The organism is Nocardiopsis sp. iso_238 (assembly GCF_056173325.1).
The window spans coordinates 5,883,169-5,940,839 of the sequence record NZ_CM149668.1 but is presented as its reverse complement, the minus strand read 5'-3'; the positions used below and the strand labels follow the sequence as shown (position 1 = coordinate 5,940,839).

Here is a 57,671-nt window from a genome sequence, read left to right as displayed (position 1 = left end):
CGGGGTGCGCGCAGCGCCGCGAACCAGCGCCCCCGCACCTGCCAGGAGTCCGACCACCGCCATCCCGCGCCCTCCGCGTAGGCGCGCAGGGCGGGGAGACCGAGCCGCGCCCACGTGAAGGGGGCGCCCGGCTTCCCCCAACCATCGGTGACCTGCACGGTCACGCACTCGTGGACGTCCCGCTCGGCGGTCTCGACGATGAGCAGCCCCCGGGGCGACACGAGTTCGCGCATCCGCGCGAGCAGCGCCGCCGGGGTCCCGCCGATCCCGATGTTGCCGTCGATCAACAGCGCGGTGTGCCAGCGACCCTCCGCCGGCAGGGGGTCGAACACCGAGGCGCGCACCGCCCACCCGCCGGCCTCGACCACGCGTGACACGGCCACCGGGTTCGTGTCCACGCCCAGCGCACGGTGGCCCCGAGCGGTGAGCGTGAGGACCATGCGGCCGGGCCCGCAGCCCGCGTCGAGGGTGTCGCCCACGGAACGCTCCAGCACGCTCTCGTCGGCGGTGTCGGTCGCCCCGCACCAGCGCTCGACCTCCAACGGGAGCATCCACCCGTCGGACCTGCGCAGGTACAGGGGGCCGTGTCCGTTGGCGAGCGCCCGGGAGTACGGGTCGCACAACCACGGGGCCGCCCTGGTGCCGACCCCCATCTCGGGCGCGCTCATGACCGGACCCCCGTTCCGACGGCACCGGCGAAGCGGCTCCCCGGCACCAGCCGCGCCACGGCGGCGGCGTCCCGCGGGGTGTCCACGTCGCTGAGCACGTCCAGGTCGCCCACGCGCAACCCCGCGTCGACCAGCCGAGCGCGCTGGAGGCGCCCGGTGTGCGGGGTGGACATCGGCACGCCGCGCACCAGGCCGGGGTCCGGGTCGGCCATCCCGAGCGCCCAGAACCCGCCGTCCTCGCTCGCGCCGAACCACGCGTCGGTGTCCTCCCAGGAGGTCAGGGCGGGCGCCAGGTGCCCGGCGGTGACCTGGGGGGTGTCCATGCCGATCAGCAGGGAGGGCCCCGAACACAGGGAGAACGCGTGCGCGATCCGTTCGTCCAGACCGCCGCCCGACTGCGGGACCACCTCGAACCCCGAGTCCGGCATCCAGGGGCCCGGCCGCCCCTCCAGCACCAGGAGGCGTCGACGCGCCGGAAGCGAGCGCACCGTGTCGAGCGTGTCCGCCAGCGCGGCCTCGGCGATCGCGGCGGCCTCCTCGGGCGAGTACTCCGGGGTCAGCCTCGTCTTGACCCGGCCGGGAACGGGTTCCTTGGCGATCACCAGCAGGGTCGTGGCCGCCCGGCTCATCGCTGCCCTTCCCCCGCGCGCGCCCCGGTCGGCGGTTCACGCAGCACCGAGGTCATGTCGCGTACGGCGGTCCAGGTCCCGCGCCACGTTCCGGTCACCTTGGACGCCCCGGACCTCGGCAGGTAGGGGACGTCCACCTCCGCGATGCGCCAGCCCGCGTCGGCGGCCCGCACGACCGTCTCCAGGGGATAGCCCGAGCGGCGGTCGGTCATCCCCAGTCCCACCAGCCCGGACCGGCGGGCGGCCCGCATCGGGCCGATGTCGCGGACGCGCACCCCCGTCCGGGAGCGCAGCATCCGGGCGACGGCCGCGTTGCCGACCCGTGCGTGCGGCGGCCAGACACCCCTCCGGGTGGGGCGGCGCCGCCCCAGGACGAGGTCCGCCTCGCCCCGTCGGACCCGGTCCACCAGTCCAGGGAGCAGGCCCGGGTCCAGGGAGGCGTCGCAGTCGCAGAAGCAGACGTACTCGGCGGTGGCGGCCGACAGTCCCGCGTGGCACGCCGCCCCGAATCCCCTGCGGGACTCGGGGACGACGACGGCCCCCAGCTTCTCCGCGACGGCCGCCGAACCGTCCGTCGAGCCGTTGTCCACGACGATCGCCCGCCAGCCCGGCGGGATACGTTCCATGACCCAGGGGAGCGCGGCGGCCTCGTCCAGACAGGGGAGCACCACGTCGACCGGGGCCGGTTCGTTACCGTGAGGTTCGTTGATCACCCTGGTTACGTTACGAAGCGATAAAGGCGCAGTCAGTGAAGGTGCTCACGACACGCGGGCGTATCGGTCATCACCCCGGGACACCCGTACCGACGGATCCCCGCAGCTCGGAACGGGCGAACTCCGCCATCCCCTCGGCGAATCCGACCCTCGGGCGCCAGGACAGCTCCTTGACCAGCCGGTCCGAGGACGCCGTGATGTGCCGGACGTCCCCGAGCCGGTACTCGCCGGTGACCACGGGGGCGGGGCCGCCGTGCGCGTCCGCCAGCGCCCGGGCCATCTCCCCGATGGTGTGCGGGGTCCCGCTTCCGGTGTTCAACGCGGACAGCACGCCCTCGGCCCGGTCCGGCAGCGCCTCCAGCGCCGCCACGTTGGCGCGGGCCACGTCCCGCACGTGCACGAAGTCGCGCCGCTGGCGGCCGTCCTCGAACACACGCGGCGCCTCGCCGCGGGCCAGCGCCGATCGGAAGAAGGAGGCCACCCCCGCGTAGGGGGTGTCGCGCGGCATGCCCGGCCCGTAGACGTTGTGGTAGCGCAGGGACAGCGCCCGCCCGCCCACCGCGCGGGCCCACGACGCGCACAGGTGCTCCTGCGCCAGCTTGGTCGTCGCGTACACGTTGCGGGGGTCGCTCGGCGCGTCCTCCCGCACCAGGCCGGGGACGAGCGCCGTCCCGCACCGGGGACACGGCGGGTCGAACACCCCGGCCGCGAGATCGGCCTCCGCCCTCGGTCCGGGGCGGACGTCGCCGTGCTCGGGGCAGGTGTACCGGCCCTCCCCGTAGACGACCATGGAACCGGCCATCACGATGCGGCGGACCCCCGCCCGTGCCATGGCGGCCAGCAGGATCGCCGTGCCCAGGTCGTTGCAGCCCACGTAGTCGGGCGCGTCCAGGAAGTCCGCCGACCCCAGGCCCACCATCGCCGCCTGGTGGCAGACCGCGTCCACACCCCGCAGCGCCCGCTCCACGGCCGCGCCGTCCCGGACGTCGGCCACGACGTCCACGGACTCCTCCCCGGGGGCGCGCCCCGCGTGCGCCAGCGGAAGGTAGGCGTCGAGGGTCACCGCCTCGTGCCCGGCCAGGCGGAGTTCCTCCGCCACCCGCGATCCGATGAACCCGGCCCCACCCGTGACAAGTACGCGCATGGAGTCAACCTACGCCGCGTGGCGGGTCCGTCACCTTCTGCGTTCCGGTGAGTCGCGGGGGTCCGTCACTGCGAGAGCACGCCGGAGACGAGCACGGCGTTGGTGACGACGGCCGCGTTCGCGCGGATCACCGCGGCCGCGGTCGCCCCCGCGCCCCAGTCGCCGTTCTCCAACTCCTTCGCCCGCCTGACCACGGCGGAGTTCCAGGGGATCCGCCTGTCGAGGTGGGGCAGTGTCCCACTGGCCGCCACCAGGGCGGTCACCGCCGCGATGTGCTCGGTGGGCTCGGCTCGGTCGACGAGCACGGAACGCATCCGCTCGAAGACCTCCTCGTGCCGACCGGAGGGGCCGACGCTGAGGACGGTCCGCGGGATGAACCCCAGCGCCCTCCGGTCGTCGCGTTCGATGTGCCCGCGCTCCACGAGCCGGTCCAGTAGGGAGGCCCGCAGCCTCGGGCCGATCGCCGCGAGGACGGCGTGCACGCCGTGCGGCTTCCGGTCGACGTGGTCCCACGCCGACCTCAGCACCTCGTCGGTCGGCGTCTCGGAACCCGCGTGCACCACGGACCCGCGCACCGTGACGTGGCCGCGGAGGGCCAGTTCGGTGAGGACCGCGCCGCCCAGCACGTGGTACAGGACGTTCTCACCCGCGATCGTCCCCGACGCGGGCTGGAAGAGCATGAGGAGGACGTCCTCCGCGATCAGTGTGTGTACCCCGGTCGTCTCCGACACGAGCTGTGCCCTCCCTGCCGCCGTCCGGTCCGGTGGCGAGCCGCGCGGGCCGTCGCCCGTCCCGCCCTTCGATCCAAGCAGCCGGAGCCCGCCCCGGGACAGTGGCACCGCGTCAACACCCCCGCATGACGTGGTGTCACCCCACCGGGTCCAGGAAACGACGAAGGGGCCCCTACCACGTGGGCAGGGACCCCTTCTGACCGGCGGAGGATATGGGATTTGAACCCATGAGGGGGTTGCCCCCCAACCGCATTAGCAGTGCGGCGCCCTAGGCCTCTAGGCGAATCCTCCTGGCTGCGACCAGCCTACAGAGCGGCGGGGTCCTGCGCAAAACGAATCCCCCGCGAGGAGGGGCCCGGGGCGGCGGGGCCCCTCCCGACTCAGGTCAGGCGGTGCGGGGTTTCGGCACGGAGGGGGTCCGGTAGGCGCTGGCCTGGAGCTCCCACAGCTCCCGGTACAGGCCGCCCTCGGCCATCAGCCGGGTGTGTGTGCCCTGGGCGACCACGCGGCCGCGTTCGAGCACCACGATGTGGTCCGCCATCCGCACCGAGGCCAGCCGGTGCGTGATGAGGACCACCGCCGCGCCGGTGCGGCGGGCGTGGGCGTGTACGGACTCGAAGAAGCCGTGCTCGGCGCGGGCGTCCATGGCGGCGGTGGGCTCGTCCGCGATGAGCAGGGGCACGGCGTTCCCGTCGTCACCCCGGTAGAACGAGCGGGCCGCGGCCAGGCGCTGCCACTGGCCGCCGGAGGGCTCCACACCGTGGGCGAAGCGCTTGTCCAGCAGGGTGTCCCAACCGTTCCGGAAGCCCGCGACCACGCTGTCGGCCTGGGACGCCGCCGCGGCCCGGGTGAAGCGGTCGGCGCACCGGGCGCTGCTCATCACGGTGTTGCCGCGCGCGGTCAGCGGCCAGTGGGTGTGGTCCTGGGCGATCACCGCGATCCGCTCGCGCAGGCTCACGCCGTCCACGCCGGAGAGGTCGGTGCCGTCCCAGCACACGCTGCCCTCCTGGGGCGTGTACAGCCCCGAGAGCAGCTTGGCCAGCGTGCTCTTGCCCGAACCGTTCTCCCCGACCAGCGCCACGGTCCGCCCCCGGTGGAGGGTGAGGTTCACGTCCTCCAGGGCCGGGCCCTCGCCGGAGGGGTAGCCGAAGGTGAGGTTCCGCAGTTCGACGCGCTCGAACCCCGAGGGGGCGGGCACCAGCCCGGGGCGCGGGAGCCGGGTGCGGGCCTCGTGCTGGAAGGCCGTGTAGTCGGAGAAGTACAGCCCCGACTCGTACACGCCGGTCACCGCGTACAGGGCGTTGCTCAGCGCGCCCTGGGCCACGCGGACCGCGACGACGGCCGCCCCGGCGACCGCGATCGGCACCACCCCCTGGACCAGCAGCACGGCCAGCACCGCGAACACCCCCGCCGTCACGAGTCCGCTGGCGGTGTCCCCGACGAGGCGGACCACTGACTGGCGGGTGGCCAGCTTCAGGTGGATGTCCAGCTCACGGCGGGCGATGCGGTCGAATCCGGCGAGGAGCCGCCGCTCCATGGTGAACGAACGCACCTCGGCGGCGCTCTCCCGCGCGGTCATGAGCTGTTCCAGCATGTGCTTGCGGCGTCGCCCCTCGGTGAAGGCGAGCACCATGCGGTAGCGCATGCGCGCTGACGCGGCCGCCCCCCACCACTGGGGGACCATCGCCAGCAGCAGGAGCGGGACCAAGGCCGGGTGCAGCGTGGTCAGCACCCCGGCCGCCGCGACGATCCCCACCAGGCCGGTGAGCAGGTCCGTGGTCTGGCGGACCAGTGCCCCCGCCTCGTCGCACCCCCGGGTGTGGGAGCGGAACAGGTGGTCGTGGAAGTCGCTGTCGTCGAAGGCCCGCAGCTCCACGGAGGTGGCGTCCAGCAGCAGGCTCCGTTCGGCGGCCAGCACCACCTTCGGGGTGAGGCGGGCCCGGGCCCGGCCGGCCAGGGCCCCGCAGCCGCCCCGGGCCACCAGGGCCAGGGCGAGCAGGACGAGGGAGGGGAGCGCGGCGGCCACCCGGGCCGGGGTGGGTACCTCCGCGAAGAGTTCGGCGAGCACGGAGGTGGTGGTGACCAGAGCCCAGGCGGTGGTCACCCCGCTGCCGAGGGTGAAGAGGACGGTCGCCAGGAGGTCGCGCGGGCCGCTCCGCCAGGCCAGCGCGGTGGCCTGGCCGACCAGCACGGGCATGCGGCGGGCGATCCGGAACCAGGAGGCCCCGGCCATCTCGCCGTGGTGCCTGATCCACCGGGGCGGGGCGAGTTCGGGCAGGTCGAGACCGTCCTCGGGGCCGGGGTCCTGAGGGGCGCGGGTGGTGTTCACGGCGGTTCCTCCTGGAGGTCGGGCGGGTTCGGCGGTGCCGATCATCGCCCGGGAACGCGACGCTCCGGGATGCGTCCGACGGTTGCGGACGGACCGGATCACGGTCCGGCGGGAGGCCTCGCGCGGTGGGGTGGGAGACGGGGGCGCGGGCGGCGGATCGGTAACCCCGGGAAAGTCGCGATCCGAATACCTGTACGAATCGGCCGCGCGCAAAGCCCCGGGAGGGGGCGCCGCTGGCCGGAGGGCCGGTGTCCGCAAAACGGGGCGCGTGACGAGGGCGGCACGGAACCTGGTGGCCGGGTCAGGAGGTGGTGCGCTCGATGACGAGGTCGGCGTCGCCGCGCAGCTTCTCCACGGCCCGCGACAGGGTGCTCTTGACGGTGCCGATGGTGACACCCATGCGCTCGGCTATCTGGGCCTCGGTGAGGTCCTCGTAGTAGCGCAGCACCACCGTGGCGCGCTGCCGGGCGGGCAGGCGCTCGATGGCGCGACCCACCACGTCGGCCAGGTCGCTGCGCCAGGTGGGGTCGTCCAGCCGCTGTTCGGGGATCTCGTCCGTCGGGTAGACGTCCAGGCGCCTGCGGCGCCACTCGGAGATCTGGGTGTTGACCATGGCCCGCCGCACGTAGCCGTCGCGGGCGCGGGGGTTGGCGATGCGCCCCCAGGAGAGGAAGGTCTTGACCAGCGCGGCCTGGAGGAGGTCCTCGGCGTCCGCGTGGCTGTTGGTGAGGGAGCGCGCCATGCGGAGCAGGGCCGGTCCGCGCTCGGCCACGTAGTCGCTGAACTCCTCGGACCTGGGAGTCCGTGTCGTTCCGTTCACGCCCGTCACCGTCCCGCGTGCCGTCGCCGTGTGCACCGCCCGTGCGGCCGCCCTTGACACTCACTTTCACACAGCGAACGCAAACCCCCAGGAACCTGGACACCACGCGCCGACAAATCGCACGAAGGGCGAACAAACCACCGTGCGGTTGCGTGGAAGTGGAGCCGAGGAACGGGGTCGGGCGTGTCGGGGCGGAGGAGTTCGCGGGGGGTGTTCGGAGCGCGCCGACTACCTGGTGGACACAAAGTGTGTACAAATGCTTGCGTGCGGTGACGGAGCATGGTGGGTGAGTCGAGGGGAGTTCTTCCTTGCCCGCAGGCGATGGAGCCGCTCCGCCCCGGTGTGGCGCCCCCGGGGCCGACGGTCGACACGAACCGACTCGTGTCGGCGTGTGAGCGGGCGTTTCGGGAGGCGCGGGAGACAATGGGCACAGACGGACGAGTCGGTCTACAAGGGGGCGCGAAGGACATGTCAGTGATCACGGACAGCGGTCGGGACCGTCGGCGGTTCACCGCCGCCGTGCTCGGTGCCAAGGCCGTACCCGAGCCCACGCCGGTCCACCACCGCGTCGCCCGCGGCGTGGTGGTCGACGCCACCTCGTACATGCTCTGCGTGGCCACACCCGAGGGGGAGGAGCGGTTCCTCTACGAACGCGTCACCTCCTTCTGGCGCGGCGACGAGGTCCCGCCCACCGAGCTGCGCCCCGGCGACGACGTCGTGGTGCAGTGCTCGCACGACGGCCGCCTGGTCGCCGAGCGCGTCTGGGCCCAGGCCGCCCGCGCCACCGGCCTCATCACCGACAAGGAGGGCGACACCCTCAGCATCGACCCCGGCCACGGGCGCCCCCGCCTGACCGTGGTCCTGCCCTACCGGTCCTCCGGACGCATCGGGGTGCGCCACCCCAGACTCGAAGCGGGCTACCTGTTCGACGCCGTCGGCGTCTGGCGCGGCGGCGAGATCGTGGCGACGCGGCCGGTCACCACCCAGCCGCCCTACCCCCTGAGCTCCACCCCGCGCCGCCCGCACGCCCGCGAGCACTCCACGACCGTCACCGGGACCGCCACCTGGTACGACCCCGCGTGGGGACGCGCCAGCCACCTGGACCCGAGGGCCGTGGTCGCGGGGGCCGCCTACCCGGCGCTCGACCGTGTGGGGCACGAGGGGGCCTGCGACCGCCGGACCTCCTGCGTCCCGTTGCCGCTGCTGTCCACCGGGGCGACACTCAGTCTCCGCAACGACTGCACCGGGGACACCGCCGTGGTGCCCGTCGTGGACTGCGCCGCCGCCGACAGCTGGCTGTGCGACCTGTGCCCGGCCTGCGGGAGCCAGAGCGCGGGTCGCCTCGCCTCCCTCACCATGACCTCCTTCGTCGCCCTGGGCGGGCGGCTGGAGGCGGGCTGCTTCAACGCGACCATGACCGTCGCCAACCAGGAGGGATGACCCATGTTCCCTGAGGTTCTCGAAGCGGTCCGCGAGGTCCAGCTACCGCTCCTCGCGGCCCTGCTCCTGCTCGGCGCGGCCGCCAAGGCCAGTCCGCGCGCGGCCGGGACGGGCGTGTCCGTCCTGCTGCCCGAGCGTCTGCGCCGCCCCGCCACGCTCGGCACCTGCCTGCTGGAGGCGGCTCTCGCGGTGGCGCTGCTGACCGCGACCGGCCTCCTCGGTGAGGTGGCCCGGGTGCTCACCGCGCTGGTGTTCGCGGTGTCCGTGGTCCTGCTGCTGGTGGCCCGCCGCCGCGACCCCGAGGCGGGGTGCGGCTGCTTCGGCGGTCTGAGCCAGACGCCGATCGGCTGGCGCACGCTCACCCGCGCGGGCCTGCTGGCGGCGGGCGCGGCCGCGACGGTCGGGCTGGTTCCCACCGGCTGGGAGGTGGCCTCGGCCCCCACCGCGACCCACGGCGTGGTCCTGGGCGCGCAGCTGCTCCTGCTGGCCCTGCTCAGCCCGGAACTCCGCGAGGCGGCGCACCGGTTCACCACCCGGGAGCCCTGCGCGCTGCGCGAGGTTCCGGAACGCCGGACCCGCCGCCGCCTGCGCGGCAGCGAGGTCTGGCGGACCAACGCCAGGGTGATGATCAAGAGCGATCCCGAGGAGACCTGGCGGCACGGCTGCTGGCGGTTCCTCCGCTACGACGGCCTCCGGCACGGCCGCCGCGTGGACGTCGTCTACGCGGTGCGGATCGACGGTCCGAGCCGGACGGGCGTGCGCGCGGTCCTGGTGGACCGGGAGAGCGGCGCGGTGGTCGCCTCCTTCGGCGCGGTGACCACGCTCGACCTCCAGGGGCCGCCCCGCAGGCTGCCCCGGCCGCGCGAGGCGGCCCGGCGGGACGAGGCCGCGGGCCGGGGCGGGGCCAGGCCCGGAACCCTGGCCAAGGAGTTCCCCGGCGAGTCTGGTCGCGGTCTCCCCGACGAGGTCAGAGCATCTGACCCTGCCGTTTGATGGCGGCCTCGGTGAAGTCCTGGAGCAGCTGCTCGTACTCCTCGGCCTCACCGGGGCCCATCACCGAGGTGGTGCCCAGCAGGCCGCCGTTGCGGTACATGACGGTGTACATGTTGTTCTCGCCCCCGGCGTCCCTGACCTGGATGGCGAAGGAGCGGGACTCGTCGCCCACCGGGGGGACCTCCAGGTCGGTCACGCCGTACTCGGAGCTGCTGCCGTCCTCGTAGGTGGCGGTGTACTCGGCGCAGGACTCCGGGGGCTTGACGGCCAGGGCCTCGGCGGCGGCGCCCTCGTCGAGCTGGACGAGGATGTGCGAGACGTTGCCCTTCTCCCACTCGTAGGCGGCCACCGAGGTGGGGGCCTCGCGCACGGCCTCCAGGTCCGCCCAGCGGTTGGCGGCGTCCATGCACTCGGGCTTGTCCAGCTCGGTGGAGGCCCGGACCTCCTCCGAGTACTGCACTGTGACAAGCTCGGAGTAGGTTCCGGCCTCGCTGCTCTCGGGGAGAAGGGTCACGTCCCCGACGTTGATCGGCTGGGCGTCGTGCAGCTTGGCGGCGGCATCGGCGTTGGGGTCGTCGCTCTGCCCCTCGTCCGTTCCACCGCACGCGCTCAGGACGATCGCGGAGGTCAGCGCGATCGCGGCGGGCAGGGATACGCCCGCTGCGGAACGGGCAGAACGATGACGCAAACGCATGGTGGTATCTCCTCGTTTGTGCGATATTTCCGCTTGGAGCGGTGACCGACCCGGGCCTCCCATCGCTGAGAGTGTCGCGGGGTTAGCACAAAGTATTGAGGAAGGACAATGGTGTCGGAGTCGAAATCGCCATATCTGCGGGCGGTACTGGAGTCCATCCCCGCGTACAAGCCCGGCCGCAAGGTCGTCGGGTCTGACGGGCGGTCCGTCAAGCTGTCCTCCAACGAGAGCCCGCTCGGGCCGCTCCCGTCCGTGCGCGAGGCCGTCGCCAGGGCCTCCGCCGAACTCAACCGCTACCCCGACCCGGGCGCCGCCGAGCTCGTCACCCGGCTCGCCGCGCACCTGGGCGTCCCCGAGGAGCACGTCGCGCTCGGCGCGGGCTCCGTCGGCCTGCTCCAGCAGCTCCTGGAGGCCGTCGGGGAACCGGGCGCCGAGGTCGTCTACGCCTGGCGCTCCTTCGAGGCCTACCCCCTGCTCGCGGAGCTGTCCGGGGTCACCTCGGTCCGGGTGCCCCTCAGGGACGAGACCCACGACCTCGAGGCGCTCCTCGCCGCGATCACCGACGACACCCGCATGGTGCTGGTGTGCAACCCCAACAACCCGACCGGTACCGCCGTCCGGGAGCGGGAGCTGGTCGACTTCCTCGACCGCGTCCCCGACCACGTGCTGGTCGTCCTCGACGAGGCCTACCGCGAGTACGTGCGCGACCCCGAGGTCCCCGACGGCGTGACCCTGTACCGGGACCGCCCCAACGTCGCGGTCCTGCGCACCTTCTCGAAGGCCTACGGGCTGGCCGCCGTGCGCCTCGGCTTCCTCGTCGGCCACCCCCCGGTGACCTCCGCCGTGCGCAAGACCCTCGTCCCCTTCGCGGTGAACCATCTCGCCCAGGCGGCCGGGATTGCCTCGCTGGACGCCGAGGACGAGCTCCTGGAGCGCGTGGAGACCACCGTGAAGGAGCGTGAGCGCGTCCGTGGCGCCCTCGTGGCCTCCGGGTGGACCGTGCCCCCCACCGAGGCCAACTTCGTGTGGCTGCGGCTGGATGAGGACACTCTGGACTTCGCGGCCGCCTGCGCCGAGGAGGGCGTCTCGGTGCGTCCGTTCGACGGCGAGGGCGCCCGCGTCAGCCTCGGCACCCCCGAGGAGAACGACGTGTTCCTCTCCGTCGCGACCGCCTACGCCCGCCGCCGCTGACACGGGCACCGGAGACGCCGACGGGGGCGGCACCCACACGTGGGAGCCGCCCCCGTCGGGTGCCTAGCTCTCGGGGCAGCCAGCAAGACGGTCCAGCCCTTCCTCGACTCCTTGCACGAATGCTCTCCAAGAGCGGAGTTGCGTGACGGGTCCCTTCGAGTCCAAGCGCTGGAGGAGCTGTCTCCGGTTCTCAGGGAACCTTCTGTTGAAGCGCTCCAGCTTTCGACCGGTGAGCTCGGACGCTCTTGACAGGACCTGTTTGAGTTCTGCCTTGGGGTCGGGGAGGCTCTCGATGCGGCTGATTTTCGGCAAACCCAGGGCGCAGCGCCCGTTCGGATTCCCCGCCACCCTACGTATCGCTGTGTCATCCACCAGAAGCCATGCCTCCGTCATGCGTACCGGGATGATGGGTACATGGATGACTTGGGGCATGTGCTCTCGCACAGCTTCCTCGATCTCGGTCAGTCGCGCGTTCCTGCCCATGGCGTCGGCGTCGCGATGGATGGCGACCAGCTCGTACTCGCCCCCCAGGTGCCGGATGGCGGAGAGCTTGTCCGGAAGCGCGTGGCCAACGTGATCAAGTCGCCCAAGCTCAGGGTTGGTGATGGTGACTTCCACACCTCGGTCAGCGGCGATGGCTCCAATGTGGTCCGCGATGCCGTCGTCGCTGGTGCCCTCTCCCAGGAAGAGAACGCGGATCGTCACATCCCCTCCAGGGTCAGCTGCGCTCCCGGCGGAGCCGTCAGGTAAGGGAGGATGTCCGGCCGGGTGACGGACACGGCACCCGGTGTGCTATCCCGCCAAGTTCCAGTGATGGGACGCAATCGGAGGGCGTGGGTGATCTGTCCGTCGGCACGCCTGTGTCGGATGCTGTCGGCGAATAGCAGGTCGCCGGGGTCAACGACCTGGACGACGCCGGGTGAGTGGGTATTCACGAGGACCTGTCTGAACGGGTTGTCCTCACCTGGTTGCTGAAACGGGTCCACGGCCAAGTCGCGGACGAGTTCCACCATGGCGGGCAGGTTGCCGGGGTGGATGCCGTTCTCGGGCTCCTCCATGCACAGCAGGCCCTGGACCGACGGGTCCTCCAGCAGCACGCACAATGCCAGGAACCTGAGGGTTCCTTCTGAGAGACTCCGAGCGGGGATACGCAACCCGTTTGCCTCTTGGAGTTCGACTGCAAGCAGCTGGCGTACGTCGTCTTCGACCACACGCAGTTCGTCAACAGAAACACCGGCGAGGTCAGCCAGCCGACCAGACACTCGTGCGAATACCCGGTCAGGGTCCGAGTGTGGCTCCCCTTGGGCGATTCGGAAGAGCGTGCCGGGAAGATGAAGCCCGTTGGCGTCCATCACCTGTGGATCTGTGTAGCGGTCCGCCGTCCGTAGCGCCGTGGGCTCTAGCGCCAGTCGTTGCCAGGACTGCATCTCTCTGCGAGCTGCGAGGATGGTGGGGTCGTCACTGCTCGTCACAGTGCTCACCACGGTGGCTGGAGCCCTCGAGGCGGCAGCGGGCTTTGGTTGCCCTCGGCTACCACCGTCCTGATGGATGCTGATGATGGTCTGGTCACCCTGGTAAGTGGTGGAGATGAAGGCGGCTCCGCTGCGGTTGTTCTGCAACACAGCATCCCTGAACGGCTTCTTGCGATGGGGAAAGCGGAGCCGGCGAGGGGCATCACCGAGGTTGATGTGGTTCAGGCGCTCCCCGAGAAGGATCAATCGTCCCACCTTGTCCGCGCCCGAGGGAGACAGGAACCCGAGCTCCAGTTCATAACGCAGGTAGGTGCTCGTGGCCTCGGCCTCGCGGCCGAAGTCGTCTTCGACCGACTTCGGAACAATCATCTCCGCCGCGAAGCGCATGCGCCGCTCGTGAGACCCGAATCCGTTCCAGAACAGCTCCCGGGGATCGCCTGAGCGCTCGCGATCAGTTCCCCTCACCTCGGACGCAGCCTCGATGAGTGAGCGGCTCGACAGCAGACTGAGGAACTGGATCGCGTCGAAGACGTTCGATTTGCCCGTACCGTTCTCTCCTGCGATGCAGGTGAAGGGGCCAAAGTCCACCTCTAGGCCGAGCAGGTTCTTGAACCCGTCGACCTCCAAACGTGTCAGCACTCCATCCCCCGTCTGTCCGAGACCCACGATCTATGGGGTCCGCGCTCCAGACTAGAGCTGGAGCGAGCCCTGCCGAAAGTCGACACCGTGCAGAGTGCGCTCGCCCCGCTGGTTTCGCAGAGACCGTGAGAAGCGCTCTCCCAGCCTACGGGAGGAGGCGACGACCCCAGGGGCTCGATCCCCCGCCGCCGCTGACACACGGGCACCGGAGACGCCGACGGGGGCGGCCCCCACGTGTGGGAGCCGCCCCCGTCGGGCGTACGAACGGGCCTACTTGCCCGCGGCGTCCTTGTCCAGCTTCTCCACGATCAGCCGGTAGAGCTGGCGCGGGCGGCCGGGCTGGAGGGTGCGGTTGGGCGGCAGGGGCCAGGCCAGGCCCTCCTCCACCAGGGTGCGCAGCAGCCGCCGCGCGGTCCGGGAGGTGACCCCGAGCATGCGCCCGGCGTTCTCCGCGTCGACCACCAGCGGACCGTCCTCCTCGGCGATCTTCTCCGAGAGGCGGACCAGGGTCTCGCGGCCCTTGGTGCGCAGCGGCTCCGACGACTGCCGGGCCGGGGCGCGCTGGGCCGGGACCAGCGAACGGCCCTCGCGGTCCACCGCGAAGCTCTGCCGGGAGGCCTGCGCCCGGTTGAGCGCCGCGCGGGCGTGCGACTCCGCGTCCTGGGTGGTCCGGCCCATGCCGATGCCCACCTCGATCGCGATGCCCAGCTCCGCCTTGATCCGCTCCACGAACGGGGGCTGCCGGAAGCCCTCGGTCGCGGTCACCAGCGAACCGCGCGTGGCGGTCACCATGAACGAGTGGTCGTCCAGCCGGTGCGCCGTCGCGTTGATCCGGTGGGCCTCCTGGAGCAGCAGCCGGTGCAGTGACAGCCGCAGCTCCTCACGCCAGTAGCGCGGGGTGGAGCGCCGGGAGGAGTCGCGCAGCGTGGGCACGTCCACGACGACCACGCCGAGCTGGGCCTCCTCCAGGCGGTGGTGCGCTCCCAGCAGACCGGCGGTCTGGAGGGCGCTGCGCACACCCGCGTTGGTGGGCCGCAGCCGGATCACCGGAACCCCGATGGCCTCCAGGCGCTCGGCGACGCCGCGCACGCAGGTGATCGCCATCTTGGTGGCCTTGCGCCGCCACAGCCCCTCGTGGAAGGACGTGAGCTGCGCGGTGTTGGTCAGCTCCTCGTGCACGTGGATGCCGTCCACGGGCAGGTCGACCTCGGAGTAGGCCTCCACCACGTCGGCGCGGCTGAGCACGTCCAGGCTGGCTCTGGTCGGGTCGTAACGATCGTCCAGCGTCGCTCGGAGCAGCGCCTCGTGCAGGCTCGCCCCGCCGAGCGGCACGAAGGTCGCGGGCATGGTCAACACGCCGGCCTTCCGTGCGAACTCGTAGGGCACAGGACTGGCGAACAGGTAGGCGTCGATGGCCGACCCCAGCCTGACGACCTTGTCCGTCGCCTCCTGCTCGTCTCGGTAGGCGGCGGCGATGAGTCTGGCGTTCAGGGGACCAGTGGACCCCGGACCCATGAGCATGACCCGTTCGACCACCTCATGAGGTCCTATGACGCCGATCGTCAAATCGCCAGTACGCTGCGCACTCACCTCGGGTTGCTCCCCGCTACCATTCCACGCTCTTCACTATGTGCGCCCACTGGTTTCCCGACCCGATCTCTGTCACGGCATGATTGCCGAGATCGTACCCATTGTGCGGGGCCAAAGAAGATCGTTTTCCATATCAACGCCGAAAGCCCGGGTGGGAGGAAGCCCCCCACCCCGGCTTGAACTGCGCCTACGGCTCCTACGAGACGGTGACGCGCTCCACGTCGCCGCCCAGCGCGGCGAGCCGCGACGCGAACTGAGCGTGACCGCGGTCAACCAGATAACCAGGCGCCACGATTGTCTCACCTTCGGCGACCAGTCCGGCGAGAACCAGGGCCGCGCCGGTGCGCAGGTCGTGGGCGATCACCTCGGCGCCGCGCAGGTTCGTGGAACCGTGCACGATGGCGCGGGTGCCCTCGACCTCGATCTTGGCGCCCATCTTGTTGAGCTCGTCGGCCAGCGCGAAGCGACCGTCGTAGATCGCCTCGTGGATGTAGCTCTCACCCTCGGCCAGGGTGGCCAGCGCCATCAGCGGGGACTGGAGGTCCGTCGCGAAGCCCGGGAACGGCGAGGTCACCGCGTTGATCGGGCGCAGCGGCACGGACGGGTCCCGCTGGACGTGCAGGACGGCGCCCTCCTGCGAGAAGCCCACGCCCATCTGCTCGAGTTTCCAACGGGCCACACCCAGGTGGTCCAGGTTGGCGCCCACCAGGCTGACCTCGCCACCGGTGGCGGCGACGGTCATCGCGAACACACCGGCGTCGATGCGGTCGGACATGATGGTGTGCTCGACGGCGGTGAGTTCCTTGACGCCCTCGACGGTGATCAGGCCGGTGCCGCCACCGCTGATCTTCGCGCCCATGGCGGAGAGGAAGTTGATGACGTCGATGACCTCGGGCTCAAGGGCCGCGTGCTCGATCACGGTGGTGCCGGGAGCCAGCACGGCCGCCATGAGGAGGTTCTCGGTACCCGTGTGGGACGGGGTGTCCAGGTACAGACGCCCGCCCCGGAGCTTGCTCGCCTCCACGTTGATGTGGTTGAGCTCCAGGTCCTCGGTGACCTCCGCGCCCAGACGGGCGAAGCCCCGGTAGTGGAAGTCGAGGTTGCGGCTGCCCAGGTTGCAACCGCCGACGCCCTCGATGCGGGCGCGGCCGGTGCGGTGCATCAGAGCCGGCACGAAGAGCACGGAGCCGCGGAAGCGGGCAGCGATGTCCGCGGGCAGGACGGCACGCTCGGGGTCGTTGAGGCCGCACGCGTCGATGACGACGGTGCGCTCGGACTCATGGAACTCGACCTTGGCACCCACGTGCTCGGCGAGTTCGATCGCACGGTAGACGTCCTCGATGACGGGGACGTTCCGCAGCACGGTACGTCCCTTGGACGCCAGCAGGGCGGCCCCGATCATCGGCAGGACGGCGTTCTTCGCGCCTTGGATGAACGCCGTTCCGCTGAGGGGGCGTCCGCCGCGGACGCGGTAACGAACCTCCTGGCCCATGCTCATGTGCTCCTTCGTGAGGCAGATGTGAAAAAAGGGTCACCCTCGCCGGGTATCGCCTGTATGCGTTGAGACGCGGGTTCGCCCTGAAACGTTGCGACCATCTTGTGTGTGACCTGCGCGGCCGGTGAGCCGGTCGGTTCGCGATGACTCTATAGCAAGCGGATCGCGTCAAACGGCCCAGAACGTGGTATACCCGCAGATCGCGGTTGAAGTCCCGCCAAACGGCCAAATAGGCATTACGCCGTGGGAGAGACCATGGGTCGTACGCATGGCTGGCCGTTACTTCGGTGTTGCATACGACTTCACCACCATACGCGCTCCCACAGCCGAAACGACGTCCCCGTGCGCGGAATCACGCGGTCCGCGTCGGTCAGAGAGTCGGCTTGGCGCCGGTCAGACGCTCATGGATCTCCGCGTAACGGGACAGAGTGCGCTCCACCACGTTCTCCGGAAGCTCCGGCGGAGGCGTGTCGGAGGCGCGGTCCCAGCCCGAGGCGGGCGAGGTCAGCCAGTCGCGCAGGATCTGCTTGTCGAACGACGGCTGGGGGCGTCCGGGGCTCCACTCGTCGGCGGGCCAGTACCGGGACGAGTCCGGGGTGAACACCTCGTCGGCGAGGACGAGCTCACCCGAGGCGGACCGGCCGAACTCGAACTTGGTGTCGGCGAGGATCACACCGCGCTCCCGGGCCACGTCTCGGCCGCGCCCGTACACGCGCAGGGTGAGGTCGCGCAGCTCCCCGGCGAGTCTCTCCCCGTGCCGCTCCGCCACGACCCCGAACGACACGTTCTCGTCGTGGTCGCCCACCTCCGCCTTGGTGGCCGGGGTGAACACCGGCTCGGGCAGCTCGGAGCCGTCCACGAGGCCCTCGGGGAGCGGGACGCCGCACACCGTGCGGTCCACCCGGTACTCGGCCAGCCCGGACCCGGCCAGGTAGCCGCGCGCCACGCACTCGACCGGCACCATGTCCAGCCGCTCACACACCAGCGTGCGCCCGGCCCAGTCGGCGGGTGCGCCCTCGGGCGGGGTGTCGGAGACGACGTGGTTGGCCACGAGGTCCCCGAGGCGCTCGAACCACCACAGGGACAGCTGGGTCAGCAGACGACCCTTGCCGGGGATCTCCGTGGGCAGCACCCAGTCGAAGGCCGACACCCGGTCGCTGGCCACCATCACCAGCGCGCCGGAGTCCGTCGAGTACAGGTCGCGCACCTTGCCGGTGTGCAGGTGGGTGAGCCCCGGAACCTCGACGGGCTCGGGGACGGTGACGAAGCCACTCATGACGCTTCTCTCTGGGTCGTGCCCGGGGGCGCCGGGACGCGCGGGGGCCTCCGGCGTGCGGCCGGAGGCCCCCACGGGAACTCTGTCGTGCGTCGCCCTGCTAGGCCTCGGCGGCGGCGCGTTCGGCGATGTCGGTGCGGTAGAACGAGCCGCGCAGCTCGATCCGGCCGGCCGCCTCGTAGGCGCGCTCACGGGCCTGGCGCAGGTTCGCGCCGGTGCCGACCACGTTCAGCACGCGGCCGCCGTTGGCCTTGACGTCGCGCACCCCGTCCCAGGCGGTGCCCGCGTGCAGCACGTAGGCCCCCTCCAGGGCGTTCGCGGCGTCGAGACCGCCGATCAGGTCGCCCTTGGCCGGGTCGCCCGGGTAGTTCTCCGCCGCGACCACCACGGTCACCGCGGCACCGGACTTCCACTGGAGCGAACCGATCGAACCGAGGCCGCCGGTGTCGGTGGCCTGGAGGACCGCCCCGATCGGGGTGGCCAGGCGGTCCAGCACGACCTGCGTCTCCGGGTCGCCGAAGCGCGCGTTGAACTCCACCACGCGCGGGCCCTTGGCGGTCAGCGCCAGACCCACGTAGAGCAGGCCCTGGTAGCGGTGGCCACGGCGGTTCATCTCGGACACGGTCGGCCGCACGACCGACTCCATGACCTCGTCCACCAGACCGGCGGGGGCCCACGGCACCGGGGCGTAGGCGCCCATGCCGCCCGTGTTCGGCCCCTGGTCGCCGTCGTAGGCACGCTTGAAGTCCTGGGCGGGCAGCAGCGGCAGCGCGTGGGCGCCGTCCGTGAGCACGAACAGGGAGACCTCGGGGCCGTCGAGGTACTCCTCGATGACCACGCGGCCGCACTCCCGGGCGTGCCGCTCCGCGAGGGCGCGGTCCTCGGTCACCACCACGCCCTTGCCCGCGGCCAGCCCGTCGTTCTTCACCACGTACGGCGCGCCGAACTCGTCGAGGGCCTCGGAGACCTGGCTGGCGCTCCGGCACACCCGCGCCTTGGCGGTGGGTACCCCGGCCGCCTCCATGACCTCCTTGGCGAAGGCCTTGGACCCCTCCAGCCGGGCGGCCTCCCTGTCGGGACCGAACACCGGGATGCCCCGGTCGCGCAGGGCGTCGGCCACCCCGGCCACCAGCGGCGCCTCGGGGCCGATCACGACCAGCTCGGCGCGGATGCGCGCGGCCAGCTCGGTCACGGCCAGCCCGTCCGTCACGTTGATGACGTGGTTCTCGGAGAGGTCGGAGATGCCCGGGTTCCCGGGGGCGCTGTGGATGCTGGTGACGCCCGGATCAAGGGACAGAGCTCGGACGAGTGCGTGCTCGCGGCCTCCGCCGCCGAGAACGAGGGCTTTCACTACAGGGGGCCTCTTCTTCTACTGGAGGAGTCGTGTGTCGCCGGGTCAGACCAGGGAACGCAGCTGGAGGGTCTCCTCGCGGCCCGGACCGACGCCGATGGCCGAGATCGGTGCACCGGCCATCTCCTCAAGGGTACGCACGTATGCCTGCGCGTTCTTGGGGAGTTCCTCGAACTTCCGGGCGCCCGTGATGTCCTCGGACCAGCCCTCGAAGTACTCGTAGATCGGCGTCGCGTGGTGGAAGTCGGTCTGCGTCATCGGGATCTCGTCGTGCCGCACGCCGTCGACGTCGTAGGCCACGCACACGGGGATGCGCTCCAGGCCGGTGAGGACGTCCAGCTTGGTGAGGAAGAAGTCGGTGATGCCGTTGATCCGGGTGGCGTAACGGGCGATCGGGGCGTCGAACCAGCCGCAGCGGCGGTCGCGGCCGGTGGTCACGCCGTACTCGCCGCCCTGGGTGCGCAGCCAGTCGCCCTGCTCGTCGACCAGTTCGGTTGGGAAGGGTCCGGAGCCCACGCGGGTCGTGTACGCCTTGAGGATGCCGACGACCTTGGTGATGCGGTTCGGGCCGATGCCCGCGCCCGCGGCGGCGCCGCCGGAGGTGGGCGAGGACGACGTCACGAACGGGTAGGTGCCGTGGTCGATGTCCAGGAGGGTGCCCTGCGAGCCCTCCAGGTAGACCGTCTTGCCCTCGTCCAGCGCCTTGTTGAGGATCAGGGAGGTGTCCGCCACGTGCGGACGCAGCTTCTCGGCGTAGCCCAGGTACTCCTCGATGATCGGCTCGGCCTCCAGGGCCCGCCGGTTGTACACCTTGGTGAGGAGCTGGTTCTTGTCGTGGAGGGCGAGCTCGATCTTCTTGCGCAGGATCTTGGGGTCGAACATGTCCTGCACGCGCACGCCCTGGCGGGTGACCTTGTCGGCGTAGGTCGGGCCGATGCCGCGACCGGTGGTGCCGATCTTGCCCTTGCCGAGGAAGCGCTCGCTGACCTTGTCGAGGGCCCGGTGGTAGGGCATGATCAGGTGCGCGTTGGCCGAGATGACCAGGCGGGAGGTGTCCACGCCCCGCTCCTGGAGGCCGCGCAGCTCCTCGAACAGCACACCCGGGTCGATGACGACGCCGTTGGCGATGACCGGGACGACGTTCGGGGAGAGGATGCCGGACGGCAGCAGGTGGAGGGCGTATTTCTGGTCACCGATGACCACCGTGTGCCCGGCGTTGTTGCCGCCCTGGTAACGGACCACGTAGTCCACGCGGTCACCGACCAGGTCGGTCGCCTTGCCCTTGCCCTCGTCGCCCCACTGGGCACCCACGAGCGTGATCGCCGGCATTGGTCTCTACCTCTTCGCTCGACACCTGACCGAGGCCTTTCCGACCCCGAACATGGATGAACCCCTGGCGCAAGGCAGCGACAGGGGCCGTTGCGTATTGAGCGTACACGACCTGCGCATCCGGGTTAAGTGGGGCTTTGTGCCCCCCGGCACACCGAGGCGCGGCGCCCTCCTCCAGAACCGTCAGCGGGGAGGTGGGGCCACGGCCACCGGATCGTTCCCGTCCGTCGCGTGCGAGTTCCCACATCGTGCCGGGCGGCGTCCGCGGCGGGCGCGCGTCCGCGGAGGGACGGGAACGGTGCCGCGCGTCGAACCCGGCGTGGCGGAGGCCCCTGAGGACGCCGACGGCCCGGCCGCCCCCTGGGGGTCCGACCGGGCCGCGTGGTGCGAGGGGCTCAGGCGTTCAGGGCCTGAGCGGCCTCCTCGCTCGACTCACGGAGGAACGTGGCGCAGCGCTCGGCCTCCTCGGTGTCACCGATCTGCTCCGAGGCCTGGCTCAGGGCGTGCAGGGCGCGCAGGAAGCCCTGGTTGGGCTCGTGCTCCCACGGGATCGGGCCGTGGCCCTTCCAGCCCGAGCGGCGCAGCTGGTCCAGCCCGCGGTGGTACCCGGTCCGGGCGTAGGCGTAGGCGGTCACCGGCTGGCCGTCGGCCAGGGCCAGCTCGGCCAGGCGGGCCCACGCGGCGGAGTAGCTCGGGAACCGACCGGCCACCGGGGTGGGGTCGTCGGAGAAGGCCAGCGCCTCGCGCGCCTCGGGGTCGTCGGCCAGGCGGGTCTCGGGCGGCTCGTTCAGCAGGTTCTGGTGCAGGTTCATGCCCCCATCCTGCCACCGGGCCGCCACGGCTCCGGGGGGACCGGGGGTGTCCGTCGCCACGGAGGGACGACCGTGCCCGGCGGCCGAGGCCGCCGGGCACCGTACGGGGGCGGGGGAGCCCTACTTCATCTTGTTCCCGGCGGACTTCAGGTGCTGGGCACCCTCGACCACGCGGGCGGCCATACCGGCCTCGGCGACCTTGCCGTAGGCGCGCGGGTCGTAGGCCTTCTTGTCGCCGATCTCGCCGTCGACCTTCAGCACGCCGTCGTAGTTCCTCATGATGTGGTCGACGACCGGACGCGTGTAGGCGTACTGGGTGTCGGTGTCGATGTTCATCTTCACGACGCCGTACTCGATCGCCTCGTGGATCTCCTCCATGGTGGAGCCGGAGCCGCCGTGGAACACGAAGTCGAAGGCCTTGGCCTTGCCGTACTTGGCGGCGACGGCCTCCTGGGCGGTCTTGAGGACCTCGGGGCGCAGCTTCACGAAGCCGGGCTTGTACGAGCCGTGCACGTTGCCGAAGGTCAGGGCGGTCATGTAGTAGCCCTTCTCGCCCAGGCCCAGCACCTCGGCGGTACGCAGGGCGTCCGCCGGGGTCGTGTACAGCTTCTCGTTGATCTCACCGACGATGCCGTCCTCCTCGCCGCCGACGACACCCACCTCGATCTCCAGGATGGTCCGGGCGGCCTTCGAGGAGGCGAGCAGCTCGTCCGCGATCTGGAGGTTCTCCTCCAGCTCGACCGCGGAGCCGTCCCACATGTGGGACTGGAACAGCGGCTCCTGGCCCTTGGCCACGCGCTCCTTGGAGATCTCCAGCAGCGGGCGGACGAAGCCGTCGAGCTTGTTCTTCGGGCAGTGGTCGGTGTGCAGGGCGATGTTCACCGGGTACTTGGCGGCGACCACGCGGGCGAACTCCGCGAAGGCGACCGAGCCGGTGACCATGTCCTTGACCGACGCACCGGAGAGGAACTCCGCGCCACCGGTGGAAATCTGGACGATGCCGTCGCTTTCGGCCTCTGCGAAACCGCGCAGGGCGGCGTGCAGCGTCTGGCTGGAGGTCACGTTGATCGCCGGGTAGGCGAAGCCCTCGGACTTCGCGCGGCTCAGCATCTCGGTGTAGACCTCGGGGCTGGCGATGGGCATGGCTTGACTCTCCCTGGTTCGGCCTGGAGCGAGCGGCCGCCGACGCGAGATCCCTCGCGTACCGACGGCACCCCACGTGCGTTTTCCCGGCGGAGGAATCCGGAGCGTCGGAGGACGGCCCGCGGGCCGTGTGTCCGGAAGCGTTCGCCGGGTGTCGTCCAAGTATCCCGAATAGCCGGAGCCGTTGGAAAGGTCTAGACCAAAATGCTCCGGATCGGCGACGTACCCGCAGCTTACGGGGGCGCGGAGGAAGGCCCGGTGAGGGGTCCCGGAAGCGGTCGTGGATTCCGCGCCGATTTGTCACGGACGCCGCCCGGGCCAGGCGTTCCCGGTGGCCGCTGTCGCTTTTTGTCGTGATACGCGCTACATTCGTCGCCGTGGGAAGGCATAGGAATGATCCGCGGGGCGTTGGCCAGGTGATGGCCATCGTCGGGGCCGTCGTGCTCTTGGTCGCCCTGGTGGCCCTCGGCGGGTACTTCCTGTACCAGTCCCTCCCGGACGGCGAGGGCGTCAGCGTCAACGCGTCCGAGGCGGCGGCCGAGAGCGTGGACCCCGCCGACATGGGCGTCCTGCACATCCGCGTGGTGGGCGAGTCCAGCGACGTGTTCGTCCGCGTCCCCGGCGGGGACGTGCTCCTGGACCAGGAACTCACCCAGGGCAGCTCCGTGACCTACCCGGACAACGACGAGGGCCTGGAGGTCACCATCGGTGACCCGACCGCCGTCGAGGTCCACGTGAACGGCGCCCCGCGCGACGTCTCCGACCGCTCGCCGGGGCACACCTTCACGCTCAAGCCCTAGACGTCCAGGTCGGAGACCTCGAAGACGGGCCGGTACTCCAGGCCCTCCTCCTCCAGCCTCCCGCGCGCGCCGCGGTCCACGATCAGCGCGACCGCCACGACCTCGGCACCCGCCTCACGCAGCGCCTCCACGGCGGTCATCACCGAACCGCCGGTGGTGGAGGTGTCCTCCAACGCCAGGACACGGCGCCCCTTCACGTCCGGGCCCTCGATCCGCCGCTGGAGACCGTGCGCCTTGCCCGCCTTGCGCACCACGAAGGCGTCCAACCTGCGGCCGCGCGCGTGCGCGGCGTGCAGCATGGCGGTGGCCACCGGGTCGGCGCCCAGGGTCAGACCGCCCACCGCGTCGAACTCCAGGTCCTCGACGGTGTCCAACAGGACCGAGCCGACCAGCGGCGCGGCCTCCCCGTCCAGGGTGATCCGGCGCAGGTCGACGTAGTAGTCGGCCTCCTTGCCGGAGGACAGGGTCACCTTCCCGCGCACGACCGCCTTATCGTTGATCTGACGCAGGAGTTCATCACGTTCGCTCATGACCAGTGAGCCTAGGACACCGGGTGGGGCCGCGCGGACCAGGGCCGCTCCGCCCTAGTTGGGACGACCATGCAGGAGCACACCGGAACCGTCCGGGTGGAGACCACCGTGGACAGCCGCGAGGGCGCCGAGGAGGTGGCCCGTTCCGTGGTCGCGCACCGGCTCGTGGCCTGCGCGCAGGTGAACGGGCCGATCTCCAGCTTCTACCGCTGGGAGGGGGAGGTCCGGGCCGACCAGGAGTGGATGGTCGTGATCAAGACCGCCGCGGACCGCCTCGACGACCTGGTCGCGCACCTGGTCGAGACGCACCCCTACGACGTCCCCGAGGTCATGGCGGCGCCCGTGACCGGCGGAAACCCGTCCTACCTGGCCTGGGTGCGGGACGAGACCCGCGCGTGATCACCGTCCTCCTTCCCCCCACCCTCGGCGCCCCCTCTTCGCTCCCGGGTGTCTCGGACGCCCTCCCCTCGCCGGTGTTCCCCGAGGTCGGGGATGACGACACCGCCCCCCACGCCGCCCGCTACGTGGCGCGGGCCAGCCTGGAGATCGGCCGACTGGTCGGTGACCGCACCCCGGTCGTGCTGGTCGCGGAGGGGGACAGCGGCCCCCTGCTCGGCGCGGTCGGCGCGGCCCAGCGCTCCGCGCACCGCCCGGTCCTCGGCTACGTGCTGGTGGACGCGCCCCTGCCCCAGCCGGGCAGTCCGACCCGGGCGGACCTGGCGCGGAACCAGCTGGTCGAGGTGCCCGCCCGAGCGAACGAACCCGCCGCCTACCGCACGGAACGCCTGCCCACCGTCCCGGACTGGCCGGACGCGCCGTGCGGCTACCTGCTCACCGACCCGGCCTACGCGCACCCGGCGCACCTGGCCGGGATGCGCGGCTGGACGGTTCGCGAGGCGGGGGAGGACCCCTCTCGGGAGCTGGCCGCGCTCGTCGCGGAGCTGGTCCGCTGAAACCGGGTGACAACCCCGGCGGGGGTCCGCAGAATCAGGGCATGATCGCGAACCACTTCCCCCCGGCGGGGCTCCGGCTGAACACGCCCCGGCTCCAACTGCGAATGCCCTCCGACGAGGACCTCTCCCAACTGGCCGACGCCGCCGTCGCGGGCGTCCACGACCCGGAGCGGATGCCCTTCTCGGTCCCGTGGACGGACCAGCCGCCGGACCGCCTGGCACGGACGGTCGTCCAGCACAACTGGGCCACCATGGCGGCGTGGACGCCGGAGAAGTGGACCTTCAACGCGGTCGTGGTGTACGAGGGCACCGTGATCGGGGTCCAGGACCTGGGGGCGAGCGACTTCGGCGTGGCCCGCCAGGTGAACACGGGTTCGTGGCTCACCCGGCGGTACCAGGGGAGGGGGATCGGCACGGAGATGCGGGCCGCCGTCCTGCACCTGGCCTTCGCGGAGCTGGGCGCGGAGGCCGCGGTCTCGGAGGTCCTGGCGGCCACGGCCGCCTCGCACGGGGTGGCCCGGAAACTCGGGTACCGCCCCGACGGGACCGACCTGGTCGCGATCCGGGGCGAGCGGGTCCGCGAGACCAGGTACCGGCTGACCCGGGAGGACTGGGAGCGGCACCGCACGGTCCCCGTCCGGGTCGAGGGCCTGGAACCGTGCCTGCCGTACTTCGGCCTCTAGGGGCGCTTCGCTAACGGGGGCTTCGCGCCACCAGGACCGCGCCGCCGAGGCTGCCGAGCAGCATGCCCACACCGGTGACGACGCCGCTGAGCAGCGGCACCCACTCGGGGTGGCCGGTCAGCGCCATGACCAGGCCGACCGCGCCCAGGGCCGAGGCGTAACCGGCCACGACGAGGAGTTCCCGCTGCTTCCAGTGCCAGGCCAGGGGGAAGAAGTGCAGGCCGACGACGAGGGCCACCCAGGCCACCCCGGCCTCGTCCGGGATCCCCTCGGTCCGGCCGATGGTCATCGTGCCGCCGATGATCAGTGCGACCTCGATCATCGTGACCACACCGAAGAACGCCCCGAAACGCGGCCGCGGCGCGTCATCGCCCTCGCTGGGGGAGTCTTTCCGCATGGCGAGCACGGCCATGACGACGATCGCGACAGCCACGGCGACAGCCAGCGAACGCACCGTGAAAGCGACCGCCGAAGAAAGTGGTGGACCGCTGTTGACCAGCACGAACACCAGACCGAAGAAAGCGCCGACAAAGAACCCGGAAAACCGTGAGAACATTCCTGGAAGTTACCAGGGGTTTATGATTTCTTTGGAATCCTTTCTCCTCGAATGACTGATGGTGACCGCCGCATCGCTTCGCGTCTGCGTGCCGCGACTTTCAGTGAGCGCACCGACCGCCGGAGTCATTTCCGAATTTCCTCGGGCAGGAACGACGCGGTGCCTTCCACCGGTCAGGGGTGACATGACGGGAGGCGCGCCCACCTCCCCTGTGTGAGCGCGCCCCCGGGCGCCGCGATGCGGCGCCGTCGTCCGTCCGAGGGCCTCGTGGGCCGCCCTCTCATGGGGGCCAGAGAGCCCGGGCCCGTCGGACGGGGCCGACCGCTCCGCGCACACCCCCTCAGACGTGCGCGGCGGTCGGCCTCACCGCTCCGGACCGGGCCCTCTCCCCTCTGGAAGGGCCGTCCGCAGCGGCGTCTGTGGTCATTCGTCGCGGGTCGGCCTCCCCAGCCCGTCGAGCAGGGCGGACGCCTCGCGATGGGTCGCGGGCAGCGGCACCGACCAGACGGCGGCGCCGTGCTCCCAGCCGACCCCCGAGCGCAGCTCGTCGATCTCGGTCCTGAGCGCGGGCACGTCCCGGGCCACGACCGCGATCCGCGCCCGGCTGGCCAGGCACACCGACTCCCCGCGGGTGAAGAAGCGGTTCAGCTCGTGTCCGAGCACGATCAGCCGCGCCGCGCGCCGCCACGGGTCGAGGGTGGGGTCCAGCGCGACCACCACCAGGCGGTGGTCGAACGCGGCCGGGACGGTCTCCTCCGAGCTCCGGTACAGCTCACGGACGCGGGTGCGCAGGTACGCCTCGTTGGCCAGACCGGTGAGCGGGTCCTGGCAGGTGTCCCGGCCCCGGCCCCCCTCGACCCAGCCCTCGGCCAGCGCGCGGACCAGGGTGAGCGGGAGGTGCTCCCAGCCCGCGACCTCCCCGAAGGCGTCGAGGTCGGCCAGCGCCCGGCCGATCTCCACCCCCGAACGGGCCCGGGCCTCCCCGAGCCGGGAGCAGGGTTCGGTCAGGTCCGTCCCCGTGGTGTACGCCTCGCAGACGGCGTCCACGGAGGGCGTCCACCAGTCCTCGGCCGGGGTCCACCCCCGCTCACAGCTCCGGCGCCCCCACGGCGCCCGCAGTTCCCGGGCACGGCGCGCCACACTGCCCCGTGCCCCGGCTCCCACTTCGGTCTCGCCCATAGTCGCTCCCGGTCGTTGTTCGGCCAGGTGAACGAAGGTGGACCCGCGCCCCCGCGGCGGGTCCCCTCCGTTCGCCCTCACCCCAATCACGGAGATCGGTAGCGGCTATGACGCGGATACGAGATATTTTTTCGAGCACGTGATCCTCCGACGCCGAACCCCTGCCTCCCGACACCCCGGTTCTGGCTCGCCGGCCGGGGGATACGGGACCACGAGGGAAAGGGCGCTGGGTGGCCGACGCCGACGGAGAGAACACAGAGACACTCATCGGTGACTCGGAGATCATCGAGCGGGTGAAGGCCGGTGACAACGCCGCCTACGGCACCCTCTACGAGCGCCATGCCGGGGCCGCCCGGGGTCTGGCCCGCCAGCTGTTGCGGGGCGAGGCCGAGGTCGAGGACGCGGTGGCCGAGGCGTTCACCAAGGTGCTCAGCGTCATCCAGCGCGGCGGCGGCCCCAGCGACGCCTTCCGCCCCTACCTGCTCACCGCGGTCCGCAACGCCGCCTACGACCGGGGACGGGGGGACAAGCGCCAGGTCGTCACGGACGACATGGAGAGCTACGACTCCGGCGAACCCTTCGTCGACCCGGCGCTGGAGGGGCTCGAACGCTCCCTGATCGCCCGCGCCTTCCTCTCCTTGCCCGAACGCTGGCAGTCCGTGCTGTGGCACACGGAGATCGAGGGGGTCAAGCCCGCCGAGGCGGCCACCATCCTCGGGATGAACGCCAACGGTGTGGCCGCACTGGCCTACCGCGCCCGTGAGGGCCTGCGCCAGGCCTACCTCCAGATGCACCTGGCGGGCGGGGGAGCGGCGGAGGCCTGCCGCCCCACGTTGGGGCTGCTCGGCGCCTACGTGCGCGGCGGGCTGTCCAAGCGCGACACCACCAAGGTCGACCGGCACATGGACGACTGCGGGGACTGCCGCGAGGTGTACGCGGAGCTCATGGACGTCAACGTCGGCCTGCGCGGGATCGTGCTACCGCTGGTCGTCGGCTTCGGCGCCACGGGCTACCTCACCGCGACCCCGGGCGGTGTCGCGACCGGAGCCTGGTGGAACCGGATGTCCCGGCGCCAGCAGCAGGTCTCCGCCGGGGCCACCGCTGCCGCCGGTGTGGCCGTCGCGGTCGCGTTCGCCCTGGTGGGAGGCGAGGCGCCCGCGCCCACCGATCCCCCTCCCGTGGCCGCGCCCCAGGAGGACCCCCCTGCGGCCGGTGCGCCCGCGCCCCCCGCCGATCCCCCCGCGAGTGACCCGGACCCGGCCGCGCCGGAGCCCGAACCCGCGCCGGAAGCCGAACCCGAACCGGTCCCCGTGCCGTCGGTGCCCGCCGACGTTCCGGCCGCCCCCGCGCCCGCGCCCCCGGCACCGCGGCCCCCGGACACCCCCGAGGCGCCCCCCGCTTCGGAGGAACCCGAGGAGCCGGAGGAGCCCGGGCCCGAGTTCGCGGCGGGCATCGACCCGGTCGGCGCCCTGGTGCCGGGCAGCGACGGGATCATGGTCCTGGACGTGCTCAACACGGGCGCGGCCACGGCCAGCGACGTGGTCGCCGCCATCACCCTGCCCCCCGGAGTGGAGATGGTCTCCTCCGGCGGCGCGGGGAACGCCGTCCCCATGGCGGTCGGCCACGGGGACTGGGGCTGTTCGGCGGGCAGCGGCGGCGGCGAGTGCGTGCGCACCGGCATGGCCGAGGGGGAGAGCGGCACCCAGTTCATCGACGTCCGCGTGGCCGCCGACGCCGACGTGGACGTGCCCGCGAGAGTGGTGATCTCCTCGGGTGAGGTCAGATTCGAGGCGGTCGGTGAGCGCGGGGTGACGCCGGACGGTATCGCCGCCCGCTACGCGACCGCCGGACAGGTACGTACGGAGACCGTCGGCAACGCCCTGCTGACCTGCACCGAGCCCGACCCGCCGAAGGGCGGATGGCCGTGGCCGTGGTGGGGCTGGCCGGGCGGCGGCGCGGTGGAGCTCCCGGACGAGGGCGCGGTTCCCCCGCCGGACGAGGGCGCGGTCCTCCCGCCGGACGCGCTCCCCGACGCCGACCTCCGCCGTGCGCCCTCCGACGCCACCCCCGATCTCGGTGGGGGCATCGGCGACCTCCTCGGTGAGGGCGGGGACGGTTCCTCGGAGGAGCCCGACGACGCGGCGGAGGAGGGGCGGGACGAGCCCGAGGACGAGCCGGAAGAGGACGGCGCGGAGGAGGTCCCCGAGTCCCCGGAGGCCGTCGAACCCCCTGACGGGGGGTACGTCGAGGAGGAGGAAGAGGAGACGGAAGAGGAGGAGGCCCCGGGCGTCTGCGCGGACGCCCGCCAGCGGACCGGCGACCGGCTCGACAACGACAACTGGGTGATGGCCCCGCTCGACCGCGACTGGGACCCCACGACCACCTCCTCCAGCTCCGCCACCTGGGAACTCCCCGAGGGCGGGTCGGTGCGCTGGGCCGGGCTGTACTTCTCGGCGGCGGGGGAGCCGAGCGCTCCCACCGCTCGGATCAAGGGCCCCGGCATGGTCTCCTACACCACCGTGACCGCCGCCGACACCCGTGTCGCGGACCTGCCGGGCTACCGCGCCTACCAGGCGTTCGCGGACGTCACCGACCTGGTCCGGTCGGGCGGGGGCGGCGAGTGGTGGGTCAGCGACGTCCCGGCCCGGGAGGGCAGGGGCGTCCACGCCGGGTGGAGCCTCGTGGTGGTCATGGAGGACCCGTCAGTGGAGGGCTACCACCAGGCGATGGTGCTGGACGAGACCACGGCGGTCTTCCAGGACCCGGAGGGGGCGCGCTTCCCGGTGTCCGGTCTGCTGCCGGAGTCGGTCCGGGCCCGGTTCGACGTGGTGGCCTGGGAGGGCGACGCCGACCTCGGCGGTGACCGCGTGACGGTGGGCGGGGTCCCGATCGCGCCGACCGGCGGACACGGAGGCGTCGACAACGCGTTCGTGGGCTCCGCGCGCGGGGCGGTGGGTGATCCGATGACGTTCGGGACCGATGTCGTTCGATTCGACGCGGCCCTGGGGCGCGAATCGGATATCCGAATCCCGTCCGGTCAGGACGCCGTGTTGGTGGGGGTCGTCGCCCTCACCGCGCCGATGCGCACCTGAGGTCCGTGGCCGGGATGCCCCTTCCGTGGCCGTTCCGGGCCTGGTGGGGCTTCCGGGAGGCCACGCGTAACCCCGAAGGGCCTCCACTGCGTAGCAAGTTAGTAACTGTCGGTATTCGTCGATGGCACGCAAAACGAGACAGACTTGGCTAGGCTGTGCCCCGGTCATGGATATGGCCCCAGAGATCGACAGGGAAGGGGGCGGTGTCACGTGGACCGCTGCGCGTTGTTCGTCGACGCGGGATACCTTCTCGCCGACGGTGCGATGGCCGTGCACGGAACCCGTAACCGGGACTCCGTCGCCTGGGACTACTCCGGTCTCGTCCAGTTCCTCAACGAGGTGGCGCGGGACCGGACGGGACTACCGCTCCTGCGCTGCTACTGGTACGAGGCGATCGCTGACGACCGGCGGGCCCAGGAACAGGACAGCATCGCGGACATCCCCGGCATCAAGTTCCGCGCCGCCCGGATACGGCCGGGACGCCGTGAAGGCGTGGAGAGCTACGTCCAACGCGACCTCACCACCCTGGCCCGCACCGGTGTCCTGTCCGACGCGGTCCTGGTCAGCGGTGACGAGGACATGGCCCCCGTGGTCGCCGACGTCCAGGACATGGGCGTGCGCGTCACCGTCGTGCACATCTCCGTGGAGGGCAACTGGACCATCTCCCGCGCCCTGCGCCGGGAGAGCGACGACCTCATCGAGATCGGCGCCGGGCACCTGCGCCCCCACGTGAACCTCCTCTCCGGTGGCGGCTCCACCCAGGAGACCGCCGCCAAGACGACCACCCCCTTCGCCAACGGGCGCGGCCGGTCGGCCCCCGAGGCCCCGCGCCAGCCCGAGACCCCGCAGCCGCGTCAGCCCGCGCCGGCCCCGAGCGGCTCCAGCCGGGTCGACCCGGTCAACACCTCCACCGGCGGCCTGGAGGCGATGTTCGCGGGCACCGGCGGACAGCCCGTGCCCCAGGGCAGCGCCATGGAGCAGCTGCGCGCGATGCGCCGTTCGATAGCGCAACAGCGCGGCGTCGACCACCTGGCCGGACCCGGTGCGGAGGGCGCCTCCTCCGGCGCCATCGACGCGAACGGCTTCCCCTCCGGCGGGCAGGCCCCGCCCGGAGTGAACGGCAACGGCTCCTACCCCGGTGCCACCGGGGCGCACCCCGGTCCCAGCGTCCACGCGGCGCAGAACGGACACGGACCCAACGGCCAGGGCGGATACCCGCCCTCCGGGACCGGCGGACACCAGTCCATGCGCGGGGCCGAACCGGGCGGGTACGGCCTCCAGGGCAGACCGGGTCAGGGACAGCCGCAGGGGCACGGGATGCCCGGCGCCCAGCCCGCCTTCACCAACGGGACCGGGCCCCAGCCGTCCTTCAACGGCACGGGACCGCAGCGGCCCTTCGACGCGGGAACCGGGCCCCAGGCCTCGTTCGCCGACCTCCAGCAGGGGCCGCCGCAGAGAAACTCACCCCCGCCCGGCCCCGACCTGAGGTTCGGACCCGGTGAGGATCCAGGCTTCGGAGGTGGGGCGGACACAAACCCTACCTATGGGACCAGTACGGCAACTGACACCGCACGCCGCGGTGGCGCCGCCCCCGGATTCGGGGAACGGCGACCTACTGGTCCCGAGTACGACAGCCGGTTCGGCACGGCCGGATACCAGGAATCCAACCCTAGTCCTGGATATACCCAACAGACGGGCTCCGGCGCGCATACCGTTGATGACGCGGTGCATGTCGCGCACAAGGAAGGGAACGACTTCGCGGAGTCGATCGCACGTGAGGCGCCCGCCCTGTGGGTGGAGGCCGTCCTGGCCCGTAGGCCGAGGATGCCCTCGGACCTGGAGGCGAGGCTGCTTCAGGGGTCCTCACTCCCGATCGACCACCTGTTGCGCGACGAGGTCCGTGACGGACTGCGCCAGGGGTTCTGGCAGGCACTGGAGCGTGCCAGGCCCTGACCGGCGCGCGCGAGGTGCGAGTAGGGGATGGGGGCGATGCGGTTGACCCAGGTGACGACGGCAGATCTCGACCGGTTGGAGTTCCACGCCGTCCGGTCGGGTGAGCACAGCCGGATCGCCGCCCAGCTGCTGGACCTGGCCAACCGGGTCGACGCCGGGAGCGAGGTGACCCGGGCGGAGCTGTTCGTGCGCGCCGGGGAGCAGTGGGAGATCGCCCAGGAGTTCGAGCGGGCCTGCGCCGCCTACCAGCGCGCCATGGACGACGGCGGCCCGACCGTGGTCGACGCGCACGCCCTGAGCGCCGGGGCGCTGCTCCAGCTGGACGAGCGCGGTCTCGCCTACGAACACCTGAAGCGGCTGGAGAGCGGGGGCCAGCCGGGGCTCCAGACCCATATCCACGTGGCCGAGGTCCTCTACGCCCACGACGACCTGGAGGGCGCGGAGCGCTGGGCCACCTCGGGCGCGCGCTGGTTCCGGAACCGGAACCTGTCCGCCTACGCCCGGGACCTGTTCGACGAGCTCCTGCGCATCCGGTTCCGGATCCGGACCGACCTCGGCCTGCCCGAGGACGACCTGGACCTGCTCCTGGACCTCTGACCCGGGCGGCGCGGGTCGGGCCCCGCTCGCCCCCGCCGGGGCGCACGGCGTGCCGTAGGCCGCCGACACCCCCGGGAAGTGAGCTTTCTGACGCGCCCCGATCCGGACCGGGCCGGGGGCGCGAACGGCCGCATCCGGACGCCCAGGGTCCGTTTCCCGCAGCCACGCCGACCAGGTACGCCAGGTTCGGTCGTCAACCCCGGGTCGCGCGACCCCTTTTCCGGGGTGCCCGCACGGCCCTGTGGCCGATCTCCGGGAGTCGGGCGGACACGTCCGCCCCGCCGACGTCCTAGGCTGGGTCCGACCCTCCACGAAGGCCCTCGAGCCCGGCCGGAGACGCCCTCTCACAGGGCGCCCGTGGGGCACTCATACCACGCTCCAGGCGTGTGTTCGACATTCGTCGAAGAATCCGAGAAATCCGCGACACGCCATCATCTTGGGGTGTTCCAAGGTGGCGCCCCCTAGATGTAGTATCGGGACCCGTTGGTGGTTCACCGGGGTTCCCGCCCTGGTGAAGCAGACGGGAACGACGACCGCCACGCGCGAAGAGGCCCGATCGGCTTCGGGCGCGGAGGGCGAGTAGGTCACCCGTGGGTCCCAGGGCCCGCCATCGACAACGCAGACGAGGGGGCTTCGAGGGGAGTCGCCGCGACCCGCCGGTCGCCGGTCCATCCGTATCCACTGCGGTGGGCCGCCGGTGCGAGCCGCGCGTCTGCTACTCGTGAACCCCGTTCCCCGCCGGGACTCTTCTTTACCGAGGTTGGAGCCGCTGTATGACCCTTGACGTCGAGGCCGTGCCCGCATCCGTTCGGCCCGCGCCGACCAACGGCGGTGGCGCCCCCGCCGCCATCGACCGGATCGAGCACGTCGTAACCGAGGCCTGTGCGCGGCTCACCGGTGTTTCGGCGGCCAAGGTCCTCACCGAGGCGCGTCGGGGCTTCTACCCCGGGATCGCGGACTCCGAGGTCGAGCTCGCCCTGGTCATGGCCGCCCGCAGCTACGTGGAGGTCGACCCGAACTACTCGTACGTGGCCGCCCGCCTGCTGCTCGACAAGCTCCGCACCGAGGCCCTCAGCTTCGTCAGCGGCGCCGCCGAGACCGCCACCCAGTCCGACATGGACGACCGCTACGCCACCTACCTGTCCGCCTACGTCGGTCGCGGCATCGACCTCGGACAGCTCGACCCGGCGCTGGCCCAGTTCGACCTGGAGCGCCTGGGCAAGGCCCTGCACGCCGACCGTGACGAGCAGTTCACCTTCCTCGGCCTCCAGACCCTGTACGACCGCTACTTCCTGCACAGCGACGACGTCCGCTACGAGCTCCCGCAGGCGTTCTTCATGCGCGTCGCGATGGGCCTGGCGCTCAACGAGGACGACCGCGAGGCCCGCGCCATCGAGTTCTACGAGCTGCTGAGCTCGTTCGACTTCATGGCCTCCACGCCCACCCTGTTCAACTCGGGCACGGTCCGCGCGCAGCTGTCGTCCTGCTTCCTCACCACGGTCGGCGACGACCTGCACGACATCTTCCACGGCATCAGCAACAACGCGATGCTGTCCAAGTACTCGGGCGGCCTGGGCAACGACTGGACCCCGGTCCGCGGCCTCGGCTCCCACATCAAGGGCACCAACGGCAAGAGCCAGGGCGTCGTCCCGTTCCTGAAGATCGCCAACGACACCGCGGTCGCGGTCAACCAGGGCGGCAAGCGCAAGGGCGCGGTCTGCGCCTACCTGGAGACCTGGCACATCGACATCGAGGAGTTCCTCGACCTCCGCAAGAACACCGGTGACGAGCGCCGCCGCACCCACGACATGAACACCGCGAACTGGGTTCCGGACCTGTTCATGAAGCGCGTGGAGGAGCAGGGCACCTGGACCCTGTTCTCCCCGGACGAGGTCCCCGACCTGCACGACAAGTACGGCAGGGACTTCGTCGAGGCCTACGAGAAGTACGAGGCCGACGCCGAGGCCGGCCGTATCAAGGTCTCCAAGAAGATGCCCGCCGTGGACCTGTGGCGCCGCATGCTCACCATGCTGTTCGAGACCGGCCACCCGTGGATCACCTTCAAGGACCCGTCGAACCTGCGGTCGCCGCAGCAGCACAACGGCGTGGTGCACTCCTCCAACCTGTGCACCGAGATCACGCTGAACACCAGCAAGGACGAGGTCGCGGTCTGCAACCTCGGCTCGGTGAACCTGCCGCAGCACGTCGGCCCGAACGGCATCGACGTCGAGCGCCTGCGCCGCACCGTCCGCACCGCCGTGCGCATGCTCGACAACGTCATCGACGTGAACTTCTACACGATCCCCGAGGCGCGCCGCGCGAACATGCGCCACCGCCCGGTCGGCCTGGGCCTCATGGGCTTCCAGGACGCCCTGTTCAAGATCCGCACGCCGTTCGCCTCCGAGGGCGCGGTCACCTTCGCGGACGAGAGCATGGAGCTGATCAGCTACTACGCCATCGAGGCGTCCATGGAGCTGGCCAGCGAGCGCGGTGCGTACGAGAGCTTCGACGGCTCGCTGTGGAGCCAGGGCGTCCTGCCCATCGACTCCCTGCGCCTGCTCGCGGACTCCCGTGGCGGCGACCTCGACATGGACCGCGGCGAGACCCTGGACTGGGACTCCCTGCGTGAGCGCGTGAAGTCCACCGGGATGCGCAACTCCAACGTCATGGCGATCGCGCCCACCGCGACCATCGCCAACATCACCGGCGTCAGCCAGTCGATCGAGCCGGTCTACCGGAACCTGTTCGTCAAGTCGAACATGTCCGGCGACTTCACCGTCGTCAACGACTACCTGGTCCGCGACCTCAAGGAGCGCGGTCTCTGGGACGAGGACATGGTGTCGGCGCTCAAGATGCACGACGGCAGCCTCGGCGCCATCGACCGCGTGCCGGACGACCTCAAGGCCCTGTACGCCACGGCGTTCGAGGTCGACCCCAACTGGCTGGTGGACGCCGGTTCGCGCCGTCAGAAGTGGATCGACCAGGCCCAGTCGCTCAACCTGTACATGGGCGCCCCCAGCGGCAAGAAGCTGGACGCCCTGTACCGCCGCGCCTGGCGCTCCGGTCTCAAGACCACCTACTACCTGCGTTCGCAGAGCGCCACCCACGTGGAGAAGAGCACGCTCAAGGGCACGGACGGCCGTCTCAACGCGGTCGCCTCCACCCCGGCCGCCCCCGCGGCGGCCCCTGCGGCGGCCCCGGCTCCCAGCCCCGCCGTGAGCCCGGCCCCGGTGGCCGAGCCGGTGGCGCCCGAGCCCGAGGACGAGTTCGAGATCGTCGACGGCCAGGCGTGCAGCATCGAGGACCCCGAGTGCGAGGCCTGCCAGTAACGAGGGACCCCGGGGCGCCCGCGACACCCGCGGGCGCCCCCGCACCCCTCCTGGCTCCCCTCCACTCCCCGAAGACGACCCCGGCCCGACCGGAGAACGGAAAAGTTCGAGCATGACCGCGGTTTCCGAGAACAGCGCAGCGGCCACCAGCGGCCTCGGCGAGATCGAGCGCGACGCCGAGCGCGTCAACGTCGACGACAAGTCGATGATCAACGCCCGCGCCGACGTGAACCAGCTGCTGCCCCTCAAGTACACGTGGGCGTGGGAGAAGTACCTCTCCGGGTGCAACAACCACTGGATGCCCACCGAGGTGGCGATGCAGGCCGACATCGCGCTGTGGAAGTCCAAGGACGGGCTCACCGAGGACGAGCGCCTGATGCTCAAGCGCAACCTCGGCTTCTTCGCCACGGCGGAGTCCCTGGTGGCCAACAACATCGTCCTGGCCGTGTACCGCCAGCTCACGAACCCGGAGTGCCGCCAGTACCTGCTGCGCCAGGCCTTCGAGGAGGCGGTGCACACGCACACCTTCCAGTACATCTGCGAGAGCCTCGGCCTGGACGAGGGCGAGCTCTTCAACATGTACCGCGAGGTCCCCTCGATCACCGCGAAGGACGCCTGGGCGCTCAAGTACACCCAGAACCTGGAGAACCCGGAGTTCCGCACCGGCACGCCCGAGGCGGACCAGGCCTTCCTGCGTGACCTGGTCGCGTTCTACGTGATCTTCGAGGGCATGTGGTTCTACACCGGTTTCGCGCAGATCCTCTCGCTGGGCCGCCGCAACAAGATGGTCGGCATCGCGGAGCAGTACCAGTACATCCTGCGCGACGAGTCGATCCACCTGAACTTCGGCATCGACGTGATCAACCAGATCAAGATCGAGAACCCGCACCTGTGGTCCGAGGAGTTCCAGGCCGAGGTCCGGCAGATGCTCACGGACGCCTGCGAGCTGGAGGTGGCCTACGGCCGCGAGACCATGCCGCGCGGCGTGCTGGGCCTCAACTCCGAGCTGTGCGAGAAGTACATGCACTTCATCACCGACCGCCGCGCTGAGCAGATCGGCCTCGCCCCCATCTTCGGTGAGACCGAGAACCCGTTCCCGTGGATGTCGGAGATGATGGACCTCCAGAAGGAGAAGAACTTCTTCGAGACCCGAGTGATCGAGTACCAGACGGGTGGCGGCCTGGACTGGGACTAGGTCCTTCCTGGGAGAACACGAGCGTCTCCCCTCCCAACGGCCCGGGGCGGGCGCGCGCCCCGGGCCGTTCTCGCGCCCGGGGGAACAGGGATAGCCATTCCTGGAATTCGAGCTCCCCATTTCTCCCGCGGACGCGCCGTGTTCTTATGATCCGTTCACCCCAGACGGATACGGGCGGGCCGATAAGGTGATGATCGGCCTTTTCCGGGTGAGGGTGCGGAACACGTCCTAAGCTGGCCGAGTGATCCCATCCTGCGATCCCGCGGCCGAAGCGGTCTTCCGTCGCGTCCGGGCCGACAACGCCCTGGAGGTCACCGTCGAGCGGCTGCTGTGCGCCATCAGACTCGGCGTCGTCCCGGAGGGCGGCCGCTTCCCGGCCGAGCGCGACCTCTCCGCCCGGCTGGGCGTCAGCCGTGTCACCCTGCGCGAGGCGATCCAGCACCTCCGCCGTCGGGGGCACGTCGAGTCCCGCCGCGGGCGCGGCGGCGGCACCTTCGTCGCGGTACCGCCCCCGAGACCCAGCCCGGACGAGGCGCGGCGCGGACTCGGCGCGGCCGACACCGCCCTCGACGACCTGCTCGCCTTCCGCCGCACCCTGGAGACGGGCGCCGTGGTCCGGCTGGCCGAGACCGGTCTCAGCGCGGACCAGCACGACCTCCTGGACCGCCGCGTGGGCGTGGCCGCCGACGCCGGACCCGCCGACTACCGGCGCTGCGACACCGTCTTCCACATCACCCTCGCCCAGCTGACCGGATCGGAGCGGACCGCCGCCGCGGTCACGGACACCCGGATGCGGATCAACCAGCTCATGGACGTGGCGCCGCTGACGGACGCGGCGCTGGCGGCCAGTGACGGAGAGCACCGCCGGATCGTCCGCGCGGTGCGGGCGCGCGACCCCGAGGCGGCGCGGCTGGCCCTGGGCGGGCACCTGGCCGGGGTGGAGCGCCGGTTGCGGGAGCTGCTCGGCTGAGCCCCGAGGGGCTCGGGGGAACCGTGCGATTCCGGCCGCGATCGGCGTCTCGCCATTCGGGACGGGAGCGCGGCCACGCGGCGTCACGTATGTCCGATCAGACAAACAGGACTTCCCGACAATGGCCAGCCGGACAATTCTGCCTGGTCAAGAACTCGACCAGGTCTCGACCGGGTGTTGTTTCGCACACAGGGCATTGTGGTCTGGGCTACCAACCGTGATGATCGGCCTGTTCTTCACAAACAGCGCGTCACGGTTCAGACCTCGCGCGTCAACGGAAAGGAGGGGACGGATGAGTGAAACCATGGCATGGTCGGTCGCGACGTTCGGCGTGTACCTGGCCGGCATGGTCGGCATCGGCCTGTGGGTGTACAAGCGCACCGTCTCGCAGTCCGACTTCGTGCTCGGCGGACGCCAGCTGAACCCCTGGGTGAGTGCGCTGAGCGCCAACGCCAGCGACTTCAGCGGTTGGCTGCTGCTGGGCCTGCCCGGCGCCATCTACGTCTCCGGTCTCGGTGAGGCCTGGATCGCGGTGGGTCTGGCCTCGGGCTTCGCCGGCAGCTGGATCCTCATCGCCCCGCGCCTGCGCGTGTACACCGAGCGCGTCACCGACTCCCGCTCCGGCGGCGAGTCCGACTCACTCACGCTGTCCTCCTTCCTGGAGAACCGCTTCAACGACCGCACGCGCTCCCTGCGCGCCGTGTCGGCCGTCCTCATCATCGTCTTCTACTTCTTCTACGTGGCCTCGGGCCTCGTGGCGATGGCCTCCCTCTTCGACCAGGTCTTCGGCCTCTCCCCGGCGCCGGCCATCGCGATCGGCGTCAGCATCGTCGTCCTGTACACGGTGCTCGGCGGCTTCCTCGCCGTGTCCTACACCGACGTGGTGCAGGCGATCATGATGTGGCTCGCCCTGCTGGTCGTCCCCGTCCTGGCCCTCACCATGCTCGGCGGCTTCGGCGGACTCGCGGACAGCGTGTCCGAGAAGAGCGACGGTCTGATGTCCGCCTTCGGCGGGGTGTCGCTCGACGGTGACACCGGCCTGTGGAGCTCCACCGAGACCATCGGCTGGGTCGTCATCCTCTCCGGTCTGGCCTGGGGCTTCGGCTACTTCGGCCAGCCGCACATCCTCGCCCGCTACATGGGCATCCGCTCGGTGAAGGACATCCCCAAGGCGGCCGTGGTCAGCGTCAGCTGGGCGGTCAGCGCGATGATCCTCGCGGTCCTGGTCGGCTTCATCGGCATCGCCTACTTCGAGACCCCGCTCGGTGACCCCGAGCAGGTCTTCCCCCGCCTGATCGAGGCCCTCTCGCACCCGCTGGTCGCCGGTCTGCTCCTCGCCGCCATCCTCGCGGCCGTCATGAGCACCGCCGACTCCCAGCTCCTGGTGGCCGCGTCGGCACTCACCGAGGACGGCTACAAGGCCTTCGTGGACAAGGACGCCTCCCCCAAGTCCCTGCTGTGGATCAGCCGCGGCACCGTGGTCGCGGTGGCCCTCGTCGCCGCCGGGGTGGCGCTCTGGGGCAACCAGTCCGTCATGGACCTCGTGGGCTACGCCTGGGCGGGCTTCGGCGCCGGGTTCGGCCCGGTCCTGCTGCTGGCCCTGTTCTGGAAGCGCATGACCTGGGCCGGTGCGCTCGCGGGCATGATCGTCGGCGGCACCACCGCCATCGTCTGGGACATCGTCGACAGCGGCTACCTCGGTACCGGCCTGTACGCCATGGTCCCCGCGGTCATCCTGAGCTTCGCCGCCATCTACCTGTGCAACGGCCTGGGCAAGGTCAGCACGCAGATGGAGGAGGACTTCGACAAGGTCGTCCGCGAGATCGGGGAGGGCGAGGCGCCGGAGACCGAGAAGGTCGCCTGACGTCTGTCCCCCCGGGGCCCGTGGTTCCTCCCGGAGTGAACCACGGGCCCCGTAACGAACGGCTTCCGTGCCCGTGTCACGTTCGGCACGGGCACGCTCGCGCTCTGGCGCCGCACCGTCCAGAACGGTAGAACGGTGACATGTCGTCACTGACGGAACACCCGGCCGCGTGGACCCGCACCGACGTCCCCCAGGGCCTGGGACTCGGCACGGTCCTGCCCGAGCCCGACGGCCACCGGCTGGAGGCCGGGGAGACCGTGGTGGAGGGGGCGGAGCGCTTCTTCACGCGCTTCACCGTCCGCACGGACCTGGCCTGGACGACCCGTGAGGTCCGCGCCGAGGTGCTCTCGGCCTCCGGGCCGAGGTCGGTCACGCTCCGGGCCCAGGACGGCCACTGGACCGACGCGGACGGCCGCCCCCTCCCGGAACTGGTGGGCTGCCTGGACGCCGACGTCGCCGCCACGCCCCTCACCAACACGCTCCCCATCCGCCGTCTCGGCCTGCGCCCGGGAGAGCACCGGGACATCGCGGTGGCGTGGATCGACATCCCCTGCCTACGGGTCCGCCGCGTCCGCCAGCGCTACACCCGGCACCCGGCCGAGGACGGTCTGGAGCGCTACACCTACCGCGACCCCCTGCACGGCGAGTACCGGCTGTCCGTGGACGGCGACGGCGTCGTGGTCGACTACGAGCGGTTCGCCCGCCGCCTGCGCGCGGACCCCTGACCGACGTGGTGAAGCGCTCCCCGCCAAGGGTGATAATCGGTGGACCACGCACCACACGCAGGGAGCGCACGTGACCGAGACAGAGCTGAGCGAGCAGCGCCGCGAGATCATCCGCGACCTCGAAGTCCCCGAGCACTTCGACGTCGGCGCCGAGATCGAGCGCAGAGTGGCCTTCCTCGCGGAGAGACTCACCACGAACGGCTCCCGCGCGCTGGTCCTGGGGATCAGCGGGGGTGTGGACTCGCTCACCGCCGGGCGCCTGTCCCGTCTGGCCGTCGACCGGGCCCGCGAGTCCGGGCACGAGGCCGAGTACGTGGCGGTGCGCCTGCCCTACGGGACCCAGGCGGACGAGGAGGACGCGGCCCGCGCCGTGGAGTTCGGCGCCCCCGACCGCTGCCTGACCGTGGACGTGCGCCCGGCCACGGACGCCATGGCCGCCTCCCTCACCGAGGCCGGTGTGACCCACGAGCACGCCTTCGCCGAGGACTTCGTGGTCGGCAACGTCAAGGCCCGCCAGCGGATGATCGCCCAGTACGCGATCGCGGGAGCCGCGCGCGGCCTGGTGGTCGGCACCGACCACGCGGCCGAGGCGGTCACCGGCTTCTTCACCAAGTACGGTGACGGCGGGGTCGACCTGGTTCCGCTGGCCGGACTGACCAAGCGCCGGGTACGCGCGGTCGCCGCCGAACTGGGCGCCCCCGAGGACCTGGTGAACAAGGTGCCCACGGCCGACCTGGAGACGCTCACCCCGCAGAAGCCCGACGAGGACGCGCTGGGGCTGACCTACGATCAGATCGACGACTTCCTCGAGGGTCTTCCGGTCTCCGACGAGGTGACCCGCACCCTCGTGGACCGCTACGGTGTGACCGCCCACAAGCGCGCCGTCCCCACCGCTCCCTGATCCCCTCGGGGCCCACCGGCACCACCTGCCCGGGCCCGTCGGCGCCTCCGGTCCGCGAACACCCCCGCGCCCCCGGCGCTCCAAGCGGGCGGGTAGTGCTGGCACCACCCCTCGTGGGAGGGCTGGCCGTCGGGGAGAGAGGGTACCCAGCGCCCTCGCGGTGCCCGGCGCCCCGAACCTAGGGTCGTTACCAGCGACGCGTCACCACTGCCGTCATCAGTGTCGGCGGGCGCCCGTGATCAGGGCCCCGCATCGGGACGTGTCGGACCCCCCACAGGTCAGCACAGCCCGGTCAGCACGACCAGGCACCTCCGCGTGCCCGGCCGCCCCCGGACTCCGGGAAAGACCAAGGAGCGACAACCCATGACCGTGATCGCCGAACCCGCGAACGCGGGCGGGGACCGGCCTCAGGCCTCCGCCTCAGCACCGGTGGTGGCCGTGCCCCGACCACGGGGACGTGATCGCTTCCTCGACGCCCTGCGCCTGTTCGTCATGGCCCTGGTGGTCCTCCAGCACTGGTGGCTGCCGGTGCTGACCGTGCAGTCCGAGGGCGATCTCGCGGCGACCAGCGTCCTGAGCACCCCGGGCGGGTTCGCGCTCACCTGGGTCTCCCAGGTCATGCCGCTGATCTTCTTCGTGGGCGGCGCGGCCAACATGATCAGCTGGCGCTCGGCCCAGGGCCGGGGCCAGGCCGCGTCGGTCTGGTGGGCCAAGCGGCTCAGACGGCTGGCCTGGCCCGTGGTGCCCCTCGCGGTGGTGTGGATCCTCGCCTCCCACCTGGCGGTCCTGGGCGGAGCCCAGCAGCAGCCGGTGCTGGTCGGCGCGGGCGCGGCGGGCATGGTGCTGTGGTTCCTGGCCGTGTACGTGCTGGTGGTGGTGGCGACGCCGATCCTGGTGGCCGCCCAGGACAGGTTCGGCTGGTGGGTCCCGGCGGGGCTGCTCGCCGGTGCCATGGTCGTGGACCTGAGCCGGTTCGGCTTCGGGGTGGAGGCCTTCGGCTTCCTGAACGTGGCCTTCGTCTGGCTGGCCGTCCACCAGCTGGGGTTCCGGTACGCGACCGGCGCGATCCGCCGCCCCCACGCGGCGTGGATGGCCGCGGTCGGCGCCGTCACCGCGGTCGTCCTGGTGAACGTGGGCCCGTACTCGTTCAACATGACCGGTGTGTTCGCCGCCGAGACCTCGAACGTCTCCCCGCCGACCCTGGTGCTGGCGGCGCTGGGCGCGGTACAGGTCGGCGTCGCGATGCTCCTGCGGGACCGGATCTCCGCGTGGACGGACCGGCCCGGTCCGGCGCGGATGCTGGACCGCGTCTCACCGCAGCTGATGACGGTGTACCTGTGGCACATGCTGCCGATCTCGGTGGTGGCCGGAGTCCTCGTGTACGGCCTGGGAATCAACACCCCCGACCCGATGACCGGGCTGTGGCTGCTGTGGGGCGTGCTCGGCGTGGCGGTCCTGGTGCCGATGATCCTGCCGCTCGCCCACTGGGCGGTGCGGTTCGAGGAACCGCCGAAGGTCCTGCGGGGCGACCCCGGGCTGGTCCGCGTGCTGGCCGCCGCCGCACTGATCGGCGGGGGGCTGCTGGCCCTGACCGTGGCCGGTCTGGGCTTCGGGCTGGCGCCGGTGCTGGGTCTGGTGGCCGTGGTCTCCGGCCTGCTGCTCACCGCCGCGCCGCGTGCGCGCACCGCCGGTGAGCCGACCCGGGCACAGCTTTTGCCCAGTTTCCTGGTTCGTCCCGGTGGTCGGGACGGGTACCTCGGGTAGACCGGTGGGATGAACCCCAGACGCATCGCCTTCGACCGGCACGGGAGCGGTCGCCCCGTGGTCCTGCTGCACGGACTCGGTGACCGACGGCAGAGCTGGGAGGCGGTGGCGCCCCGGTTGACCGCCGACTACGAGGTGGTCAGCGTGGACCTGCCGGGGTTCGGGGAGTCCCCTGCGCCGGAGCGGGACGAACCCTACGACGTGCACAGCATGGTGCGGGTGATCCGGGAGTTCTGCGAACTGCACGGGTTGGAACGCCCCCACCTGGCGGGCAACTCGCTGGGCGGTTCGATCGCCCTCGAACTGGGGGTCCAGGGGGTGGCCGGATCGGTGACGGTGTTCTCCCCGGCCGGGTTCTCCGACCGCCTCGCCCGCTGGGGCATGCGCACGGTCGGCGTGGTGGCCAACCTGGCCACGCACCTGCCCATGCCCCTCAAGGAACGGCTCGCGGACACCCCGCCCGCGCGGGCCGCCGCACGCATCGCGCTGCGCGGCGACCCCTCCTCCCCGGAGGCCAAGGCGACCCGGTTCGGTATCCAGGGGCTCACCCCGGGGGCGCCGTACGTGCGCATGGTGCCGAGGATCGCGGACTACGACTTCACCTCGCGCCCGATCCCCTGCCCGGTCACCATCGCCTGGGGCGACCGGGACCGGACCCTGCTGCCCTCCAGCGCCGAGCACGCCCACCAGCGCGTGCCCAACGCGCGCATGGTGTCGCTGCTCGGGGTCGGACACATCCCGATGGCGGACGACCCCCTCAGCGTCGCGGAGCACATCCGCTGGACGTGCAGCGCCGCCGACCGTGCCCGGGGGACGAGCGGAACCCTTCCCGGGAAGCACGGCCCGGGATAGCGTTACGCGCGGAACAACTCCCTGAGGAGGCACTGGTTTGACCACTTCGACACACCCTGCCCCGGGGTCCCCCCCGTGGTTGGCGGCGGAGGAACGGCGGCTGGTCGACTTCGCCGCCGGTGCGACCGTCCCCGACGGTTTCGGCTGGCTGGACGCCGAGGGCGGGGTGGAGCCCGACCGCCCCACCGAGACCTGGATCACCGCACGCATGACGCACGTGTTCTCCCTGGCGCACCTGCGCGGCGACGCGCGCGCGGCGGAGCTGGCCGACCACGGGCTGGCCGCGCTCTCCGGGCCGCTGCGCGACGCCGATCTGGGCGGATGGTTCGACGAAGTGCCGGAGGGCGGGGATCCCACCAGTATTCGGGAGCGCTCCCAAAAGCTCCCGGACAAGTCCGCCTACCCCCACTCCTTCGTCGTCCTGGCAGCATCCTCCGCGACCCTCGCCGCCCGCCCCGGCGCGCGTGACCTGCTGGACGAGGCCCTGCGGGTGTTCGACGCGCGTTTCTGGGAGGAGGACGCGGACTGCGTCCGGGAGAGCTGGGACGCCGACTGGACCGTCACCGAGCCCTACCGGGGGGCCAACAGCGCCATGCACTGGGTGGAGGCGCTGCTGGCCGCCGCCGACGCCACCGGCGACACCGACTGGACCCGCCGGGCCCTGGCCGTGGCCGAACGCCTGGTCCACGGGGTGGCCGCCGAGCACGACTGGCGCCTGCCCGAGCACTTCACACCGGACTGGCGGCCGCTCCCGGACTACAACCGCGACCACCCGGACCACCCCTTCCGCCCCTACGGCAGCACCACGGGCCACCTCCTGGAGTGGGCCCGCCTGCTCCTCCACCTCGAACTCGCCCTGGAACGCGCGGGCGAGACCGTCCCCGCGTGGCTGCGCGCCGACGCCGAACACCTCTTCACCCACGCCGTCCGGCGCGGCTGGGGCGTGGACGGCGCTGAGGGGTTCGCCTACACCCTGGACTGGGAGGACCGCCCGGTCGTGCGCCAGCGCATGCACTGGGTGGTGGCCGAGGCCACCATGGCCGCGTGGGCGCTGGCCCGGCGCACCGGCGACGCCGCCTACACCGAGCGGTACGAGCGCTGGTGGGAGTACGCGGACCGCTTCCACGTGGACCGCGAGCACGGCAGCTGGCGGCACGAGCTGGACCCCGAGAACCGCCCCGGGGGAGCGGTGTGGACGGGCAAGCCGGACGTCTACCACGCCTACCAGGCCACCCTGCTGCCACAGGTCGGGTTCTCGACCTCGATCGCGGCGGCCCTGCGCGGCACCGGAGGAAGCCAGTGACCGAGGAAGCGACGCGCCCCGCACCCGGCGCCGGGACGCCACGGCTCGTCGTGGTCGGGGAGAACGTCATGGACCTGCTGCCCACCCGGCACGGCCCGGACGTGCTGCGGGCCGCACCCGGCGGCGGACCGGCCAACACGGCGCTGGCCGCCGCCCGGCTGGGCACGCCCACCCGGCTGCTCGCCCGGATCGGGGCCGACGGATTCGGCGCGCTCATCCGGGAACGCCTCCTGGCCGGAGGGCTGGACCCCGCCGGTCTGGTCGCGGCGGAGGAGCCGTCCGCCCTGGCCCTGGCCACACTCGGTGCGGACGGGGCGGCCCGGTACGACTTCCGCATGGACGACGCCGCCGACTGGCGGTGGCGTCCCGGTGAGCTCCCCGGCACCCTGGAGCCCGGGGTGCGGGCCCTGCACGCCGCCTCGATCGCCCTGTTCAGGGAACCGGGGGCCTCACGGATCGAGGCGCTGCTGCGGCGCGAGCACGGCCGGGGGCAGGTGACGGTCTCCCTCGACCCCAACATCCGCGCGGACGTGGTGGGGGACCCGGCCGAGGCCCGCGCGCTGGCCCTGCGCCACGCCGCCCAGGCCCACGTGGTCAAGGCCAGCGACGAGGACCTGGCCTTCCTCCACCCCGGGCTCACCCCGGAGGAGGCCGCGCACGCCCTGGCCGCGCTCGGTCCGGCGTTGGTCGTGGTCACCCTGGGCGCGGACGGGGCGTTCGCCCTCTCCCACGGCGTGACGGCCGCGGTCCCCGCGTCGAGGGTGACGGTCGTGGACACGGTCGGCGCGGGCGACTCCTTCATGGGCGCCCTGCTCCACCGCCTCGACCTCGACGGGAGGCTGGGTGAGCGGCCGCGGAGCCGCCTGACCGGGCTGACCGAGGCGGACCTGACCGAGCTGCTGACCTACGCCGTCACCGCCGCCGCCCACACGGTCACCCGGGTGGGCGCCGATCCCCCCACCACCGACGAACTGCGGGAACGCCTGGACGCCTGAGCGGACCGGTGGGAGGGGCCGACCCCTCCCACCGGGCGGGCCCGCGCCGCTGGCGGTGTCCCTCCCGACGGGGCGTCAGACCCGGGGGATCCTGGGGCGGGGCACCGAGCCCAGGCCCTCGCGGGACTGCGCCACGACATGGTCCACCACGTCGGTCATCCGCTCGCGGCGCGCGTGGGCGACCCGCTGGCGGTGGGCGCCAGAACCCACCGTCAGGACCCGGTCGAGCAGGGACGACACGAGGTCCGTGTCCCCGGAGACGGCCAGGCCGGGCAGGGCGGCCCGGCGGACCCGCTCCATGGCGGCGCTCGCGGTCAGGGACTCGCCGGTCAGCGGGTCGGGGACCACCCCCTCCAGCCCCTCCCGGGCGGCCCGCCACACGGCGGCGCGCAGGGTGTGCGTGCTGACGTCGGGTGCGGGGACCCCGTGCCGCACGTCGGTGAGGGCCCGCGCGGCCAGGCCGCGCGTGAGGGTCGCGAAGAGCAGGGCCTCCTCGGCGGTGGCGGCCACGTCGCCCACCCGGATCTCCAGCGTGGGCAGGTGGTCGGAGAGGCGGATGTCCCAGTAGACCATGCGGCGGTCCAGGACCGCCCCGGTGGAGGTGAGCCCCCGGACGGCGCTCTCGTGCTCCTTGAGGGTGCGCATCAGCGGCGGCGGTCCGGCGGAGGGCAGCCGGTTCCAGGTGACCGTCCGCCAGCTGGCGTGGCCGGTGTCGCGCCCGGACTGGAAGGGTGAGTTCGCGGCCAGCGCGACCAGGAAGGGCAGCCACCGGCGCAGGTGGTCGCTGACGGCCACGGCGGTGGCGGGGTCGGGGACGCCGACGTGCACGTGACAGCCGCACACCACGTGGGAGGCGCGCAGGGCGCCGAAGTGGGACGCGATGGCGGAGTAGCGGCGGCCCTGGCTGACGGTGGCCGACGCCGGGTCACCCAGGACGGGCGTGCCGGTGGCGGCCACGGCCAGGCCCGCGCTGTCGGCGGCCCGGTGGAGTTCCGCCCGTGCGGTCTCCAGGAACGCGCGGGCCTCCTCCGAGGTGGTGCACACGGGGCTGTTGGCCTCCACCTGGGCGCGGGTGAACTCGCCGCACAGGTGGGGCCCGAAGGAACGGGCGTGGGCCAGGACGTCGGGTGCGCGGGAGAGGATGCGGCGCGTGCGCGGGTCGACGACGAAGAACTCCTCCTCCACACCGAACGTCAGGGGTCGGTTCGCGGCGCCGACGGGTATGCGTCGGTCGTCCGCTGTCAGGGAGCGGTTCTCCATGCGGGTCCTCCGGCTGTCCGATCCAGTGTGTCCCGCACTGGATATCCCGCACGGGGACGGCCGCGACAGTGTCCCGAAGTGGACAAAAAGCTATCCAAGAGTCGTTTGTGCTGTTTGTCTGGTTCGTTGACGGGGTGCCGTCGGCGCGTCGCGTCCTGACTACCTGGACGGACGCCCGCGGGGTTCCGGTAGGGCGGCACATGAGCGAACCGGAACATTTTTTCGGCATCGCGGACCCGGTCAGACCACCGTATTCGCGTGCGCAACACGCTCCCCGAGAAGCCACCCGAGGACCACCAGAACCCCCGTGCGCGGACGCCACTCGCGGCACCGGGCGGGTATCGGTGAAACGACCAGTGTGTTCGTGCACACCTGCCGGAGCGGGGCGGCGCTGTGCGAATGTGAACAACGTGACGGAACGGTACACGGAGCCCCCGAGCGTACGCCTCCGGGGCCGGGACGCTGAGCGGAGGACCCTCGCCGACACCCTGGGCGACGCGAGGTCCGGCCGAGGTGCGTCCGTGCTCCTCACCGGCGGTCCGGGCCAGGGCCGGAGCCTCCTGCTCGACCACACCCGCGACACCGCGGGTGACTTCACCGTCCTCCACGCGGGCGGGGTCCGCACCGAGACCGACCTCGCCTGCTCCGGCCTCCAACGCCTCCTGCGCCCCGTGGCACCGGTGCTCGACCGACTCCCGGCGCCCCGGCGCGACCTCCTGCGCGAGGCCCTCACCCGGGGCGGCGGCACCGGCACCGACCGCTACCCGCTCTACACCGCCGTCCTCGAACTCCTCTCCGAGGCGAGCACCGAACGGCCCCTCCTGCTGTGCGTGGACGACGCCGAACTCCTGGACGCCACCTCGCTCGACGCCCTGGCGTTCGCCGCGCGGCGTCTCACCGGGACCCGGATCGCCGCCGTGTTCGCGGCCCTGGGCGGGCACGCCGCCCCTTCCACCGCCCCCGGGCCGGTCCCGGGGGTGACCGAACTGGCCCTCGCCCCACTGGAGGACCGCGCGGTGCACGACCTGCTCGTCGACCGCGCCCCCGCCCACCTGTCGTCCCCGGTCCGTACCGGACTGGTACGCGCCGCCCACGGCAACCCCGCGGCGGCCCTCGGCTTCCTCTCGTCCCTGACCCCGGAGCAGGTCCGGGGCGAACACCCCCCGCCCGAGCCCCTCCCGCTCGCGGCGCGGTTGCGCTCCGCGCTGATCGCCCCCTACGAGGAGCTGCCGGACGACGCCAGGCGCCTCCTGCTACTCGGAGCGCTGGCCGCCGAACCCCGGGTCCACCTGATCCTGGACGCCGCGCGAGAGCCCGACCACCCCGAACCCGCGCCCTCGGTGTCCACCCTCGAACCGGCCGAGCAACGCGGCCTGGTGCGGGTGGACGGCGACACCCTGGTCTTCCCCGACCCGCTCCTGCGCGAGGCCGTCGTCCAGGCCACCCCCGCCGGTCGCCTGCGCGCGGCCCACCGGGCCCTGGCCGGGGTGACCGACCGCGAGCACGCCCCGGTCGAGTTCGCCCGGCACTCCGCCTGCGGTGCCGAGGCCCCCGACGCCGACCTCGCCGACCGGATCGCGGACGCCGCCCGGCGGGCCAAACGCCTGGCGGGCCCCCTCGCCGCCTCCCACACCAACGAGCGCGCCGCCGCCCTCACCCCCGACCCCGACGAACGCGCCTGCCGCCTGGCCACCGCCTCCCACGAGTCCCATCTCGCCGGAGAGCCCGAGCGCGCCGCACGGCTGCTCGGGCGGGCCCGGCCGCTCGCGGTGTCCGACCGCCGCCGGGCCGTGGTCGCCCTCATCGAGGCCGAGTTCGAGACGCTCGACTCCAACGCCGTCGACGCGGCGGAACGGTTGTACGCCGCCGGGCGCGCCCTCGTCCCGCACGACCGCGCCCTCGCCCTGCGCGCCCTGGTCCGCTCCGCCGACAGCGCCTCCTACGCGGGGGACCCGGTCCGCCACGCCAGGGCCGCCGAACTCGCCGTCCCCCTGGTCCGCGCGGACGATCCGCCCTCGATGCGGTTGACCGCCGCCTTCCTGGAGGGGTGCACGGTCTCGTTCCGCGGCGACTACGTGAACTCCACCCCGCTCCTGCGCGAGGCGATCCGGCTCTCGCACGGAATGAGCGCCCCCTCGGAGCTGGTGTGGGCCGGGATCTGCGGCCTCCGCCTGGGGGACGCCCCCTTCGTCCGCGCCGTCACCTCCCGCGCGGCCGAGTCGGCCCGGTCCCGGGGAGAACACGTGTTCGTGCCCCCGGCGCTGGCCTTCCTCGTCTTCTCCGAGTTCTGGAGCGGTCGCTTCCCGTCCGCCGCCGGGACCGCCCTGGCCGGGCTGCGCGCCTCCCGCGAGTCCGGCCAGTCCGTCTGGGTCGCCCAGAACCTCGCGTCGCTGGCGATGATCGCCGCCATCCAGGGCGACGTCGACACCTGCCACATCCGGGCGCGCGCGGTGACCGCCCAGGCCGGGGAGCGGAGCCTCGGCCTGCCCTCCGCACTGGCCTCCTGGGCGCTGGCCGTCCTCGAACTCTCACGGGGCAACGCCGCCGACGCCTTCTTCCGGCTGCGCTCCCTGGTGCACGCCGGACCCGGACACGGACACCCCACCATGCGCCTGCTCACCGCGCCGCACTTCGTGGAGGCCGCGGTCCGCACGGGCAAGATCGGCTGGGCGCGCGCCTCCCAGGCCGGGTACCGGGGCTGGGCGGAGGCCGTGGAGAGCCCGAGCGCCCTGGCCCTGGCCGCGCGCGGCGACGGCCTGCTCGCCACCGGCGAGGAGGCGGCCGACCACTTCGGGACCGCGCTCGACCTGCACCGGGCCTGCGGTGACGACGACGTCGAACACGCGCGCACCCAGCTGCTCTTCGGCGCCTCCCTCCGCCGGTCCCGCCTGCCCGGGCGCGCCCGGGAGCACCTGTACAACGCCCTGGAGACCTTCGAGCGCTTCGGCGCGCGGCTGTGGGTCCGGCAGACCCGGGCCGAGCTGCGCGCCATCGGTACCGCCGAACGCGGCCCGGAGACCCCGGCCACCGGCGAACTGACCGCGCAACAGCAGCAGATCGCGCAGCTGGTGGCGGAGGGCGCCACCAACCGCGAGGTGGCCGCGCACATGTTCATCAGCCCGCGCACCGTGGAGCACCACCTGCGCGGCATCTTCCGCAAGCTCAACATCAGGTCCCGGGTGGACCTGGCCCGTCTCCTGAACTGAACACGTCCCGGGGCCGGACGCCACGGGCGTGCGGGTGCCCCGTCGCGCCGACCGGTCGATACCAACTGGTCGGTATGAGATCCGGCGAGTCGCCGGAGAGAGGCAGCCATGACAACGACCGCACCGGAACACCTCCTGACAGCGGACGGGGTGACCGTGCGCTTCGGAGGGCTCACCGCGCTCGACGACGTCGGACTCCGGGTCGATCCGGGCTCCGTCGTCGGCCTCATCGGCCCCAACGGAGCGGGTAAGACCACCCTCTTCAACGTCCTGTCCGGGGTGCTGCGCCCCACCAGGGGAGCCGTCTCCTGGAAGGGGACACCCCGGACCGGCAGGCGCACGCACCACCTGGCCAGGGCCGGGATCGCCCGGACCTTCCAGGGCCTCAACCTGTTCCCGATGATGCCCGTCCTCGAGAACGTCATGGTGGGCGCCGACCGCCTCGCCCGGGGAGGGGCGCTCTCCCTCGTCAGCGGCCTCGGACGGCACCACCGCGACGAACACCGTCTCAGGGGGCGTGCCATGGCCGCCCTGGAACGCTTCGGTGTCGCCGAGCACGCCCACCGACTCCCCGGCACCCTGCCCTACGGCGTACAGAAGCAGGTCGCCCTCGCGCGGGCCTGCGTCGGAGAACCCGAACTCCTCCTCCTGGACGAACCCGCCAGCGGACTCTCCGGCCACCAGACCACCGAGCTGGGCGAGCGGATCCGCGGGTTCCGCCAGGACATGGCGGTCGTCCTCGTCGAGCACCACATGGACCTGGTCATGAACGTCTGCGACCGCGTCGTGGTCCTCGACTTTGGCAGGATCATCTCCTCCGGAACCCCCGAGGAGGTCCAGGCCGACCCCGCCGTCACCCGCGCCTACCTGGGCACCTCCGACACCCCGGCCACGGGGCCCGACGACGGGAACGGGGACCGCCGATGACCCGCGCGCCCCTGCTCACCGTGGAGGGCCTCAGCGCCTCCTACGGCGCCGTCCGGGCCCTCGACGACGTCAGCCTCACCGTTCCCGAACGCGGACTCTGCGCCGTCCTCGGGGCCAACGGCGCGGGCAAGACCACCCTCCTGCGCACCCTCACCGGCCTGCACCGCGCCGCTGCGGGCCGGGTCCTGCTCGCGGACGAGGACATCACCCGGCTCCCCACGGAACAGGTCGTTACCCGAGGCCTGGCCCACGTCCCCGAGGGCGGCGGGGTGGTCGTCGAACTCACCGTGGAGGAGAACCTGCGCCTGGGCGCCCTGTGGCGCGCGGACCGGCGCGACCGCACCACCCTCGACGAGGTCATGGACCTCTTCCCGCCCCTGGCGGAGCGCCGCACCAGGGCCGCGGCCACCCTCTCCGGCGGTGAGCGGCAGATGCTCGCCATCGGCCGCGCCCTCATGGCCCGGCCCCGCGTCCTGCTCCTCGACGAACCCTCGCTCGGCCTCGCGCCCCTGATCACCCGGCGCATCCTCGACCTGCTCCGCGACCTCCGCGACCGTACCGGCCTCACCGTCGTCCTCGTGGAACAGAACGCCGCCGGGGCCCTGTCCGTGACCGACCACGGATACGTCCTCAACCAGGGCCGTGTCGTGGCGGAGGGGACCTCCGCCGAACTCCTGGCGGACGACCGCACACGCCACGCCTACCTCGGCTTCTGAGGGAGACCCCCATGAACTACTTCGTCACCCTGACCCTCAACGGGCTGGCCTCCGGGGCGGCCTACGCGGCACTGGCGCTCTCCCTGGTCATCATCTACCAGGCCACCCGGCTCGTGAACTTCGCCCAGCCCGCCCTCGCGCTGCTGTCCGTCTACACCGCCTACACGGTCACCCAGCTCACCGGCTCCTACTGGCTCGGGTTCGCCGCCGCCCTGGCGGCGGGGCTGCTGGTCGGGGCCTTCGTGGAGCGCTTCGTCGTCCGACCCATCGCCAGGACCTCCCAGCTCAACGCCATCATCGTCACCCTCGGCCTCCTCCTGGTGGTCCAGGGCGGGGTCGGCATGGTCTGGGGCAACGAACAGCACGGCTTCCGGTACGCGTTCAGCTACGTGGGCCGCTTCGCCCCCTCGGACGTGTTCGCCCTGGTCTCCGTGGGGGCGGCCGCCCTCCTGCTGTTCGCCCTGTACCGGTTCACGCCCCTCGGCCTGCGAATGCGCGCCGCCGCCTTCCACCCGGAGGCGGCCCGGCTCAGCGGTGTGCGGGTCGGCCTCATGCTCACGGCGGGCTGGGGCATCGCCTCCCTCATCGGAGCGCTGGCGGGCATGCTCGCCGGGCCGCCGTTCATCTCACCGAACGTCTTCGACGTGGTGTTCGTCTTCGGGATCACGGCGGCGGTGGTGGGCGGACTCGACAACCCCTTCGGCGCCGTCGTCGGCGGACTGCTCATCGGGCTCGGCATGTCCTACGTGTCCGGGTTCCTCGGACCCGAACTGGCGACCCTCGCCGCCCTCGTCATCGTCGTGGCCGTCCTGAGCGTGCGCCCCGACGGCATCCTCTCCCGACCGACCGCCCGAAAGGTCTAGCCAGTCATGCCCCTGCCCGTCCGCCACCTGCTACTGGCCGCCCTCGGCCTGGCCGCCGTCGCCGGGCTGCTGTTCGTGACCGGCGACCTCACCGCCCTGCGCGTCGCCGCCGTCGGGTACACCATGCTCGCCGTCGCCGGGCTCCAACTCCTGGTCGGCGGCTCCGGACAGGTCTCCCTCGGCCACGGCGCGTTCATGATGATCGGCGCCTACACGATGGCGCTGCTGGTCCTGCACCAGCCGACCCTGCCGCTCGCCGCCAACCTCGGCGTCATCGTCGCGGTGTCCGTCGTGGCGGGCGTCGCGGTGGGCGCCGCCACCGCGCGCCTGCACGGGCCGTACCTGGCCGGTGCGACACTCATCCTCGCCGTGGGCCTGCCCGGGCTGGCCCACCGGTTCCACGGTCTCCTCGGCGGCAGCAACGGCCTCAACATCCGCACCGCGGGAGCCCCGCCGATCCTCGACGGACTCGTGACGACCAGCGAGTGGCGGGCCCTGGTCGTGTGGACCACGGTCGTGCTCGGCCTGGCCGCGCTCGCCACGATCTCCGCCGGGCGCCTCGGCCGCCGCATGCGCGCCATCCGGGACGACGAGACCGCCGCAGCCATGGCGGGGGTCCCCGTCGGCGCCACCAAGGTCGTCGCCTTCGTCATCGCCTCCGCGGCGGGCGGTCTGGCCGGCGGACTCCAGGCCTACGTCCTCGGCACCGTCACCCCCAGCAGTTTCACCCTCGTGCTCTCGCTGACCCTGCTCGCCGCGCTGGTGCTCGGCGGCATCGGCAGTCTGTGGGGCGCGCTGTGGGCCTCGATCGCCGTCGTCTACCTGGACGTGTGGGCCACCGACCTCGCACGGGCGGCGGACCTGGGACGCAACGCCGAGAACAACCTGCCGGTGGTGTTCTTCGGCGTGGTCCTCATCCTCGTCCTGCGGTTCTGGCCCCTCGGCGTCCACGGCGCCCTCCGAAGCCTCGGAGCCCGCCTCCGGGCGGTCCGCTCCGACACCTCCTCGTGAACCCCCAGTGAAGGAGACAACCATGCGCGAACACCGAACACGGGTCCTGTTGGCCCCGGCCCTGGCCCTGGTCATGCTGGCCGCGGCCTGCTCGGGCGCGGGCGAGGTCGGCCAGGGCGCCGACGCCGACCTGGACGTGGCCCCGGGCGTCACGGACGACGCCGTCGTCATCGGCACCCACCAACCGCTCACCGGCCCGGCCGCACCCGGCTACCTGGCGGTCTCCCAGGGAGCGGGAGCCGTGTTCGACCACGTCAACGACCAGGGCGGGGTCAACGGGAGGCGGATCGACTATCGGGTCGAGGACGACGGCTACGACCCCTCCCGGACCGTCGACGTCACCCGCCAACTGGTCATCGAGGACGAGATCTTCGCGATGGTGGGCGGCCTCGGCACACCCACCCACGGGGGTGTCATCGACTACCTCAACGACGAGGGGGTGCCCGACGTCTTCCCGGCCTCGGGCGCCCTCGCCTGGAACAACACGGAGGAGCACCCGCTCACCTACGGCTGGCAGACCGACTACACCAAGGAAGCCAAGATCCAGGGCGAGTACATCACCGAGAACTTCCCCGGGCGGGACGTCGGGTACCTGTTCCAGAACGACGACGTCGGTGAGGACTCCCAGGCCGGACTCGACCAGTACCTGTCCGACGAGGTCGTGGCCCGCGAGCACTACGAGTCGGACATCCCCGACCTCGGCTCGCAGATGGCCGAGTTGGAGAACGCCGGGGCGGAGGTGGTCGTCTGCTCCTGCATCCCGGCCTTCGTCGCGCTCGGCATGCTGGAGGCGGCCCGGATCGGCTACGAGCCCCAGTGGGTGATCTCCAGCATCGGCGGGGACACCGCCACGCTCCAGGCGCTGCTCACCGAGTTCACCGAGGACACCGACGCGGAGGGCGTCCCGGCCGACGCCTTCCTGGAGGGGGCGGTCGTGACGAGCTACATGCCGCGCGTGGAGGACGAGGACGACGAGTGGGGCCGGTTCTTCGTCGACGTGTACGAGGAGTACGGACACGGCGGACCTCCCACCAACACGCACATGTTCGGCATGACCCAGGCCGTCATGTTCGCCCAGGTCCTGAAGTCGGCGGGGGAGGACCTCACCCGCCAGTCCCTGGTCGACGCCCTGGAGACCCAGGAGTGGCAGGGCCCGGGCTTCACGCCCTTCTCCTCCAGCGAGGGTGACCACGGCGGCCACCAGGGCGTGTACGTCGTGCGGTTCGAGGCGGGCGGCGCCATCGAGATGGTGCAGGAGGCCCGGGTGACCGACCGCGGGGACGGCCCCGTCGAGGAGGTCGACTTCGAGCGGCTCTCCCCGCAGGACCTTCCCTTCCACGACTGACGTCGACCGTCGGAGCCGGAGTGCGCACGGACCGCGCGCTCCGGCTCCCTTCCGCGTCGGGGCCGGTCAGGCGGGGGCGCTGCCGCCGCGCTCCAGGGGCCCCGGGCGTGAGGGGCGGCGGACACGGGAAGGGGCCGGTGGGAGATCCCCACCGGCCCCGACCGGGTCTCACCGCGACGACCCGGCCGCCGGATCAGCCGCCGTGCGGGCAGGAGTCCCGGTAGTCGGAGAAGTCGGTGCCGATCCCCGTGCGGGGCGGCGGGCAGAGGAACTGCTCATAGCGCTCGTCGTCGTCCACGAACCGCTTGAGCCACGAGATGCCGTACTTCGCGATGGTGGTGTTGGAGACGTTCGGCGCGAAGTGGCTCGCGCCGCGCAGCTCCAGGTAGGCCCGGTCCAGGGAGCCGGGCAGGCTCTCGTACATCGGGATGGCGTGCGAGCGGACCGACGCGGTGACGTCGTTCTGGGCGCCGACGACCAGCGTGGGCGTCTGCACGCTCGACCAGTTCTTCTGCGTGTGCCAGGGGGTCAGCGGGATCGCCGCGCGCAGCTCCGGCCGCGAGTCGACGGCGGCCAGGGTGCCGCCACCGCCCATCGAGTGCCCCATGACGGCCATGCGGTCGGCGTCCACGCGGTCGCTCACCGCGCTGCTGTCGGCCAGGTAGTCCAGGGCGGCCTCCAACTGGCGGCCCCGGCTGTTCGGCTGGTCGTAGCGGGTGATGGTGTCGATGGTGAACACCACGAAGCCCTGCGAGGCGAAGCGGTGCCCGTACCAGGACATGGACGACTCGCTGGCGGTGTACCCGGGGGCGACCACCACACCGCCGAAGGTGCCCTGGGAGGTGTCGGTCGGATAGTAGATGGTTCCGCCACCGAAGCCGCTCACCAGCGAGGACACGGAGGTGGTGGCGGTGTCGAAGTGGCCGCGGGGCGCCGTGACGCTCTGCTCCGTCGGGTCCGGACCGCGTTCGTGCGGGTTGGCGGCCTGGGCCGGGGAGACGGCCGCACCCGCGCCGAACAGGGCCAGGCCCACCACCAGGGCGGACTTCGCGGCGACCGCCGCCGCCCAGGAGCGGGTGCGCGGCACCCGGGCGGTCGGGAGGGCGGGGGCGCTCCGGCGGGAGCGGGTGGTGCGGGGTACCGGCGAGGGGGACACGGGGGACAGGGGATGGTCGGTACTCACGTCGTCTTCCTTTTCTCACGCAGCGGGAATCCACGGGGCGCCGTGGACGCCACGGCTCCGTTTTCCCGTCGGTATACGCGGGAGGAACGGACGGGATTTACACCCGTTTCCGTGGGCGTGCGTTCACTATGAAGACGAAGGTGTGAACTCGCATCCGTTGAACCACCAGTGCTCGCGGCGCCCCAGTTCACGCGTTCGAAAAAGGATGGCTACCGTTTCACCGGCCCAGACCGCGCCACCAGCTGAACAGTTTCCCCAGCAGGTCCTCGGGCGGCTGCTCCTCCTCCGCCACCGCCGGGACCTGCTCCATCTCCTGGGTCAGGAGGGCGGGCGGCTCGCTCAGGCGTCCGGGCGTGAACGTGACCGGCAGCTTCCGCACCCCGTGCAGGAACGGGGAGCGCAGCAGGCGCAGCTCCTCCGGGGGCACCGAGAGCCGTAGCCCGCCCAGCCGTTCCTGGAG

At 72.0% G+C, this 57,671-nt stretch carries 50 protein-coding genes and 1 tRNA gene (2 of these 51 only partly in view); 27 read left to right on the top strand and 24 right to left on the bottom strand.

Going from position 1 to position 57,671, the window contains the following annotated elements:
• The 8 genes from AC0VYL_RS26810 to AC0VYL_RS26775 all read right to left on the bottom strand — a co-directional run.
• Positions 1-668, bottom strand: the 5' portion of a protein-coding gene (locus AC0VYL_RS26810; RefSeq protein WP_475457113.1) for a class I SAM-dependent methyltransferase. 4 nt of this gene lie to the left of the window's left edge; only the first 668 of its 672 coding nucleotides appear in the window; the start codon lies at positions 666-668; its stop codon lies beyond the left edge, outside the window.
• Positions 665-1,297, bottom strand: coding sequence for a TIGR04282 family arsenosugar biosynthesis glycosyltransferase (locus AC0VYL_RS26805; RefSeq protein ID WP_475481816.1), 633 nt, complete (start codon positions 1,295-1,297; stop codon positions 665-667). The genes AC0VYL_RS26810 and AC0VYL_RS26805 overlap by 4 nt, the downstream gene beginning before the upstream one ends.
• The gene (locus tag AC0VYL_RS26800; protein ID WP_475457109.1) at positions 1,294-2,010 is read right to left on the bottom strand and encodes a glycosyltransferase family 2 protein; all 717 of its coding nucleotides are present in this window, start codon (positions 2,008-2,010) and stop codon (positions 1,294-1,296) included. Before AC0VYL_RS26800 ends, AC0VYL_RS26805 begins: the two co-directional genes overlap by 4 nt.
• Before the next feature lie 70 nt (positions 2,011-2,080).
• The gene (locus AC0VYL_RS26795; protein WP_475481815.1) at positions 2,081-3,154 is read right to left on the bottom strand and encodes an NAD-dependent epimerase/dehydratase family protein; all 1,074 of its coding nucleotides are present in this window, start codon (positions 3,152-3,154) and stop codon (positions 2,081-2,083) included.
• A 65-nt stretch (positions 3,155-3,219) separates the two neighbouring features.
• Entirely contained in the window at positions 3,220-3,885 is a 666-nt protein-coding gene (locus AC0VYL_RS26790) for a GOLPH3/VPS74 family protein (protein WP_475481814.1), read from the bottom strand.
• Positions 3,886-4,089: 204 nt separating this feature from the next.
• Positions 4,090-4,176, bottom strand: a tRNA-Ser gene (locus AC0VYL_RS26785).
• Between the two features lie 94 nt (positions 4,177-4,270).
• The gene (locus AC0VYL_RS26780) at positions 4,271-6,214 is read right to left on the bottom strand and encodes an ABC transporter ATP-binding protein (protein ID WP_475481813.1); all 1,944 of its coding nucleotides are present in this window, start codon (positions 6,212-6,214) and stop codon (positions 4,271-4,273) included.
• Between the two features lie 301 nt (positions 6,215-6,515).
• Positions 6,516-7,043 carry a SigE family RNA polymerase sigma factor gene (locus AC0VYL_RS26775; protein ID WP_475483584.1) on the bottom strand — a complete coding sequence of 176 codons (528 nt, stop codon included), beginning with the start codon at positions 7,041-7,043 and terminating at the stop codon, positions 6,516-6,518.
• A 459-nt stretch (positions 7,044-7,502) separates the two neighbouring features.
• On the opposite strand from AC0VYL_RS26775, the gene AC0VYL_RS26770 reads away from it, so the two are divergent.
• Positions 7,503-8,474, top strand: coding sequence for a hypothetical protein (locus tag AC0VYL_RS26770; RefSeq protein ID WP_475457101.1), 972 nt, complete (start codon positions 7,503-7,505; stop codon positions 8,472-8,474).
• 3 nt (positions 8,475-8,477) lie between these two features.
• Entirely contained in the window at positions 8,478-9,467 is a 990-nt protein-coding gene (locus AC0VYL_RS26765) for a MauE/DoxX family redox-associated membrane protein (protein WP_475481812.1), read from the top strand.
• On the opposite strand, the gene AC0VYL_RS26760 is transcribed toward AC0VYL_RS26765, so the two are convergent.
• Positions 9,442-10,098, bottom strand: a complete 657-nt coding sequence (locus AC0VYL_RS26760; RefSeq protein WP_475463275.1) for a hypothetical protein — start codon at positions 10,096-10,098, stop codon at positions 9,442-9,444. The genes AC0VYL_RS26765 and AC0VYL_RS26760 overlap by 26 nt on opposite strands.
• A gap of 171 nt (positions 10,099-10,269) precedes the next feature.
• On the opposite strand from AC0VYL_RS26760, the gene hisC reads away from it, so the two are divergent.
• Positions 10,270-11,352 carry a histidinol-phosphate transaminase gene (hisC, locus tag AC0VYL_RS26755; protein ID WP_475481811.1) on the top strand — a complete coding sequence of 361 codons (1,083 nt, stop codon included), beginning with the start codon at positions 10,270-10,272 and terminating at the stop codon, positions 11,350-11,352.
• A 63-nt stretch (positions 11,353-11,415) separates the two neighbouring features.
• Here the strand turns inward: hisC and AC0VYL_RS26750 are convergent, their stop codons facing one another.
• The 9 genes from AC0VYL_RS26750 to fbaA all read right to left on the bottom strand — a co-directional run bounded on the left by AC0VYL_RS26750 (position 11,416) and on the right by fbaA (position 22,459).
• Positions 11,416-12,057 carry a hypothetical protein gene (locus AC0VYL_RS26750; RefSeq protein ID WP_475481810.1) on the bottom strand — a complete coding sequence of 214 codons (642 nt, stop codon included), beginning with the start codon at positions 12,055-12,057 and terminating at the stop codon, positions 11,416-11,418.
• Positions 12,054-13,463, bottom strand: a complete 1,410-nt coding sequence (locus AC0VYL_RS26745) for an AAA family ATPase (RefSeq protein WP_475481809.1) — start codon at positions 13,461-13,463, stop codon at positions 12,054-12,056. The genes AC0VYL_RS26750 and AC0VYL_RS26745 overlap by 4 nt, the downstream gene beginning before the upstream one ends.
• A 270-nt stretch (positions 13,464-13,733) precedes the next feature.
• Positions 13,734-14,999, bottom strand: coding sequence for a hypothetical protein (locus AC0VYL_RS26740; RefSeq protein WP_017544398.1), 1,266 nt, complete (start codon positions 14,997-14,999; stop codon positions 13,734-13,736).
• A gap of 250 nt (positions 15,000-15,249) precedes the next feature.
• On the bottom strand, positions 15,250-16,545 hold the full coding sequence (gene murA, locus AC0VYL_RS26735; protein ID WP_475481808.1) for a UDP-N-acetylglucosamine 1-carboxyvinyltransferase: 1,296 nt from the start codon (positions 16,543-16,545) through the stop codon (positions 15,250-15,252).
• 373 nt (positions 16,546-16,918) lie between these two features.
• On the bottom strand, positions 16,919-17,824 hold the full coding sequence (locus AC0VYL_RS26730; RefSeq protein WP_475457095.1) for a phosphoribosylaminoimidazolesuccinocarboxamide synthase: 906 nt from the start codon (positions 17,822-17,824) through the stop codon (positions 16,919-16,921).
• A 100-nt stretch (positions 17,825-17,924) separates the two neighbouring features.
• On the bottom strand, positions 17,925-19,175 hold the full coding sequence (gene purD, locus AC0VYL_RS26725) for a phosphoribosylamine--glycine ligase (RefSeq protein ID WP_475457093.1): 1,251 nt from the start codon (positions 19,173-19,175) through the stop codon (positions 17,925-17,927).
• Between the two features lie 45 nt (positions 19,176-19,220).
• Positions 19,221-20,504, bottom strand: a complete 1,284-nt coding sequence (locus AC0VYL_RS26720; RefSeq protein ID WP_475457091.1) for an adenylosuccinate synthase — start codon at positions 20,502-20,504, stop codon at positions 19,221-19,223.
• Between the two features lie 395 nt (positions 20,505-20,899).
• Positions 20,900-21,316 (bottom strand): DUF3151 domain-containing protein, encoded by a 417-nt coding sequence (locus AC0VYL_RS26715; protein WP_378735812.1) that lies wholly within the window; start codon positions 21,314-21,316, stop codon positions 20,900-20,902.
• 120 nt (positions 21,317-21,436) lie between these two features.
• Positions 21,437-22,459 carry a class II fructose-bisphosphate aldolase gene (gene fbaA, locus AC0VYL_RS26710; protein WP_475457089.1) on the bottom strand — a complete coding sequence of 341 codons (1,023 nt, stop codon included), beginning with the start codon at positions 22,457-22,459 and terminating at the stop codon, positions 21,437-21,439.
• A gap of 419 nt (positions 22,460-22,878) precedes the next feature.
• On the opposite strand from fbaA, the gene AC0VYL_RS26705 reads away from it, so the two are divergent.
• The gene (locus AC0VYL_RS26705; RefSeq protein ID WP_475457087.1) at positions 22,879-23,259 is read left to right on the top strand and encodes a RodZ domain-containing protein; all 381 of its coding nucleotides are present in this window, start codon (positions 22,879-22,881) and stop codon (positions 23,257-23,259) included.
• On the opposite strand, the gene pyrE is transcribed toward AC0VYL_RS26705, so the two are convergent.
• Positions 23,256-23,789 (bottom strand): orotate phosphoribosyltransferase, encoded by a 534-nt coding sequence (gene pyrE / locus AC0VYL_RS26700; RefSeq protein WP_475457085.1) that lies wholly within the window; start codon positions 23,787-23,789, stop codon positions 23,256-23,258. The two genes, AC0VYL_RS26705 and pyrE, sit on opposite strands and share 4 nt — an antisense overlap.
• A 69-nt stretch (positions 23,790-23,858) precedes the next feature.
• On the opposite strand from pyrE, the gene cutA reads away from it, so the two are divergent.
• The 3 genes from cutA to AC0VYL_RS26685 are packed head-to-tail and all read left to right on the top strand — an operon-like array spanning position 23,859 to position 25,425.
• Positions 23,859-24,188, top strand: coding sequence for a divalent-cation tolerance protein CutA (gene cutA / locus AC0VYL_RS26695; protein WP_475481807.1), 330 nt, complete (start codon positions 23,859-23,861; stop codon positions 24,186-24,188).
• Positions 24,185-24,742, top strand: coding sequence for a hypothetical protein (locus AC0VYL_RS26690; RefSeq protein ID WP_475481806.1), 558 nt, complete (start codon positions 24,185-24,187; stop codon positions 24,740-24,742). Before cutA ends, AC0VYL_RS26690 begins: the two co-directional genes overlap by 4 nt.
• 41 nt (positions 24,743-24,783) lie before the next feature.
• Entirely contained in the window at positions 24,784-25,425 is a 642-nt protein-coding gene (locus tag AC0VYL_RS26685) for a GNAT family N-acetyltransferase (RefSeq protein ID WP_475481805.1), read from the top strand.
• Between the two features lie 10 nt (positions 25,426-25,435).
• Here the strand turns inward: AC0VYL_RS26685 and AC0VYL_RS26680 are convergent, their stop codons facing one another.
• Positions 25,436-25,747, bottom strand: a complete 312-nt coding sequence (locus tag AC0VYL_RS26680; protein WP_475481804.1) for a hypothetical protein — start codon at positions 25,745-25,747, stop codon at positions 25,436-25,438.
• Between AC0VYL_RS26680 and AC0VYL_RS26675 the strand changes: the two genes are divergently transcribed.
• Positions 25,725-26,036, top strand: coding sequence for a hypothetical protein (locus tag AC0VYL_RS26675; protein ID WP_475457075.1), 312 nt, complete (start codon positions 25,725-25,727; stop codon positions 26,034-26,036). The genes AC0VYL_RS26680 and AC0VYL_RS26675 overlap by 23 nt on opposite strands.
• 368 nt (positions 26,037-26,404) lie before the next feature.
• Here the strand turns inward: AC0VYL_RS26675 and AC0VYL_RS26670 are convergent, their stop codons facing one another.
• Positions 26,405-27,160 (bottom strand): hypothetical protein, encoded by a 756-nt coding sequence (locus AC0VYL_RS26670; RefSeq protein WP_475481803.1) that lies wholly within the window; start codon positions 27,158-27,160, stop codon positions 26,405-26,407.
• Positions 27,161-27,390: 230 nt separating this feature from the next.
• Here AC0VYL_RS26670 and AC0VYL_RS26665 point away from each other — a divergent pair, with 230 nt between their 5' ends.
• The 13 genes from AC0VYL_RS26665 (at position 27,391) to AC0VYL_RS26605 (ending at position 46,700) form a co-directional block, all read left to right on the top strand.
• Positions 27,391-30,252 (top strand): sigma-70 family RNA polymerase sigma factor, encoded by a 2,862-nt coding sequence (locus tag AC0VYL_RS26665; RefSeq protein ID WP_475481802.1) that lies wholly within the window; start codon positions 27,391-27,393, stop codon positions 30,250-30,252.
• Between the two features lie 210 nt (positions 30,253-30,462).
• A complete protein-coding gene (locus AC0VYL_RS26660; RefSeq protein WP_475457069.1) occupies positions 30,463-32,205 on the top strand; it encodes an NYN domain-containing protein in 1,743 nt (580 codons plus the stop codon).
• Between the two features lie 27 nt (positions 32,206-32,232).
• Entirely contained in the window at positions 32,233-32,802 is a 570-nt protein-coding gene (locus AC0VYL_RS26655) for a hypothetical protein (protein WP_475457067.1), read from the top strand.
• Positions 32,803-33,575: 773 nt separating this feature from the next.
• On the top strand, positions 33,576-36,131 hold the full coding sequence (locus AC0VYL_RS26650; RefSeq protein WP_475481801.1) for a ribonucleoside-diphosphate reductase subunit alpha: 2,556 nt from the start codon (positions 33,576-33,578) through the stop codon (positions 36,129-36,131).
• A 112-nt stretch (positions 36,132-36,243) separates the two neighbouring features.
• The gene (locus AC0VYL_RS26645; protein WP_475457063.1) at positions 36,244-37,326 is read left to right on the top strand and encodes a ribonucleotide-diphosphate reductase subunit beta; all 1,083 of its coding nucleotides are present in this window, start codon (positions 36,244-36,246) and stop codon (positions 37,324-37,326) included.
• Between the two features lie 241 nt (positions 37,327-37,567).
• Positions 37,568-38,296, top strand: coding sequence for a FadR/GntR family transcriptional regulator (locus AC0VYL_RS26640; RefSeq protein WP_475481800.1), 729 nt, complete (start codon positions 37,568-37,570; stop codon positions 38,294-38,296).
• Between the two features lie 304 nt (positions 38,297-38,600).
• A complete protein-coding gene (putP, locus tag AC0VYL_RS26635) occupies positions 38,601-40,160 on the top strand; it encodes a sodium/proline symporter PutP (protein ID WP_475483583.1) in 1,560 nt (519 codons plus the stop codon).
• A 140-nt stretch (positions 40,161-40,300) separates the two neighbouring features.
• The gene (locus AC0VYL_RS26630) at positions 40,301-40,885 is read left to right on the top strand and encodes a putative glycolipid-binding domain-containing protein (RefSeq protein WP_475457060.1); all 585 of its coding nucleotides are present in this window, start codon (positions 40,301-40,303) and stop codon (positions 40,883-40,885) included.
• 70 nt (positions 40,886-40,955) lie between these two features.
• Entirely contained in the window at positions 40,956-41,786 is an 831-nt protein-coding gene (nadE, locus tag AC0VYL_RS26625) for an ammonia-dependent NAD(+) synthetase (RefSeq protein WP_475457058.1), read from the top strand.
• 363 nt (positions 41,787-42,149) lie between these two features.
• Positions 42,150-43,550, top strand: coding sequence for an acyltransferase family protein (locus AC0VYL_RS26620; RefSeq protein ID WP_475481799.1), 1,401 nt, complete (start codon positions 42,150-42,152; stop codon positions 43,548-43,550).
• 9 nt (positions 43,551-43,559) lie between these two features.
• Entirely contained in the window at positions 43,560-44,402 is an 843-nt protein-coding gene (locus AC0VYL_RS26615; protein ID WP_475457054.1) for an alpha/beta fold hydrolase, read from the top strand.
• A 37-nt stretch (positions 44,403-44,439) separates the two neighbouring features.
• On the top strand, positions 44,440-45,705 hold the full coding sequence (locus tag AC0VYL_RS26610) for an AGE family epimerase/isomerase (RefSeq protein WP_475481798.1): 1,266 nt from the start codon (positions 44,440-44,442) through the stop codon (positions 45,703-45,705).
• Entirely contained in the window at positions 45,702-46,700 is a 999-nt protein-coding gene (locus AC0VYL_RS26605; RefSeq protein WP_475481797.1) for a carbohydrate kinase family protein, read from the top strand. The genes AC0VYL_RS26610 and AC0VYL_RS26605 overlap by 4 nt, the downstream gene beginning before the upstream one ends.
• Before the next feature lie 75 nt (positions 46,701-46,775).
• Here the strand turns inward: AC0VYL_RS26605 and AC0VYL_RS26600 are convergent, their stop codons facing one another.
• Positions 46,776-47,960, bottom strand: coding sequence for a carboxylate-amine ligase (locus tag AC0VYL_RS26600; protein WP_475457048.1), 1,185 nt, complete (start codon positions 47,958-47,960; stop codon positions 46,776-46,778).
• A gap of 410 nt (positions 47,961-48,370) precedes the next feature.
• Here AC0VYL_RS26600 and AC0VYL_RS26595 point away from each other — a divergent pair, with 410 nt between their 5' ends.
• The 6 genes from AC0VYL_RS26595 (at position 48,371) to AC0VYL_RS26570 (ending at position 56,028) form a co-directional block, all read left to right on the top strand.
• Positions 48,371-51,166 carry a LuxR C-terminal-related transcriptional regulator gene (locus tag AC0VYL_RS26595; RefSeq protein ID WP_475457046.1) on the top strand — a complete coding sequence of 932 codons (2,796 nt, stop codon included), beginning with the start codon at positions 48,371-48,373 and terminating at the stop codon, positions 51,164-51,166.
• A gap of 108 nt (positions 51,167-51,274) precedes the next feature.
• Positions 51,275-52,093, top strand: coding sequence for an ABC transporter ATP-binding protein (locus AC0VYL_RS26590; RefSeq protein WP_475457044.1), 819 nt, complete (start codon positions 51,275-51,277; stop codon positions 52,091-52,093).
• Entirely contained in the window at positions 52,090-52,809 is a 720-nt protein-coding gene (locus AC0VYL_RS26585; RefSeq protein ID WP_475481796.1) for an ABC transporter ATP-binding protein, read from the top strand. The genes AC0VYL_RS26590 and AC0VYL_RS26585 overlap by 4 nt, the downstream gene beginning before the upstream one ends.
• A gap of 11 nt (positions 52,810-52,820) precedes the next feature.
• Positions 52,821-53,672 carry a branched-chain amino acid ABC transporter permease gene (locus tag AC0VYL_RS26580; RefSeq protein WP_475481795.1) on the top strand — a complete coding sequence of 284 codons (852 nt, stop codon included), beginning with the start codon at positions 52,821-52,823 and terminating at the stop codon, positions 53,670-53,672.
• A gap of 6 nt (positions 53,673-53,678) precedes the next feature.
• On the top strand, positions 53,679-54,683 hold the full coding sequence (locus AC0VYL_RS26575; RefSeq protein ID WP_475481794.1) for a branched-chain amino acid ABC transporter permease: 1,005 nt from the start codon (positions 53,679-53,681) through the stop codon (positions 54,681-54,683).
• A 22-nt stretch (positions 54,684-54,705) separates the two neighbouring features.
• Positions 54,706-56,028, top strand: coding sequence for an ABC transporter substrate-binding protein (locus tag AC0VYL_RS26570; RefSeq protein ID WP_475457036.1), 1,323 nt, complete (start codon positions 54,706-54,708; stop codon positions 56,026-56,028).
• A gap of 193 nt (positions 56,029-56,221) precedes the next feature.
• Here AC0VYL_RS26570 and AC0VYL_RS26565 read toward each other — a convergent pair whose 3' ends face one another.
• Together AC0VYL_RS26565 and AC0VYL_RS26560 are read right to left on the bottom strand one after the other, a co-directional pair.
• Positions 56,222-57,115, bottom strand: a complete 894-nt coding sequence (locus AC0VYL_RS26565; RefSeq protein ID WP_475463270.1) for an alpha/beta hydrolase family protein — start codon at positions 57,113-57,115, stop codon at positions 56,222-56,224.
• Between the two features lie 313 nt (positions 57,116-57,428).
• Positions 57,429-57,671, bottom strand: the 3' end of a protein-coding gene (locus AC0VYL_RS26560) for a cytochrome P450 family protein (RefSeq protein WP_475481793.1). The gene runs 1,179 nt beyond the window's last position; 243 of the gene's 1,422 nt are visible here — the last part of the coding sequence; its start codon lies beyond the right edge, outside the window — the gene reads right to left on this strand; it ends in the stop codon at positions 57,429-57,431.

Coding starts and splice junctions, on each gene's coding strand:
- AC0VYL_RS26805 (WP_475481816.1), bottom strand. CDS start 1,297: ATGAGCCGGGCGGCCACGACCCTGCTGGTGATCGCCAAGGAACCCGTT.
- AC0VYL_RS26795 (WP_475481815.1), bottom strand. CDS start 3,154: ATGCGCGTACTTGTCACGGGTGGGGCCGGGTTCATCGGATCGCGGGTG.
- AC0VYL_RS26770 (WP_475457101.1), top strand. CDS start 7,503: ATGTCAGTGATCACGGACAGCGGTCGGGACCGTCGGCGGTTCACCGCC.
- AC0VYL_RS26765 (WP_475481812.1), top strand. CDS start 8,478: ATGTTCCCTGAGGTTCTCGAAGCGGTCCGCGAGGTCCAGCTACCGCTC.
- hisC (WP_475481811.1), top strand. CDS start 10,270: ATGGTGTCGGAGTCGAAATCGCCATATCTGCGGGCGGTACTGGAGTCC.
- murA (WP_475481808.1), bottom strand. CDS start 16,545: ATGGGCCAGGAGGTTCGTTACCGCGTCCGCGGCGGACGCCCCCTCAGC.
- AC0VYL_RS26730 (WP_475457095.1), bottom strand. CDS start 17,824: ATGAGTGGCTTCGTCACCGTCCCCGAGCCCGTCGAGGTTCCGGGGCTC.
- AC0VYL_RS26720 (WP_475457091.1), bottom strand. CDS start 20,504: ATGCCGGCGATCACGCTCGTGGGTGCCCAGTGGGGCGACGAGGGCAAG.
- AC0VYL_RS26715 (WP_378735812.1), bottom strand. CDS start 21,316: ATGAACCTGCACCAGAACCTGCTGAACGAGCCGCCCGAGACCCGCCTG.
- fbaA (WP_475457089.1), bottom strand. CDS start 22,459: ATGCCCATCGCCAGCCCCGAGGTCTACACCGAGATGCTGAGCCGCGCG.
- AC0VYL_RS26705 (WP_475457087.1), top strand. CDS start 22,879: ATGGCCATCGTCGGGGCCGTCGTGCTCTTGGTCGCCCTGGTGGCCCTC.
- pyrE (WP_475457085.1), bottom strand. CDS start 23,789: ATGAGCGAACGTGATGAACTCCTGCGTCAGATCAACGATAAGGCGGTC.
- cutA (WP_475481807.1), top strand. CDS start 23,859: ATGCAGGAGCACACCGGAACCGTCCGGGTGGAGACCACCGTGGACAGC.
- AC0VYL_RS26685 (WP_475481805.1), top strand. CDS start 24,784: ATGATCGCGAACCACTTCCCCCCGGCGGGGCTCCGGCTGAACACGCCC.
- AC0VYL_RS26675 (WP_475457075.1), top strand. CDS start 25,725: ATGATCAGTGCGACCTCGATCATCGTGACCACACCGAAGAACGCCCCG.
- AC0VYL_RS26680 (WP_475481804.1), bottom strand. CDS start 25,747: ATGATCGAGGTCGCACTGATCATCGGCGGCACGATGACCATCGGCCGG.
- AC0VYL_RS26670 (WP_475481803.1), bottom strand. CDS start 27,160: ATGGGCGAGACCGAAGTGGGAGCCGGGGCACGGGGCAGTGTGGCGCGC.
- AC0VYL_RS26655 (WP_475457067.1), top strand. CDS start 32,233: ATGGGGGCGATGCGGTTGACCCAGGTGACGACGGCAGATCTCGACCGG.
- AC0VYL_RS26650 (WP_475481801.1), top strand. CDS start 33,576: ATGACCCTTGACGTCGAGGCCGTGCCCGCATCCGTTCGGCCCGCGCCG.
- AC0VYL_RS26645 (WP_475457063.1), top strand. CDS start 36,244: ATGACCGCGGTTTCCGAGAACAGCGCAGCGGCCACCAGCGGCCTCGGC.
- putP (WP_475483583.1), top strand. CDS start 38,601: ATGGCATGGTCGGTCGCGACGTTCGGCGTGTACCTGGCCGGCATGGTC.
- AC0VYL_RS26630 (WP_475457060.1), top strand. CDS start 40,301: ATGTCGTCACTGACGGAACACCCGGCCGCGTGGACCCGCACCGACGTC.
- AC0VYL_RS26620 (WP_475481799.1), top strand. CDS start 42,150: ATGACCGTGATCGCCGAACCCGCGAACGCGGGCGGGGACCGGCCTCAG.
- AC0VYL_RS26615 (WP_475457054.1), top strand. CDS start 43,560: ATGAACCCCAGACGCATCGCCTTCGACCGGCACGGGAGCGGTCGCCCC.
- AC0VYL_RS26600 (WP_475457048.1), bottom strand. CDS start 47,960: ATGGAGAACCGCTCCCTGACAGCGGACGACCGACGCATACCCGTCGGC.
- AC0VYL_RS26590 (WP_475457044.1), top strand. CDS start 51,275: ATGACAACGACCGCACCGGAACACCTCCTGACAGCGGACGGGGTGACC.
- AC0VYL_RS26585 (WP_475481796.1), top strand. CDS start 52,090: ATGACCCGCGCGCCCCTGCTCACCGTGGAGGGCCTCAGCGCCTCCTAC.
- AC0VYL_RS26580 (WP_475481795.1), top strand. CDS start 52,821: ATGAACTACTTCGTCACCCTGACCCTCAACGGGCTGGCCTCCGGGGCG.
- AC0VYL_RS26575 (WP_475481794.1), top strand. CDS start 53,679: ATGCCCCTGCCCGTCCGCCACCTGCTACTGGCCGCCCTCGGCCTGGCC.
- AC0VYL_RS26570 (WP_475457036.1), top strand. CDS start 54,706: ATGCGCGAACACCGAACACGGGTCCTGTTGGCCCCGGCCCTGGCCCTG.